Consider the following 52,821-nt stretch of genomic DNA (forward strand, 5'->3'; position numbering starts at 1 on the left):
CCTCCACGGCGAGCGCGCCGCCCTGAAGCACGGACATGGCGAGCACGAGGTAGACGAGCGGCACAAGGAGAATCATGCCCGTCGTAATGAATTCGAGGGACGCTGACCCGTGGTCAGAGCGCAGTCGGCGGGAGATTCGCTCCACAAAACCGGCGGGGGCTGAATGACGGGTGGCGTCTGCCTCAGTCCGAGCCTTCGACGACGGCACGCCCGATCACCTCCAGGCTCCGATCGGGGCCGAGCAACCCGAGCAGCGGAAGCGGGGCGACCACCCGCATCCGCACGGTTGGGAAGCCTCCGTCACTCGCGTAGGTCGCGGTCACGTCGGTCGCGAAGGCGGGACCGAGCGCGGCCACGATCAGGTCCCGGGTGCGCGCGGTGCCGGCATCGAGGCCGGTGTCGGCGAGCGAACCGTAACGGGCGCCCTCGGCGGCGGCATCGAGCACGGTGTTGCGCACGTGCAGCGCGAGTGCGAGTTGAAGCACGGTGAGGGTCAGCACCGTCAGCAGTGCCGCGACGAGCACGAACTCGGCCGGCGAGGAGCCGCGGTCGGCACCGAAATCGAGGCGCAGCATCCCTCGCCGACCGCCGGTCTGCGGCGCGACGCCGTGCGCCGGGCGGGCCGAACCCGTCAGAGTCCGCTCACCCGGTTGATCGCCTGTTGGAAGATGCCGCTCAGCGCCGGCCCGGCGAGACCCCAGATCACGATCACCAGCCCGGCGGTCATCAGTGTGAATGGTGTCCGTTCTCACCCCGCGCGCACCGGCCGTTCCCCTCGCCCCGCTACACTCGGCGCCGCACCGACCCACGCCACCGAGAGGAACCACCATGCGCCGCCTTGCACTCCCGATCATCCTGCTCGCCTCGCTCGCTCTCACTGGATGCTCAACGGCGAGCTCTCCGGCCACGACACCGGCATCTGCCGCTCAGCCAACCGGTACCGACCGCACCGCTGAGTTGCGTAGCACCCTCTCGGCCGACCTCGCGCAGTTCCTCACCTCGGCCGTCGAGGTCGAGCCGGGCCGAATTACCGTCGCGACGACCGTAATCGACCCACGCAGCGGCAAGGGCGGCGCAGCTGCTCAGGCCGCGATCGCGATCTGTCAGAGCGCCGTAGCGCTCACCGGAACCACCTACGTCAGCGTCCAAGAGTCAGATGGTTCAACGTTCGTCCTTTACGGCCACCCAACCTATGGCAACACATGCACCGAAGTCTGACCCGGCCGTTTCCACCTGGTCGACGCGACGCGTCGCGCGTCGACGACATCGACGCGTAGCGTCTTTATGACCCGCGACACGTCGTGCTCGCCGCCAGATGCGACGCGTCAGCGCCGGCCGTTAACGACAAGAGAACCCCGCCCGACCCGAAGGTCGAGCGGGGTGTTCTTCGTACTATCTGGGTCGTTATGGGGCATCCCGTCATCTGCGTTAATAGACGCAAGTCCAGTAGCCTCAAGCTATGAAGTCCTTCGAGTCCCTTGGATCTGGTATCCGAAACATGAAGCGCAGTCCCATCGAGCTGTTCTTCATGTTGCTTAGCGGCGGCGCTCTCCTGAGCGGGATGATCATTTCGTTTCTCGGAGGGCAGGCGTTGGCCCAGAGCACCGCTACTCCCGTGCCCCAGGATGACGGTTCTCTCATTGCAGGAATGAGTTCACAGATGTGGGCTGACCTCGGCGGTCAAATGATGATGTTCGGAGCCCTAGTAGCGCTCGGTCTGGGCTTCTACATATCGTGGCACCAGAATGCTCAGGGTCGGGCCAAGCGCACTGAGTCGTAGCCCCGATGGCTGAGGCAACAGTTAAGTGAGTATTGGATGCATTCCTATAGCATGGGCGCATGTCGGTCACTCTCGATGCCCCTAGCTTGAGGGCCAAGTCACGCGCCCGTTTTGGCAGGTTTGATCCAGTAATCGCGCTGACTATTGCTGCATTCGCATGGGCGGTCATCCCCGGATTTCTCCAATTGCAGCTTGGGATACGCCCTGGGGACACGCTGGGCTCGGCTAGCGTGACCACTCCTCTTTCGACGTTGTCGAAGGACCTTCTCCTGTACGTGGTCTATGGGCTGTCGGCGATCGCGGTCTTGGGAAGCGTCATCAGGCGAACAAGGTCCGGCGCATGGCTGCTCGTTTATCTTTCCCCCTGGCTGGCGCTGGCAATCGCGTCCTTCGCAGCAACACGATCCTTCACGATTACGAGCCTCATCTATCTCGCCATTGGTCTAGCCGTACTCGACCATGCCGACAAGATTCGTATCCTCAGGGTCGTGGGCATACTGACCGCCTGGGTATCAGTACTGAGTATCTTGATGACCCTAACGACGTCGCAGGCCTTCACGAGTCAGGCGCTTGTGCCGGACTCGAAAGCGATCATTGGGAGCACTCTGCTCAACGGGCCGTTTTATCACCCGAATACTCTTGGAACGGTTCTCGCCCTTGGCTTTCCTTTTGCATTCTTGATCAAACGCACCGGCTGGCGACGACTCAGCTTGGTCGTCATCGCCTTCGCTCTAGTCTGGACGGCATCCAGAACATCCATCCTGGCTGTCGCGGTCGGTCTTGCCGCTGCGGGACTCTGGGTAGCAATCCGCCGCCTGGGCGACGGAAGCAGGCTCCTCCTTGGTCTACCTCAACTACTCGTCTACGTGGCCGTCATCCCCGTGGGTGTTATCCTCGTGGCGACCTCAAACGCCAAGTCCTTCTCAGCCCGAGGGATTATCTGGGAAGAGAGCCTGGCACTCTGGAAATCCAGACCTTTTCTGGGGTGGGGATCAGACATCTACATCAGCATTTCGGAGACCAGGTCCGCGATCGCCGGCCTCGCGTTCCATGGCCATAACATGTGGGTAAACACCCTGACGGTGGCCGGAATTGTTGGCGCCGCCGCCCTTGCCCTCGTCTACATATCTATCTTGGTGAAGTCTTGGCGTTTCGGAAATATAAAACCAACGACCACTTCCCTCACGCTCGCTATGTGGCCAATCGTCTTTATCTGTCTTGGGTGGCTGGAAGTCCCGACGACATTCTTCACGTTCGGCTATACCTCTTGGGCGGCATGGGTGCCCCTCGCGGTGGTACTTGCGATTCCGGCTGGCCGGTATGCCCGCTCAAAGAACACCATTCCGGCTTTGAGCGGGCATACCGGGGACGAGGATCACCGGGCATCTGGCGAACTCAGTACGACAGTCAACTAGGCCACGAGTCCATAACGACTCAGGTTCTGGATGCCTGCCTGGTCGAAGCAGTAGGTCCCGCCACCACCGATCGTTATCTGCACCTGCACATAGACCGTTCCGGCCGGGATGACGACGGGCGGCGTCATGAAGACGCCCTGTCGATCGTCGAGGGTGTGGTTCCCATACCCGGCGACTCCGGGCACCCAATAGAGGTCGTCAGCCCGGGCGAGCACGGCGAACCCGCTACTCAGGCATTGGACCGAGAACGACAGGCCAGCCTGAGTCAGGGTCGCCGGCGCCTGATCGAGCGCGGTCGCCTTCGCCGCAACGGAGGCTGCGATGGTGTCACCTACCGCCCAAGATCCGCCCCGGGTGTTCGAGTTGGTCAGGGTCATTGACGTGGCAACGCCAGGCGATGACGGGGCCAGCATGAGCTGTTGCCAGGTGCGTGCCGCAGGAGACTGGGTAGCAATGTCGCTTCGAGACCCCTTGGAGTAGGCCACCGTTCCGCTATTGGTTGGGGCGGAGCCAGTCCATCCAGTAGGGGCTGCACCCACGCCTGCCCCCGAGAACTGCCCGTAGAGCAGTGCATTGGTGGTGTCCGCCTCGTCGGAGAAGAGTTCGGCCGGTGCGCTAACCCCGGCCGCTCGCACGGCGGCAGCGAGGGTCTTCCCCATGACGTAGGCGCCGATCGCGGCTGGGTGGATGCCGTCGTTAGTCTGCACGAGGAATCCGGAGCCGGCGTAGTTGCCGTTGATCGGGTTGACGAGCGACGCGAAGTAGTCGACGACTACGACGTTCCGCCGGGTGTGGCCCTGCATCCGTATCCACGCGTTCAGGCGGCGGTGCTGCATGGCACCGGTCGCCGTCAGGCTGTTCTGTGGGGGGATCGTTCCGAGGAGGACGCGGATACCGGCGCTTTCGATATAACCGAGCAGGTAGTCGATGTTGGCGATCGTGACCGAGATGTCGATGCCGTTGTTCACGTCATTCGTGCCCATGAGGATATGAACCCAGCCGGGCCGGACGTTCACAACGTCGTTGAGGCGGTTCAGCATGGGTGTCGTCTTCTCGCCACTCACCCCGAAATTCCCGAGGAACGTGAAGGCATGACCGAGCAGGAACTGCGCCCACGTCCAGAATCCGATGTCCTTGTAAGTCGTCGGGTTGACTGCGTGGCGGCCACCGTTGAAGGTGATCGAGTCGCCGAAGAGTGCCAGACCGTTCGGTACGGTGCGCGAGCGGTGAACGTGCCGCAGGACTGCCGCATTTGTCATGCCGCTCACGAGGACAGCACCCCGTCCAGAGTGAGGATGAGACCGGGGACGGTCGCGTATCCAGTGATGAAGTCGCCCGGGGCGAGAACGTGTGAGCGCACGATATCGATGTCAGGGACGCCTGCGAACGCATCCGGGCGCGACAGGTTGCCACCGAGCACACGGTTCGCGGCACCTCCCGTGCTGCCTGCGTGCACGACCGACAGGAAGACGTTTCCTGCGTTGTTCGTCGGGTTGGACACGACGAGCCCGCTCAACTGCGCGGTCTTGCCGGTGGGCGGCGTCCAGAGGCCGGGTGCTGCGGTGACCTCGACGAAAGCTGATGACGTTGGGAGAGCGCCAGCGGGGGTGACAGAGCCAGTATCTACCCACGAGGTCGCCGGGGCGGCAACGGTCGCCATGAGCAGTTCACTACCACTGGTGCGCCCGTATACCTTGTAACTCGTCGCACCGGGCACTGGCAGCCAATAGAGGGTGACCATGCCTGTCGTGCCGGTCGTTGTGGCAGTGATAGTGGCGGCGGCAAGAGTCTCCGAAGTGCCGATGAGCGCGGATACCCGGTAGCCGTAGGTCCCTGCCGCAAGCGTCCCTCCTGACGTTGCCGTGATCGGAAATCCCTGAACGGATGGTGACGCCGCGAGCACGCAAGGGAGGGCGACAGCCGCGAGGTTCGTCGGCGTGAGACTCGAAACGAGAATAAGGTCAGTAGCGGTCATTGGTTAGTTCCTCCTGAGGGCGATCGACATTGCGACCGATACAGCTATGGGCGATCCTGCCCCGGTCTTTGGTGCATAGGTGGCGGCGAGTTCAGTCCGGCTTGGTACTGAGGCAGCGGCGGTAACCGCTGCGGCACGCGCCGTCTCGGCGGCTGCCGCACGACTCGCTGCCGTTGTTGCTGCCGAGCTGGCTGCGCCGGCCGCAGTCGTCGCCGCAACCGCCGCCGTGCTGGCCGCACCGGCCGCAGTGCCGGCCGTGCCGGCCGCGGTAGCAGCCGAGGCCGCTGCCGAACCGGCAGCGCTCGCGCTTGCCGCGACATCGGCCAGGGTTGCATCCCATGCTGCCTGCGTGGTCGGCGTGATGGTCAATGTCCCTGGATCAACGTCAACGAGTGCGTCATACCGAATTGGATCGGCGTCTACGGGCACGGCCTTGAAGAACTCGTGCACGCCTGCTACGCCCTGCACAATGATGTGCCACGCCTGGCCGAGTGCTGTCGGCGACAGCGGCGCAGCGGCCAGCCCGTCGACGAGCTCCACCGAAAAACGCTCGAGCGTGCGGGTACCCGTCACGCTCTGTTCGACGACGACGAGAGAGCACTCGACGAACCCGCTTGCGGGCACGTCGACGCCAGTCGGCGACGGGTTCGAGAAACGAAAGATGATGTCTGTCATGGTTCAGCTCCTACTGAGAGAGCCGCCCCGGCCACAACGTGACGGGGGCGGCGAAAGGGTAGTTAGGCGCTGTGCCGAGGTGCGGCAGCGTAGACAGGATTCCGCGCAACGCCGAGCAGCCACCCGAACCACGAGTATTTCCGTTCGAGCCACACGACCCCGAGGTAGTACAGCGACGCAGACAGCGCGCTCGCCGAGGCGATCGCCCCCTCAGCGATGCTCGGGTCGAGGTGCACGTTCACCGACACGAGCAGACCGACGATCCACCCCACGATGATCGGAATGAGCGACCGAATGATCGCGATGAAGAAATTCGACAAGATAGGTCCTTTCAGTTTTGCGAATGCCCGGCCCGAATAGGCCGAGTCAGTAGGCGTGGGCGGCGATTTCGAGGAACAGCGCGCCCATATGCACGAGCGCCGCGATGATCGGCAAGGCGACCGCCACGAGCACGCACACGACGAGATACACACCGCAGACTGCGGCGATCGCCAAGCGACTCACGGGCGTTCGAGGCCCAGCGCGAACCCTGCCCACGAGAACGGGCCAAGGTCGCTGTCGACGCCGCCCGTGTAGCTGCCGAACTTCTCGGCGTAGACCTGCACGAAATGACAGGTCATCGGGCCGGGGATGCCGTCAAGGTCACCCGTGTATCCGACATTGCGCAGCGTCAACTGGATAGCAGCGATCGTCAACGGCCCCCACACGCCGTCGATCAGGCCGTGATACCGGCCACGATTCGCGAGCGCCTGCTGAATCCGGCGCTGCACGTCCTGGCTCGGGAGGTTGAACGCCCACCCGGCGCCGGACGACGGCGCCGCCACTTTCGCGACGACAGCGGCCGGCGCTGCGACTGCGGCCGGGGCCGCTGCGTAGTCGAACGCGTTGTCGCGCCAGGAGTTGACATCGGTTGCGACGCCGCCGATCACGGCGCCGCCCGTCTGGTGCCCGTCGACGCGATCCATCGGAATGCGGCCGAGCAGGTCGAACGCGAAAGCCGAGTACGAATACGCGGCGATGATGAACGAGCAGCCGGTCGCGAGCGTCTGCGACCAATCGTTCGAACGTGCGTCGGCGAGGCCCAGGTACACCTTGACCTGCCGCCCGCTGACACCGAGACGCGCCTGTACCTGGCGAACCCATGCGGCAACGGCGGCGTCGTCGTACCGGCGTGCACCGTCGAGAGATTCGTTGTCGAGCACGGCGAAATCGCTGGCCGTCCATCCTGCGATGTTGTCGACGAAATAGTTCGCTGCGTCGACGGCATCTCGGCCAGCGTTCGGCACCCAGTAGTGCCCGGCGCGCATCCCCGCGGCGCGAACCGACCGGAGTTCGGCGAGGTAGTACGGCGCGATGTAGCGGCCAACGTTATCGCCGCCGAGCTTGACGTAACAGGACTCGTATCCCTGCGAGCGCGCAAGGCCGAAACTCAGCCCCCGCTGACTCGTCGCCGCGTCAATTCCATTACTCATCTTGTGTGCCCTTCATGTGTTCTGTGAGAGTTCGATTCGTTCGTGAGAGCGATGTTTTGAGCGACGCGTTCTGTCGTTTGACGTGCGCCATGTCCTCGGTCAGCACCGCGACCGCAGCCTCGGTGCGCGTCGCGATGTCCTTCACCGATTTGCCCGAATTCGCGTCCAGCTCGTGCTTGATGAATGCGAGGTCGTCGGGCAGTGTCGCGAGCGTTTCCGTCAACGTGACGAACCGCCCGAGGATGCGAACGACCTTGCGGAACGTCGGCCAGCCTTTCCAGACCGCCACGATGACGGTCGTCGTGGCACCGACCCAACCGGCGACGGGGACGAGCTGCGTCACCACCGTGTAGATGTCTGTCACCTCGTCCCCCTATATCTGTCTGAGCCCGTATTTGCCGACCATGCCGCCCTCAACCTCAAGCGAGATAGTCAGCTCAATGGACGTGATACGGGCCGTGAAATCGGGCAACCGCCCGCGATCGTCGTGAATCGTCACGGGATCGCCGATCTGCCACCGTGGGTCGGCCGGCACCGTCACGTCGTCGATCTGCGCGTGTGGCCGCGAGGTCGTCGCAAGGATCGCGTCGGCGAATGCCTCGACCTGAGTCACGTTCTGCCGCCACACGCTGTCACCGAGCGTCAGCACCCGATCGCCCCAAGTTGCCAGCGCTGCCCCGTTGACACGGTTCACGGGCGCGTCGGCGATCAGGCCAGGCGGGAACGAATACCCGTTCACCCAAAATGCCGGTGAACCTGCGTTGCGATCGAACGGCACGCCTCCCGAGCCGGTCCACGCGGCAGGCCAGGCCGTGTAGAGCACCGCCCCTGAGTTGTTCCAGAAATTGATACGCCACACCGTCTGACTGACCGGCGTTATCCACGCCCGAACGTCTGGCCCCGTGTAGAGACTTGAACCGGCCGCGTCGTAGCACACTGCCATTCCGACAGGCGTGTTCCATGCGCCTGACGCGGCCGTGATCATTGAGACCACAGTCGTCGTGGGGAGGAACGGCGCACTTCCCGTGAGCAGGACCGACGAACCCGAGAGCGGGATCGTGAACACCTGATCGGCCAGCGCGCTCGGTATGGCCGTCGTGAGCGGGTCGCTGTTGCCGTAACCCGAGTACACCCCCGCTGTGCGCTTCACGGTCGCTGTAGCCCTCGTGAGGATGCTGTCAACGCTGGCCGACGTGCTCAGTTCGGCGAGCAGGTCAAGCCCCCACGTCGCGACGGGCGTCGTCGAGGCCGCAAGCTCGGCGCGATTCTTGAAAAAGAACCGCCCCGACTCGCTGAACCCGACCATGCCCAACTCAGCGGCTGCGATGTCTTTCAGTACAGTCCATGAGTTCTGACCGTCGACGTTTGGAATCGCCGTCAAGTCGAACGCCCCCAGGCTCACGTCCGCCTCGGGAGTGAACGACATGATCGAGGTGTCTGGCGGCGTCAGGGTCGTCCCGTAGCAGTAATTCAGACCTTGTATTCGGCCCGAGAAGAATTTCACCGCCGCGATGTCGCTCGGATAGGGGGTGTTGCTCCCCCATGAGGTCGTGTTGTCGAAAACTGCCGCACCGTCAAGCCACATGCGGGCTCGCGTCCCATAGCTGACTTCGAATGCGATGTGATGCCAGCCCGTCGACATCGTGCCGGATGATGCGACGCCATACGGGGAATATGCGCCCGTGCGACGGACCCATAGAAGGGCCTCGTTCGAGGTGATATCGATCTTGATCGACCCGCCGAGTGTCGTCTGCATGAAGACAACCTCAGAGCGGTCGGCCCCGTCGTGCTTGTACCAAAATTCCACCTGATGCAAGTAGATGCTGGAAAACACGCACTCGGTTGCGGGGATTCCCGCCATGTACTCACCGGTTGACTTCGGTGCCATGCCAAACCGGCCGGCTTCAAGGTAGCTGGTCGGCGACGCCCCCGAGAGTGGAATGACCCACCCCACGTCAGCGAGCCAACCGCCCACACCTGGCAGCGAAAGAACGCATGACTGCCGGGGTGCCGGGGTCATCCGAATGCCATTCTTGTGCAGAATGTTCGTAATGACTGCCGACGTGTTCGTGTAATGCTGCGTCGGCGAACCAACTGCGCCACGCACAGTCTGCGCGCCGTACGGCGGCAACTGAACGGCCGTTGTCAGCTTTCCCGCCCCGTCACGCCCGTCAACCGTCGACCTCCGCGCCCCTTCTAGGGTGCCGAGCGCCGAGACTGTGCCCGAGTACACGGGCACCGTCAGCCCCCCGTAACCCGCCGAGACCGACACGGGAGCCCCCAGCCATGCCGACTGATCAGCCGATGAAATCGGATTCGGTGCCCCAGCGATCCGCGAATCGCCGATAATTTCCACCGTCGCCGATTGCCCGCCGACGATGTTCGTCGCCGAACTCGGCAGTTCCCCCGACAGGATTCGAGTCACCTTGACCGATGACCCGAACCCCGTCGAATTCGTTGCGTCGAGCGTTGAGCTACCCAAGTTGACGGCTGTTGAAATGGTGAGGGGTGTCAGTGCCGCTAGGGCCGCATCGAACCCGGCAGGACCTGTCTGCATGGCCTACCTCCGTTTCAACAGCACGCGCTCGACCGTGCGCACGAGCACGCCGCTGTCAAGCTGCACGACTACGGGGACATCTACGTAGAACTCACCGTCACCGCCGCCACGGTTGTACTGGCTCAGCGGCACGACAGCCTCGGGACCGGCCTCACCAATCAGGGCGATCGTCGGCGCCGAGACGATGCCGCCCGCGGCAAGCGCCGGGATTTGCAGCTTCGGGAATGCGAGGTGAGACCCACCGAGGAAACTCGGCAGTTCAACGTCGATCGACCCGAGCGTGTTGTTCCATGCCTCGGCCGCGTAGCGCGTCACGTCGCGCATGACGCCGTGCACCATGTTTCCCATGCCGGTCCACGCGTTACCGACCCGTGTCGGAATCGCCGTGAAGAACCCGACAAAATCGTCGACCTTACTGCCGATCCACTTCACGTTGTCCGACGCCATGCCGATGATGCCGCCCCACCACCCGCCGAGCCAGGTGGTGATCGCGCCCCAATTCTTGATGACCAACCCGAGCGGGGTGAAGTTGAGGAATCCGTCAGTCACCACGCCGAAAAACCACGTCACGCCGTCCCAGATGGTGTGCCAGAGGTTCCCGAACCATTCCGAAATCGGCCCCCAGTTCTGCACGATCAGGATCGCGGCGCCGACGAGCAACGCGATCGCGGCCACGATCCCGATCACGATCCACGCGACCGGGTTCGCGTACCAGGCGACGTTGTTCGCCAGGGTCGCCGCGGTGTCGGCCTCGGTCACCGTGGCCGCTGCCGCCGTCGCACCGGTCGCCATGACCTTCGCCCCGGCGAACGCGATCATTGGCCCGATTGCCGCAATGACCTGCATCGCGCCCGGCCCGAAAGCCATGAGCCCGGCCGCTACGTCACCGACCGGCCCTTTCGTGCTGATTAGGCTCTGCTGCCAGGTGTCGAACCCGCGTTTCATGCTCTCGATCTTCGACTGGGGCTCAGCGCCCATGCCGTCCATCATGGCTTGCGTGGCCCCGGCGACCTGCCCGAGTCCCGAGACTGCCGTCGACACGTCCATCTTGCCGAGAGCACCCTTGAGGTCCTCGGCCTGCGTGCCGAACAGCCCGACCGCGATCGCGTTGCGCTTCACGGGGTCCTCGGTCTCGCGCAGCTTTTCGAGCACGAGCTGTAGGCCATCCTTCGCTGACTGCCCGCCGAGAGACATGCGCTTGGTCATGTCGGTAGCGCTCAGCCCGAGCGCCTGGTAGGACTGCGCGCTGAGCGTCGAGCCGTCAATCGCTCGGATGGAGAACTCTTTCAGCGCGTCCGCCGCGAGGTCGGAGCTACGCGCACCGCCCGCGAGAGCCTGCGACATGAGCCCCGTCGCGTCCGATGCCGACAGCCCGAGCGCTTGGAACTGCACCGGGTATTCGGTCATCGTGTCGAGGAAGTCGCCGGCCTTGTTCGCGCCGTTCTGTAGCCCCTTCGTCAGGATGTCGAACGCCTCGTCGGAGTTCTTCGCGATGCCCGTTTTCAGCATCGTGCCGACTGCACCCGTGATGCCGTTCATGTCGAGGTCGAACGTCGACGCGAGGGTGCTCGACTTCTCGGCCATTTTGGTCAGCTCGGTATCCGAGGTCGTGCGCAGGTCGCCGATGTTCTGCCCGACCGATTGCAGAGTCGAGTTGACATCTTCCATCGAGGAACCGAAGTTGTCGCTGTACACCTGCCCACTGAGCTTGCCCAAGCGGGCCGAATCCGTCGCGGTGAGGCCGAGCTGCGCGGTCATCTTCGCTTGCCCTGCAGAAATGTCCATGTTGTCGGACACGAGCGAACCGATCTTTGCCCCGGCGAACGCCGCGGCGACCCCGACCGCGATCTTTCCCGCGTTCTTCTCGAATGCGGCGAACATCTTGTCGGCGCCTGAACTATCACCGAGGATCTGGACAACCAAGTCTTTCGCGGTTGTTGACATGCTTACCTCTCTGATTCCTTGTGCGATCGTTCGTTGTGCTCGATCTGCGCGTCACACGAGAGCGCGATTCCAAGCCAGATGTGAAAGGGCAGGTCGAGCACCGCGTCGTACGTCATCCCCGGCCAGAAATTGGCATGGGCGATGATGCTGAACCGGGCGTCAATCTGAGCCTCTAGCCACGGTTCGCGGGCGTTGAGCGCAGTTACTCGGGGATCAGGACCGGGCTTGGCTCGGCGACCGGCGCGAGCGTTGCTGAATCCGGTTGGGTAGGGTTTGCCTCTGCCTCGGCCTCGGCCTTCGCCGCATCATCGCCGGGCTCGGCAACGAATTCCCCGATGTCGTCGGGCGTGCCGTCGATCAGGTCGTCCCACTTGACCTGAAATCCTGCGTTGTGCTGCGCGAGGAACGAGCAGAGGACCGTCGCGAACAGGTCGGATGCCTTCGCACGCTCCATGAGTTCAGCGAGTTTGTACCCTGACTGAACCTGAACCTCGATGATGTCGCGGTTACGCGCTTTGTTGATCGGCTTCACGACAAGTTCGCGGCCGTTGACGAGTATTTTTGCCAATTCGTTGTCTCCTGCTATCTCGTGATCTGTTCAATCGATCGGGTGATCGCTTCGAGCGCGGCCTGACGGGCTTGCTCTTTGCCCGCCTGAACGGGATCGAAAAAGTACGGTTGACCTTTTTGGTAGGTCCATTCGTCCCGGCCGTAAATCCGGTGTCGAAAGATCGGGGTGTTCCAGGTGCGCGACATAGGCCACTTGCGGCCTTCGGCGCTCTTCGTCGTCGTGATCGCGATGCCCTGGCGCGTCTTACCGGCGATGACCTTCGTTTTTAGGCCCTTCTTGATCGCCTCGCGCATCCCGGTAGAGCGCCGGTTCGTCGTCTCGCCCTGGTTCGCGTAGATGTTGCGCCGAATCAGGGTCGCCGCCTGGTTCTTCTTGCTCCACCCGACCGTGACGCGCTGACCGACCTTCGCAACGCCAGGCGGCAGCGGCCCGTCGAGGATCGCCTTTTGAGCGGTGATAATCCCGTCGCCCACGCCGCGCAGTCCTCGCCGAAGCTCAGTTGCGAGCTTCGGCGAGAACTCCCGCGTCCTGGCCAAGACCTCGCGTAAGCTCGTCGGTTCGATCCGGGCGCTTACGCTGTCGGTCACGGTACGAGGTCGGCGGTGCGGTAGACGACCCAAATCGACTGTGCAGCCGTGCCGTTGTCGAACGCCTCGAAGTCGATGTCGAGGGTGATCGGCTGCCCGTCGTTACTCGATGGGATATCGCCACCGAGCAGGATCGCGGGCAGAACGATCTGGAACGTCGGGTAGATCGGGTCAGGGCCAACGAGGTCGAACCCGAGCGTCCCGCCCGCCGTGTACGTGAAGGTCAGCACGAGACCGAGCGAACTCTGCGCAATGTACGCATCGCGCATGATGTTGTCGGTGTACTCGATCTTCATCTTGCCGGTGATTGACCGAACCCCGAGCAGGTTCTTTCGGCTGCGCTGGCCAGCACCGCCGAGGTTGTACCCGCCCTTGTCGAGGTTGTTCTTCACCGTGAGCGAGAATTCCGTCACGTTCGCAAGCGCCGTCGTTCCCTTTGCCAAGTCCGTAGACGTGGGCACAGACGTGATGTCTTTGAAGATCGTGCCCTGCACGAACGTGAACAGGTCGGCGACCGGGTACGTCGCTGCCGCTGCCGCGGTCGAGGTGACCATCGTCTTCGCGAGCCAATCGATCTTGGCCGTGAGGATGGACCCCTCTTTGACGTCAAATGTGATCGCGTCCGCAACGCATCCCGAGAACGTGTGCGGGTTTCCTGCGCCGCCGCCGAGGGTGGGGAGCACGCCCTGGATGGTGTGCGACTTTACCGGGTCGGTTGTCGCCAGCGTGTGCACTTGCTGGTAGCCGGTCGCACCGGCCGCGACCAACGTGTTCGTGAGAGTGCCGAATACGGCCTGCAACAGCACGCCGAACCCCTTGGTGGGAATCTCGATGGTCTGTTCGCCGCTGGCCTCGATGCGGGCGAGGGTGTTCCGGTTGAGGCGGTTGACAGCCTTGGTCGGCTGCATACCCTTGCCCTGCACCTTGACCGGCTTGTACTTCCACTTCACCGCCGACTCGAAGAACCGGGTCACGGTGACGAGGGTTCCGTACACCGTCTCCACGGCGAGGCCGAGGCTGAAATCTACCTGAGTGCCCATTAGGCCGGTTCTCCGTTCGTGTCGGCGCCGGCCTGCGGCGCGTCTGTCGTGCTCGGTTCCTGCGGTTCCTGTGCGGCCGTGACCTCGGCGACGAATGCACGAGTCTCGTCGTCGACGGGCTCCCACGTTTCGTCCTGCCCGACAAAGAAGATCGCGCGAGCGGGAGGCAGGTCGATGACCTCACCGTGCTTCACAACACGGCCGGCGAGCGGCGTGTCGAGGTCGCCGCCCTGCGGCGACACGTTTCTGAATTTCGGCATCGGATGCCCTCTCTACTGAAATGTTCGGATGCGGTGCTGTGCGACGAACGTCGCCGCGATTTCGGTGAACTCGCCAAACTGCGCGCGGTCCTCAGGGGTCGCCCCCGTCGATGACGAGTGGCCTGGCACGCACCACAGAACGGTGCCGCCGAGGGTGATGTCGTTGACCCGGATATGGGTCTGAATCGTGCCGAGGATGCCGAATGCGCGACGAAATACCGCCTCGCGCTCGTCCTCGTCGCGCTCGGGATTCCACGCGCCGACGCTGACAGAAATGGTGATCGTTTCGCTGAGCTGACGAGCTGGCCCGATCGCCTTCGGATCAACGTCCGACACCGTGTCGCCGATCGACACCCACGCGTGACCGACCGGAGGAAAGACGAATCCGAGTGTGATGTCGAGGTCGGTTTCATCGGCCAGTGCCGTCTTGAAAGCGGCGAGCAGCGCGAGCGTTGTCTCGGCCTGCGCGGTCGCCGAGCTGATCCCGCTCACCCGATGCCCGCCAGGTCGTCGATACCGTCGATCATGGCGAGCACCACGCGAGGGATGCCCACGCCCATGACAGTTGCGGCGTCCTGCACGTCAGCCTGCCCGTGAGGCCCGTTCTTCGATTGCTTCCACCACAACGCAGCGAGCCGACGAGCGGCGAGCACGACGAGCGAGGAATCATTCAGCGGCGCGACCGCCCACACCACGAGAGCGCCAGGCGGGAAGTTGCCCCGAAGAATCGAGCCCGTAGACAACTCGAACCCGGAAAGGTCGACGGCCACCCCGTCGACGGTCAGCCGCGTCACTTCGGATGCTCGCGCGTTGAGACGTACGAGGTCGGTCGGCCCGGTCGCCGTGACCTTGATGACCTGCCCCGTCACCCTGCCGACCTTGCGCTCGATGCGCTCGACCGCTCCCCCGGCGAAGAGGTCAAGCTCGTCCGTGTCCCCCTGATCCGGCTTGTACCCCAGTTCCTTGCGCAGGTCAGCCGCGCGAATAGGCCACCCCATCGGGCACCCCCTTTCGTGTTTCCGCGACCGGCGCCACGTCGACGGGCGCCGTAGCGGAGGGAGCCGCCACTAGCTCGCACCGCCCTGGAAGGTCTTCACGGCCGACGGGTCCGTGAGGAGGCCATCGGCGCGCAGCACGCCGCGGAACGCGACCTGATCGGTACCGAACAGCGCCTGGTCGCTGCGCTCGATGCGGAGCGAGTTCACGAACCGCACCCAGTAGGCGCTGATGTCGCCGAACAGGATCGGCTTGGCACCGATCGCCGGAGCGGCCATGTTCGGGTCACCGAACACGGGGCGACCGAGGATCAGGTCGGGAGCGCCGAACACTACCGAGGGCTCCCACAGGTAGCGGCCGGTGGAGTCCTTGAGCTTGCGGATGCCGCCGAGCGCCTGGTCGGCGATGATCCACGAACCGTTCCCGCGGTACGGGGCACCGATCGAGTAGAACAGATCGATGATGTTGTCGAACGTCGCGGCGCCGCTGACACCGGTCGCGCCCGTCACGCCGACCGTGGAGGCGGTCACGATGCCCGCCGTCTGGTTGATGCCGGTACCGGTCGAGAGCTTCTGACCGAGCAGCAGGCCGATGTTCTGCCCGATCAGCTTCGTGATCAGGCCCTCGATGTCGATCGCCGAGTCGTCGATCAGTTCGCGGGACACGCCCCGGAAGTCGCCGAACTTGAACGCCTTGAGGGTCGTCTGGTCGAACGCCGGGTCGGAACCCGTGAGCTGCGTCGCCTCGGCCTGCGCCGCAGCGGCGCCGTACGAGGACACGCGCGGAATGGTGATGTTCTCACCCGAGGCGGTCGTGATCTGCGTCGCACCGGCGTTGAGCACCGACACAAAGTTCCGCAGCGGCTGGATCAGCATGTCCCAGAACGTTGCCGGGATCAGGTTGCCACCTGCGCCGGCCGTGCCCGTCGCCAGCGCTCGAGTCATCTCCTTGCCGGTGAACGAGAAGTCGACCTCGGATTTTTCGCGCAGCGAGAGAACCGAGCGCAGCTCGGTCTCGACGGCGGTTCGCACCGAGTTGTCGTTCTGGAACAGGGCCGCGAACTCGTTGATCTGTCGTTCCTGGTCGAGGGATAGTTCGAGCGCCTTGATGCGCTGCCCGAACGCGCCGAAGTCGGCCTCGACGGCTTCGAACTTGACGCGTTCCTCGGCGGTGAACTCCCGCAGGTTCGCGATGTCGGCGAGCGCCTTGCCCTGGTTCTCCCAGAGGAACGCGCGCTCTTCGAGAATGCGCTTGATGTTTTCCTTAACGGCCGTCATAGCGGCTCCTTTCGATAGTGGACTGCATTTCTTTTGCCCTGCTCGAAACGACCGCCCGCCGCCCGGTGGGCGCCGTCTCGGTGTCGGCAAGATTGAGGGAGGCCCGAACGGCCTCAAGGTCGAATGACCGGCTGAGTTCTGTTGACGAGCCCCAGTAGGCCGGATCAGCCACGGGTGCAACGTCGATCAGGGTCGCGCCGGTCACGACGCGGACGAGCTGCCCGGCGTCGTTCTCGCGCCAGGTGTCACCGTCCGGCAGCGTGCGGAACGCGAATGACGAGAACGCGTAGTCGCCGCGCTCGGCGAGCACGGCAACGTCACGACCGCGGGACGTGTCGGGCAGGTCGATTTCGTACCGCACGCCGATGTCGTCGACGAACAGCCGCAGCGTGCCCGCCGTGGTCGTGCCGAGCAGACCGTTGTTGTCGTGGTTGTCGCGAGCGATGACCCGGCCATTCATGCCGATGTCGATCGTCTGCGCGTCACCGTCGCCGACACACGCGAACGCGGCCGGGTCGAATTCCTCGATGAACCCGCCGAGGTCGCGGCTCGGGGAATTGAAAACGACCGCGTATCCCTTGAGGATGCCGGGGCCGCTCGTGCCGTCTGATGCGGCTCTGAGTTCGACAGGGCGCTCGAATGAGCGCCGTTCGTAGTTGGGTGGCATTAGCCCTCCGTTTTCGCGATTGATGTTGTGGTCGACTCGGTGGCAGCGGCGCGTTCGCCGTAGGTCGTGAGGTAGTACTTGTGCCAGAACTCGACCTCGGCCTCGGTGAGAGGTGCCGCGTCTTCGCCCTTGCGCGCCTCGGCAAGCGTTCGCGTGCCGTTTTTCAACTTCTCGGTGTTCGCCCGAGCGCGTTCGAGCATGTTCGGCCGGCTCAGCACTTCGAGGTCGAACTTGATGAACTGCGGATTGGGCAGAATCTCGTTCAGCGCCTCTTCCACCCGAGTCACGAGCGGGAGCAGCGTCCGAATGTTGAACACCTGTTGGTCGCTCTCGCGGTTTCCGTAGGTGCGCGAGTTGCCCGACTCGCCGCCGATGTCCTCGGGAGATACCCGGAAGATCGCCGCGATTTGCGTCGCCGTCGCCTTGATGGTTTGCAGGAACTGCGCCTCTTCGGGCGCGATGCTGACCTGTTGCCACGTCCAGTTCGTATCGAGCACGACGGGCTCTTTGTGCTGCGTCGACGCCATGAACAGCGCTTTGGCCTCGGCCGCTGCGCCCGGTTTGAGCTGCGTCTTTTCGTTCCGCAGGATGCCCGAGGGGATCGCAGAATTCTTGAACCACTCGTTGCCGTACTTCATCGCGTAGGCCGACGTTTCGAACGTCGCCCGGAACATCGCGATCGGTGAGAGTCCCTTGACGCTGCCCGCCTGCACGAACTCGCGCAGGTGGATGATGCGCCCGCCGTGCTGCCAGTTCGTTTCTTGCGCGCCGTAGAAGTTGTAAATCGGCGTGCCCGAGGTTTCGTTGACGGTGATGTGGTCAGGGTGAATCCAGAGCACGCCGCTCGGCCGGATCGATGAGCCGGTGAGGTACCCGTAGGCGTTCCCGCGCAGCTTGAGCGATACTGCGAGCTGATATTTCCAGTCGAACACCGAGATACGCGGATCGGGCTTGACGAGGAACTGCGGCGTCGCGATCTGTTGCGATGCCTGCAAGCCGCCCCGATACGTCGCGAATGGGAGCATTGCGAACTGATCGGCGATCAGGGACACGGCCGCATACACGGGGATGACGCGCAACGCCTGGTCGTGCAAGCCGCCGAGCGAGAACGAACCGTGACTCGACGTACCGAACACGTCGCTCCACCCGACCGAGCGCCCCTCACCCTTGCCGAAGAACACGCTCACCGGTTCGCCCGCCAGCTCATTGCCACGAGCACGAGGCCCGCCAGGATGAACCCGGCCGGGATACAGATCAGCGCGACGCCCGTCACGACCAGCGCGGCGCCCACGATGTCGAGGACCGTCGTCACCATCGACAGGGCCAACTTGGGCGGTTTCACTGTCACCGACCCGAGCGCTTTCCTGATTTTCTGCAACATGCGGCCTCCTATTGGGCGTGCTCTTGGAACTCGTCAGATGTCGCGGTTTCGCGCATCGTCGCGTTCGGGTCGTAATTGAGTTCGGGCAGCGTCTTCGAGAGCATCCAGAACGCGAGAGTCGCCGACATGAGCGCCGTGATGTCGGCCATTGACTTGCCGCGAGCCCAGCCCCAGCCGTCGCCGAACACCCGCGTCGCAGCGGCGGCGAGCGCGTCGGTCAGTTCGTGCTGCCCGAGGTGTCGAACGGTCTTGTTATTCACGGCCATGACCAGCGCCGCGGCGCTGACCTTGATGTCTTGCACGGCGATCGGGATCGGTTCGATACCGGCCTCGACCATGAGCGGCACGAGGGCGCCGGTTGTGGTGTGGTCGTAGTAGACGGTGCCGCCGTGATGCGCGACGAGCGTCGCGATCCCCTTGCACGACAACTGATCGTCCCCGCCGCCGCGCGTCGGGTCGCCGTCGATGACCCAGTGCGTGCCAGGCCACGACTCGACGACCTCGACATGCACGAGACCGTCAGGCCGCTGTGCCGCGACGCTGATCGACGCGAACGCCTGTTCGGGCGACACGTCGACGACCCACACGAGGGTTTCGGACATCTCCGACTCGGGGTCCTCGACCGCGTACCAGTCGTCAGCGGGAATCTTCCATTCCTTGCCGCGATCGTCGCCCCACAGGTTGCCGAATGCGCGTAGGAACTCGACGAGCCCGAGAGAGTCGAGCTGCGCCGCGATGCCGTCCTGCGTGATCGTGTAGCCGAGTGCTGGCAGGTTCTCCCACCATGTGAGCGGGTCGAGGGGGTCGGCGTCCTCGGGAAACGAATACTCGATGTACAGCGTTCGAGAGTCGTCGACGCCGGTCGCCCGCATGGCCTCGGCGACCTCGACACGAGCGCGGCCGGCCTCGACCTTCGACCACATGAACGGCGATTTCTTTTTCGACTTGCCGACCGTCGAGAGCCACAGTTTCTGTGAGTCGTGAACGGTGATCATCGTCGGCGACATCGCCGCCTCGACACGGGCGTCCTGGTGAGCAAAGAACTCGTCTCCGACGCCGAGCCCGAGGGTGAGGCCGTGCGCGGCCGTTTCGGTCGGCGCGTCGATCAGCCATTTCGAGCCGTTGACCCATTCGAGACGTTCCTCACCGTGGGAGAGGTTCGGCAGGATTCGGCCCTGGCGGTTCGGGATCAGCAGCCGTCGAAACGGCGATTGATTGATCAGGTAGAACTGTTCGTCGACGAGTTTCTGTTTCGCGGCGCCACGGGTCTGCGCGGTGTAGAGCATGAACTGCCGCTCGCCCCATGTCGTCATGCGGTGCACGCCCCACGGGATGACCAGTGTCGACTTGCCCGACTGGCGAGGGATGACGACGACAATCTCTCGGTACCAGAGCAGGCCGAACGCGTCGACCTCGAACGCCGTTTCGTAGAGTTCAGCTACCCACGGCAACGGCTCCCGGCCGAGCAGCCGAGACACTTGCATGAGTTCGTGGCCCCACGACTCACGGGCCAGGTTGCGCGGCGTTATCCACCGGGGCCGGGTGACCACGTTTGCGGGAGCTCCCGATCGATTCCACGAGGTTTCGAATGGCATCTAGCTCACCGTCCTTCGGGGCACGCTCGCCGAGCAGGTCGACGAGGGCGGTTCGGAAGATTTGGAACTGGGACGGCGTAACGCCGGCCTTGCCGTCCATCGTCCGAGCGATCGCGATCGCAATCTCACGCCGCAGGACGACAACCTTGTCAGCGTCGAACTCGGCGAGAGCATCGCGGGCGGCTGTCTCGATCGGCCCGGGTGTGGGTACGTCAGGGTCATCCGAGGGCTTGAATGTGGGTACGTTTTTCTTTGTGGGTACGCGTACCCTCACCGTGGGTACGCGACCGTCACGGGCGATCTTCGCCGCGCGCTCTCGTTCCTTGTCGGCGGTGTTCTTCGCGGTGCAGCGGTCGCAATGGCAACCCGCCTTGTACCGCCGAGTAGTGCCGTGACGCGGGAGTGCAGCCATTCCCACCACCCCCAAAAGTTGAGCCGCGATCAGCGACGATCTAAGACACTCGAATACCCAGACGGGCACGAGGTCGCGGGCGGTCGGAACGTCGACGGACGGCCCCGCTGTACCCACCCGTACCCACACGAGAAAAAAGGAACGTTTCGGGGAGAGAGAAAAATGGGAAGGGCGGGTGTCCAATCCGCGATGAAATGAAAAAACGTGCACTAACCGAGCGAGGCCTCGCTCAGCGGGATCGGTTGTGCCGATGAGACCCGGTATTCTCAGTAGCTCATAGACCGCTAATTGGATTTTGCGGAAGGTTCCCATCGTGAGCAATGCAGGCGTTGTCGTGAATGAGTCGGAGAGACCAAGAGTGTTGGTACTGACAGATCCGGGCACCGCCATTCATTTCGGGTTTGTAAATGAATTGCCAGGTACTTACCGCTTCATAAATTCGTTTTCTGAAATTGACCCATCAGAATGGGACGGACTCATCACCGATCAGTCGCTCGGCACGGTCATAGAGCTGAATGGTCAGATCCACCCGCATACACGTCGCGCGCCCGACGGCTTGAATATCTTTTTCGTACACCGACCGGGCAAGGCCGAGGCAAACGGTGCTGTGCTTGACTACGCGCTCACACGACGCAGCGCCTCTAAAATCGCGCTGTTGATCCAGCATGCTGCCGGCATTCCGGGAAATAGCGCGATCCGTGTTGACGGTTTGCCCCAGGATTTGCAGAGCCTAGTCCAGACAGTGCTGGTCCCGCGGGTGTCAGCCCGTCCTTATCAATGGGGCCACACGCCAAAAGCCGTCGATATAGAGGATTTCGATTCGGCGACCTATCGTCCATTCCTAATGGGGCCTAAAAACACGGTCTTAGCCGGCAGTTACGTTCGCGCTAAAGGATCGACCGTCTGGATAGTTCCGAACGATCTGCCCGATTTCAAACCGTGGTACGAGATAGCCCTACGCGAGTGGCACGAGGACGACAATGCTCGGTTTCCTGGCCGTCCCAACTGGGCGCACGAAACCGAGTGGATGACAAGCGCCGAAGTTGAAATCACGAAGCTCATCGATAGCGAACGAACTTCGTTCGAGCCACTCCTAACCGCACACGAGATCAGGATTACTGATCTGGAGACGCAGCTTCGTATTTCACGTGAGCGTGGCAATGCATACGAGCGACTTTTGCTTACGGCTCAAGACGATGACCTGCAAGTCGCGGTGTTTAGGGCGCTCGTCGAACTGGGATTTCAAGTGACGGACATGGATGAGATCTGGCCCGTGAAACAACGCCGCGAAGACTTTCGAATCTCAGACGAGGACGAGGTCGGATGGAGTGTGATCGGCGACGCGACCGGCGTCTCGAAAGGCGTGAAAGCCTCGAAGCTCACACTCCTAGCTGGCTACGTTTCCAAGTTTGTATTCGAGAACCGGTCAGAGAGTATCCCGGGCCAGTGGCTACTTGTGAACCATTTCATTGGGCGTGACCCAAACCTGCGCGGCACGCTACTGCGCCCAGATGAATTGGCCCTATTCGCGGCCTCGGACGGTCTCGTGATTGACACGGCGGCCCTATTCGTTCTCCTAACGGCGAGTAAATTGATGGACGATTTGAGTCCGAGAATCAGGTCGTACCTTCGCGATGCCCGGGGCCAACTAAGTTTGGAGGACGCCAAATCCTGGCTTGCTAATGTCTGATCGCGATCAGACATTGAAGCTCGGGGACCCTCGCCGCTAAAGTCCCTACCAATCTCGCGATCTGCGTGTGCGCTTCACCAACAGATCAGTGTTCCCCCGTGTGCTATTGCAGCCGTAGTGAGCTGGCGCGAGGTTGTGTCGGTCCCAGGTACCGCCCTTACTGCGCGGCAACAGGTGATCCATGCTCGGTCCCCTTGGATGCCAACGACGCAAGCCGTTCTCGATCAGCTCGCCGCACAGATGACAGCGCGAGCCAGGCGGGCACACCTCAGCGAGCAACCGCTGCCGCTCGTGACCGCTCGGCTCCGGGTCAGGCCCGTTGTATCTGTTGACCACGGCCGCTCCCCCAAGCTGGCACCCCCTGCGATTAAAGCGGTAGGGGGTGCCCTTTGAAATCCAGCAGGTCGAATTCGATTCGACGATCGCTCCATGTACCGTCAGCAATTGCCATGCTCGCGATGCGCGAATGCAGTGCGCGGTTGAGGTCGGCAATCACCCGCTCTTCGCGTGCCGTGCAGTCCGTAATGTCGGGCACGGGCTGCAACCTCGGGTCGATAGCCCAGTTACTCCGGAGGAGACGAACCGGTATGTTGAACGCTCTCGCGACATCGCGACGAAACCGACGCGTCGAGCGGGCACGAGCGACGCGTTCCCGTAGTTCCTTGAATACCCGCATGGTGCGCCCCGCCCCCTCGTGTCATTGAATGTGGAGCGGCGCAGGGTGTCGACGGTGACCGCGACCTCGCGCGTCAGCCCTGCCTCGATCACCCTGCGCCGCTTGCCCGGTTCCTCGCGCCGGTTCGCGCCCCGTATTGTCACAGTGTCCGGGGTTGCTGCCGTTCGATGCCGTCGTGAACTCGGTCTAAGGGTCGGCGTGTGCCAACGTTCACGAGGTCTTACGTCGAACGGAAACCTTGCGGGCACCCGGTTTACGGGTGCCCGACTTTAGGGCATAGCGCGTATCTCTTGACCGCGATGGAACGTGAGCCCGTCGTCGATCTGCACGAGTTCAACCCTGAAATCGCGCTCGGTGTAGCGGATGACCGCGACGCCGTGCTGCCAGTCCTCGACGATCGGCGCAGGCCGGCCAGTAGCACCGATCGCGCCGTGCACCGAGGGTACGGCGCCGTCTAGGCGGCACAGACAGCCAGGGTTGACGCCGACGCTGCGAATCTTGCCCGCACGGTCCCAAGTCGTACGCGACACCATTTCGAGCCGGTGAGTGTGACCGAACGCACGCGAGATATGCGGCGTTTCGTTCAGGTACTTCTGAGCGGTCGAACCGTTCGAATTGATCTTTGTCCCATGCTCACAACGCAACGTGTCATTGATCCACACATGCGCCGCCGGGTATGCGTCGTGATACGTGATCCCTTGTTCGTCGAGGCGCAACAGGTTCGGCATCGACATGACAGGCCACGTCGACGGCGACTCCCCCTGGCGAATGCCGAACGCCGATCGCGCGTTCGCCTCAACGAAATTCTGAAACCGCTTGTCGTGGTTGCCCTCGATAAAGTCGATGTCGTACGGCGTCGCGGCGCGCAGCTCGCCGCCGAACCGAGTCGTTCGATCAATGGCCGGCTGCGTCGTGTTCGCGAACGCCGCCTCTTGCGCCCACCTGGACTGTTCGGGCAGGTCGATGATGTCGCCCATGACGACCGTTCGGTCGGGCTGTTCGAGCTGCACGACCTGCAACGCGACCGACATCGCCGCCTCGTCATGGAACGGATCGAGCGAGCCGTCCTCGAACAGGCGGTAACCGATCTGCGTGTCAGCCATGAGCACGGCCGTTTTCCACCGGCCACCCGTGCGCGGCGTGATTGTCAACGGCTTAATGACCAGGCGAGGCCCCGGCTGCACGACGGGCCACAACGGGAACGGCTCAGCCGACGCCCTACGCGTCGCCGTGAAGCGGTTCGCGTAGAGCACGGTCAAGTTGTCGTCCTCGGGCACGACGTCGCCCTCGGCGGGCGTACGCGGCCGTGTGCGCTGATCCCAGACCGAGTGACCGAACGTGCACACGAAATCGTCGGGATCGAACCCGTCGGCGCGCAGCTTGTCGAGCCATTCAGACAGCGGAATGATGCGAGCGCCGAGAGCCGACGCGGTGACGTTGCCGCCGCCGTCGACATCGAATGTCTCACGGGCGGGCGTCGACGGCTTGACCGGTTCAACCCGTCGCGCGGGCACGTCCGACGTGTGCGCCAGGTGCCGGCTAATCGATGTCTTACCGACGCCGAGTTCGACCGCCCACGACATCAGCGTGCGCGACCTGTCGACGACAACGCCCGCGGCCTCAGCCTTCACGCATACCGAGCAGACTCTCACCATTGGTCATCCCCTCGTAAGAACTAGGGCCAGCCGGGCCGTGAATGCGCGCTTGCCTAGGTTGTCGACCCACGCCCAAGGACGCCCGACCGGCACAAGCCACGGTCGAGACGTTGAATGGGTTAGCGGGGACGCGGCGGCTCGGAATGGAGCACTTTCGGCGGCTGGCCGTTGTTTCCCCTCAACGCCGATGCTCGCGCGCGAAGGAAGCCGTTAAACGCGAAATGCCCGGCATTCCTGCCGGGCATTTCTTTCGCTCACGAGCAACACTAGCATACGTATTCGCACGTTTCGCATGAAAGTCAAATCGACTTTCGAATACTCACATCTGCTGTCGCATTGAACCCTGTGGACAAAAGTTTGAAACTTGAGAATATTGTCGTACCCCCAATTCGGGGGGTACTGGGCTGCTCTAAATCGCCCAAACCGGTCATGAATCGATGCTTATGCCCCGGAAAGTAGCGCATCTAAGCCACGCAATTTAACAAGAGCGTGTCAACGCACTTCTTGCCCTTTGTGCTGTCGGGCACACCCCGTAGGCTTTGAGACGTACAAGGAACGCCTGATCGAGATGGCCACATAAGACCGTTTCGAGAACCCCCAACAAAAAGACCCGGCTCTTTCGAGTCGGGCCTTCTGCTCATTCAATTCAAACAGTTCAATCAACACAGGAGGCGCGCCAACGCCCCCGCGAAAGGATCATGCATGAACCGCTATAACCATGTAAGCAAGAATTCATACGGCACGCAATCTCTGGCGCCACAGATTTCACGCAAGCTGTGGTTTTTCTACCCCGACCGCCTCGACCGCGTGCGCTCGATCATCTCCGTGCTTCTCGACATCGGGAGGCTTCTCGACAGGGGCATCAGCACAATGCGCGACTTCGGTTTCGTCGTTCCTCACCTCGCGTAGGGTGACCTCAGTAGGCCGGTCGTGCGATCCCCCCGTCGCGTGGTCGGCCTACGACCATCTAGCCTTCGTCACGTACGGCCGGATAGTCGACGCTCGCGCCGCTGTCGAGGACACGACCAAGTACTGCCCGGTAGAAACTCGCCGGGAGCGACCGAGCTGCGGCGTCGGCGTCCGCTGCCCAATACTCGCCGTCATTGCGATAGCTGACCAGCTTGCGCGCTCCCGCGCGCAGAGCATCCGCCAGCTCGCGCGCCTCGGCGTCGAGGTCGTCGACGAACTTCACGACATCGGCCGGCACGGGTGCCACGCCGGACTCCCAGCGCCGCACCTGGCGATCAAGCACGCCGACCCGATCGGCCAGCCAACGGCCACTTACGCCTAGGCGTTCACGCTTGATCTTGAATTCTGCCGCCGTCATTTCAACCCCTCTTCCATGAGTACAGTCTGCCCGCTCGACGCGCGGCCGTAGCGCTGTTGCGCGGCCTGCCTCGTGATGCCGAGAGCGTCACCGACCCACGCCCACGACCTGCCGAGACTCGCCCGCTGCCCGAGCACGGCCGTCTGAATTGCCGAGTCCAGCTCGACGCGTAGCTTGAGCAGAGCGGCTAGTTCGAGTTCGTCGGCATCGGCGACGCGGCGCCCACCCGCCCGGATCATCCGGCCGAGCATCGCGAGGTATTCGGTCGTTTCGACGGCCATTATTCGGCCCCGCCGATCCCGGTTTCGGGTGTCAACTGGCGATTGACACTAATTCGAGGCTTCACGCGGCCCCGAGCGTCCGTGCCCCTCGCGCTCTCGCGAGGGGCACAGGCTCGAACGATCACGCGACGACGCCCAGCTCGGCGAGGCCGTCGCGCAGCGCCTCGGCGTACGTGCGGCCGTCCATCACGTCGGGCTCGACCCATGCGTCGAGGTAGTCGACGACGGTCGGGTAGCGCCGTTCCAGCTCCGTGGCGAGCCAGGACGACACGAGGATAGTCTCGATGCCGTTCGGCAGCTTGTCAGCGGCGAGCATGGAGTCGATCAGTACCGCGTCAGTGCCGCGAGCGAGGATCGCGCGCTTGCGATCCAGCACTGCGGTTGTGGTGGTATTGCTCATGATTTTTTCCTTTCGGATGCGGTGACCTCGCGCCAACCTCTTGGCTCAATCGTAAGACCTAAGTTAGGTCTTACGCAAGTTTTTCCTTCGAACCGGGATACTGAAAATCGAAGCGAACCCCGAACGGGTGCAGCCCCAGCCGACGGCGGTAGACATCTCGGAGCCGCGGCGCCTGCGCGGTGATATCCACCCACCCCTCTGCATTCGCAGGACGCGGCGTCGGCGGTCCCGTGAACGCAATCTCGGGCACGTCAACGTCGGGAATCACCCGACGCTCGCCGTCGCGGGGACCGCCGACGAGTTCCACCTCAGCGGCGCTCATGGCTTGACGACCTCGGCGTGCGAACGGTCGATAGCCTCGACCCACTGTTGAGCGACGGCCGCGACCTGCACGAGTTCCGCGCGCAGCTTCGCCGGGTCATCCTCGGCGAACGCCTCGAACACTTCCTCTATCAAGATGTCGCGCCAGGTCACGTCCCCGCGCGCGGCGGCGCGATCGGTCGCAAGCTTCGCCAGGGTGGCGAGATCTTCGGCCGGATAGGAATAGTGCTCCGTCGTCACGTCGGCCAACGGCTTGCAGCCGGGACCGGTTCCGTTCGGGTGGTTCTGCTCGCCCCACTTTTCGTTCTGCCTGGTGCGCTCGTCGATCACTTCCCAAGCGATACTGATGTTCTTCATGCTGCAATCCCTTTCGGTGTCCAGAGGTCATACGGGAGCTGTTGCGGGCACGGCAACCGCACCGGGTGAATGTCTTCACACACCGGGCAGTCGTCGTCGGGTGACGGGCTCAAGCGGCGCGAGGCCGCAACGCACGAGGCCGGCCACGCCGCTCGCGCGCCTTCTTGTCGGCGGCGAGCAGATCGACCTCGCGCACCCGGTCGAGCACGAACACGATCAGTTCGCGTTCCTCCCACCGGTAGATCGTCGCGAGGTTCTTTCCGACCCGCTCAGCCGCTTCCTTGCGAGTTAGGAACTTCGTTGTCGTCGTCATGCCGCCTTGCCTTCCTTTTTGCTGAAGTTGAGCCAGAGCCCGTCGTCGTCGTAGTCGTGTTTCTCCCAGCCGCACGCCGCACACAGATAGCGGGTATCGCCACCTGCCCGCCGCGGCGGCGTGACCCTGATCGCCCGCATACCGCACGCCGCCACCGGGCACGGCTGAGCTGCGTAATACGCCCGGTCGGCGAGCGGCCAACGGCGAATCGCCCGCTCGATCGTCCACACCCCGGAGTGCTCGGCAGGCGGTAGATCGATGAATGCCGCGCACAACGCCTCGACTTGGCCGGTGTCATTCGCCAGCCCGTCAAGCGACGCGAGGATCGCCCACGTCTCGTCGAGCGCCGCGTCGTGCGCTTCCTCAGCGTCGGCACCAGGCGCGAGCCCGGCGACTCGACTCGTGAACTCGCCGAGCGCGGCATAGTACGACCAACCGCGCAGCGTGCGAATGATGTCGTCGGCCGCGTCGATCAGGTCAGACTGCACCGGGGCCGGCGCCGAGTCACCTCGGCTCCCCGTGACCATCTCGCGATCGTAGACAGCCGCTTTCAACGGGTCAGCCTGCGAACGAATCAACGCGATCACGTCAGGCGCAGCTACGATGTTGCGCTTGACCGCCGCGTAGCAGCGCCCGCAGATCAACGCGCCCTCGCGAGCCTCGGACGGGACACACCCGCGACAGGTCGCACCGACCGTCACGCCGTAGTCGGCGCATGCCGCGAAATGCTCGCCACGATTCATGCACCCACGGATGCACACCCGGCCGCTCACCGACGACCAGCCGGCATAAGGGCGATCAGGACGCCGCCGGAGGCGACAGCAGCCAGGATGAGCCACATGGAGCGCGCCGCGGTGACGCTCGGGCGGGTCGGCAGGGCGGCAATCGCCGGGATGACATCACGGCCGATCAGATACCCCATGAGCACACCGAGGACCGCCAGCAGGACGAACACCACCGTCGACACGATGCGGTCGACACGACGCGACCGGGAGGTGCGCAGCGGGCGGCTCATGCTGCCTGCCCGAAGTCGATAGTGCGTTCCGCGATCCCGCCGAGAGCAGCAACGATCAAGTCATCGAGCATCCGAACGAGCTGCGCGTGCGTTGTCGAATCGTGGTCACCGTCCTGCCTGGGCGGCCATTCCAGATTGATGCGCATTTTGATAAGGCTTTCGCCGAATTCGACATGACCGAGCGACCTGTGGCGACGGGAATGCAGCACCTCGGCCGACCCTGCGGAAAACCCTGTCGCCTTCGCTGTGTCCCTCGATTTGAACGGCAGGACGTGTGCGGCGCTGACCCGCGATTCGGCCCACGACGCATCCCAAACAAGCTTGAGCACCGCACCGGGTCCCGTGTAGTCGTCGATGAGGTGGGTCTGCCCTTGAGCGGTGCAGAACGCCACCCATGCGGCCCGGCGTGCGGCGATAGTTTCATTGGTTTCCATGAGGTGTTCCTGCCTTCGGTTCAAGCGCTGCGAGCACTGCGAGCGCGATTCGGAATTGAGTTGATTCGGAGAGCTGTTCAGGCGGCGGTGCCGCCGCTGGTTTCTTCCGGGATTGGTAGGCGAGCATCCGTCGTTCAACGGGTGTCAGGTGCGCGTGCAGCTCGCGCTCGACCCGCTCGGCGTCGAGGCCGGACAGCCACGCGGTGAACGCCTGGTCGGCGACCGTCTCGACGTAGGCCGTCATGCGGCCTTGATCTTCGAGAACTTCACGGGCGACGGGTGCCGGCCACACTGGCAACTGCCGAGCGCCCGCCGATGACAGTCGAACCGACCGCACTCGCCAGATACGCCGCCGACCTTCTCGCACGTCAACGACCGATCCGACAGCCGGAAGAACGGAACGACCTTGCCGCCCCGCTTGACCTCGATCGTGTCGGGCAGGTCAACGCCGGTCGGCGCGTAGATCATCACCCGCACGTAGTCCGTCGACGCGAATGTGTAGGCGGTATCCATCAGTCAGGCCCCGATCCCGCGAACGTAGGCCGAATCCCGGCGAGCTGTTGGTCGTTCCAGGCGCGATGACGCAGGCGAGCAGTGCCGCAGTTCCGACAGGCTTTGTCGATGCCCTGCGGATGCAAGCGGCAGAACGGTGAGGGCGGCAAGTCCTCTCGAACGGATCGCGAATCGCCACCCCCGGCGCCCTCGGCGTCCCTCCACGCGCCCTCCCCCTCGCTGTATCTCTCGCTCTCCCTCTCTTCTCTCTCTCCCTCCCCAGCCGCGAATGGCTCGCGAGCCGTTCGCGAGGAATCCCGGGCCGGTGCTTCGGGTATTTTCGACGCGCCCGGATGGTCCACACGGGGCCATTCGACGACCTGAAAATACGTGCGAGGCCCGATCTGGTAGAGGTCGAGATACCGGGCGTCGTCCAGCTCGATCAGATGACCGTTGATCGTCGCTTCCGTTACATCCGTGTCGAGGGGCCACAACGCTGCCTTGATCAGGGCCGGATTCGCCGACTCCCGCCCGTGGTCGTCGGCGTACAGCCGCAACCCGATCGCCGTCAGCCTCGTCTGCACCGACAGCGCTAACAGGTCCTCGTTCCGAAACATCTCCGGCAAGAGATCCCGTTTTCTCGTCATGCCCATACCTGGCGATCCCTTTCAACATCGTTTTGATTGCGCGCCCGAGGTCGGCGACCGCGACCCTGAAACACTCGGTGAATCCGCGACCGCCACGCAGCAGGTCGAGGCTTTCGTCGGCCGTCGTGAACGCGTGCTCGAACCACCCGTCAAGCTCAGCGAGCGCGCACAGCTCCCAGTTCGACGGGCAATCGCGCATGAGCACGATCACCTCGCCGCCCGTCGCCATGAGGCCCCGGAGCCGAGACATCTTCCACGCACGCCCGATCTTGAGCACCTGCCGCTCGGGCCAGTAGACGGCGTAAACCATCGATCGTTCCGGCATCGTCACGCGGCCCGTCCCACCTGTCGGCGCGGCGGCGTGCCGCTGTGCCCGCCGTCGTCGTCAAGCCACACGCGGCCGTAGAGCACATGTTCGATCGGGTGTTCGGTCGGGTCCTGCCACGATTCGAGAGCGAAACCGACCATTGCTGCCGAGGTCGGGTTAGCGTGCACCCAGCCGTGGCACCCCGTCGTGCCAGAGCCACACATGAGCACGATGTTCGCGGCACTGTCGGAGCCTCGACGGCTGCGAAACTTGCGATGATGACGCGAGCCGCCCGCCCAGATGATGCGGCCGCATCGCGCGCATCGCTGTTGTTCGCGACGGTCGACGAGAATGTTGAGGCGCAAGAGCGCGGCCCCGAACAGGACGATGCGCCGCGTCGGCTTCGGGTAGGCGGTCACTGGCGGCGCCCCCGCTCGAAGATGACCGACTGCATGTTCTTGTTGACGTTCATCAGCCCGTAGTGCTTGGTCTGCAAAGCCTTCTGCGTGTCCTCGGCGTAGTGATACGCGGCCCGCAGCGCGTCCCAGGCGGCTTGCTCGGGCAGCGCTTCGACATCGGCCATTGCCCGAGCGATCGTCACCCCATAGCTCTTGCCGTGCACCGACAGCGCCGCGTTCCTGCGCTTCGAGTGCGCCCGTTCGGCGGTGTAGCGCTGGTGATTCAGGTTGTTGAGGTAGTCGGCGATTTCGATCATCAGTACTTCGACCTCGTGCATGATGTTCGCGACGGCGCCGGGGTCGTCGGGCCGCTCGCTGACCAGGGCCTCGGCGCGGTCGCGCAGACTGAGCCATGTTTCGGCGAGCTGGCTGACTGTCGGCCCCTCGGTGGTTTCGATCGCGTCGCTCATGCGGCGAGCCTCATTCCTTCGTAGTCATTGCGGGCGATGATCGCGGCCGAGCGCATCGCCCGCTGATTCATGGAGCCGATGCCCCGGCCGCGCCTGGTGTTCTCGGTGTTGTTCACTGGTTCGAGGTGCCATTCGTTGACGCAGAACCGGTATTTGCAGACCGGCCAGACGTGATCGAGGAACAGGCCGTCAGGCACCTCGCCGAACTTGACGATGTACGCGACCCGGTGCGCCCGAACGATGTGCTTGCCGACGCGGAAGTTTCCGTATCCCTCGGAACTCAGCGCGCCCGTCCACACGTCGCACTCGTCGGCGTCGGCCGCGTTGCGGGTGTCGATCTTGGCCGTGAACCGCGCGAGGAACGACTCGTCGTGCCGGTGATCCAAGATCGCTTGCATGACCTCGGCTGACGGCACCGCCGTCCACCGCTGGTCCTCGAAATGGGTCATGCGACTGGTGCGGCCTCGGCGCGCTCGGCGGCGGCACGTTCGGCGATGTGGCGCGCGACGCCTGCCGCTCGCCCCGTCTTGCGTTTGCGCGGCGTTGCCGCCTTGCCGGGCGTGGTCGTCGTTCGGGTCGCCGCCGTCTTCCGCTTCGCCGTCGCGACCGCGGCGACCGCATCGCGCGTCTCTTGCGGGAACCCGGCCAGCGCCGCCCACAGGGCCTCGACCGGGCCGGCACCGCGCAGGCTGGTCGCGTACGCGACGAGCTTGCCCGGGTCGATCGTGGTGCCGGGAGCGCGCGACTGGTGGTCGGCCGAGATTCCGCGCGTCGTGTCGGCCGCGAGAGCCGCGACGATCGCGCGACCCCACGCCGATGTCTCCGCGTTCTGGACCTCGGAGCCGAGGGTGAATTCGGTAGTGCCGGGGAACGGGCACCACCCGGTGCCCTGGCCGGGCCGGGTGTCGTCCGGCGTGCGGAATGCCTCGGCCGTGTAGAGCACGCCGTGCACGCCGTCAACCTCGACGAACGCGATCGCCTTCTGTTGCAGCGAGCCCTCGGGGTGCTTCGTACGGAACTCCCCCAGCCGATCCTTGACGCTGTTGTAGTCCTGATCGAACTCGTTGTTGCTCACGCTTTGGCCTCTTTCCCGGCTGCGATGCGCAGCGACGGCTTGTTCTGAGTCGTGCCCGCGAACCGGGCGTAAATCCGAGGGTGAGCCGCCTGAAATGCGGCCTTGTCGAACGTCGCGCTCGGCTTCGGCGTCGACCAGGAGAGATTGCCGAACGGCGTCGCGGCCGTCACCTTGTCTTTCCCGGCGAGCAGCGCGCGAATTTCGGCGTCGGTCTCGTCGAGGCTCGACTTGGCCGCGTCGAGGATCGCCTTGCGTTCGAGGTAGGTCGCGATCAGCTCGTCGTACTCGGTCGGCTTGTACGGCTCGGCGACCTCGGCGAGGAATTCGAGCGCGAGCGCTTCGAGCACCGCGATCCGCTCTTCGTCGCGCTCGATCCAAAACCACTTCGGCTCCATGTGGGTCGGCACGAAATTCTCGTGTTCCTCCCAAGCGAACAACCACCGCGACTTGCCCGTGACGCGCATTCCCCACTGGCACTGATCGATGTACCGTCGCGGCACGTCGGAGCGCGTCGGCCACGGGTGCATCGTCGTTTTGCACTCGCTCCCGGCGTCTTCGCCGATGCCGTCAGGCGTCGCGAGGAACTTCGGGTTATCGAGCGCAGCGACGACCCACGTCGACGCGGGAATGTCGAACTCGCCGTCGACCCACCCGGCGATGTACACCTCACGAGCACGGCCGTGATCGGTGTACTTGTTCCCTCCGAACCCTCGCGCCTGGCCGAGCTTTTCGGCCTTGAGCCGCGCGCGACCGGCAGCGCCAGCCGAGGCGATCGTCGCGACATCGGTCGCCGTCACACCGCCTGAACGAACGGTCATCCATGCCTGCCGATCCTCCGACTGCACGAGCGGTGTGTATCCGAGTGCGGCGTGCCAGGCGGTCAGGTCGACCCACGGCTCTGTCTCGGCGTCAGGCACCGTCGCGGGAGCGGTCACCACATCCCCGCCCTTCACGCGGCAACCGTCAACGGGAAGTTGACGACCTCGGGAAGGATGGAAAGGTCCGCTGCGTCATACCAGGGGTCGAGCTGATTCGCCACGGCACGCAGCACACGCCCCGCGCCCGTGCCGGTCAAACCGCCCGGGTTGCGCACTTCGACCGTGCCGTCGGTCTTCGCGTCGACGCGCAAGCCGACAGCCATGTCGATGCCGGTGCCGCCGTCCTCGTCGGGGTCGAGAATTTCGAAGGTCCAGCCGTTGTCGAGCCAGCACGGAATCCGGTTCGTCGTCGGCCGCGCCGTGCCCTCGGGACACAGCTCGATCACACGCTGAGACACCCACGCCTCGGCGAGCGTGCCGACGATGCGTGTCGCGCCGAGAGTCGCCCGCATACGGGTGCCCTTCCGAGGCGCGTTCAGAGCGATCAGCGACGGCGCGATGTACTTGGGGATAAATGGTTTCGCCATTGTGTTGCCTTCCTGGTGGTAGAGGTTGGGGGCCGGCTATGCCGGGTCGAGCGGGTCAGTGCCCTTGATGACGATCCACACGGAGACGAGCGCGCCGACGATGGCGAGGCCGAGGATTCCGAGCGGGTCGATGCCGTGCGGCGCTCCACTGAGCGCGGCCAGGATCATGCCGCCACGTCCAAGCGGTCATTGCGACGGCCGAGCAGCAGCTCGCGACGCTCGACGGACTTCGCAGCAGCCGCACGGTTCGCAAGCAGTTGCTTTCGGTCCGTCGCGTCGATGCTCTGCGTCACCGTCGTCACGCCCTGGCTGTCCGTCGTGACGCGTTCGCGGCGCTCATGCTGCCGACTCACGCGACGCGTCACGAGACACGCTCCGGTGTGCGAGCTGTGCGGAACCCGAGCGCGAACACGCGATCGATCATCGGTTTGTCGGCCGTCGTGAACGTGTAGTCGAGGCGGTCGGCGCCGCCTGGCACCTCGTGAATGGGCGGGTGCTCGCCGTGTACGTGCTCGTACTCGTCAACCACGGCCGTTCGGAAGAACGCGAGCGACAGCATGAGGTTGAAATCGCGGTAACCCTGCGCGTACAGGTAGTCACCGAGAGCGATACGGCCCTCGTTGTTGACGTGCTCGGGAGTGAGCAGGCTTGCCTCAATGGGCGTGAGCAGCGGACGCTTGATCGGCGCTGATCGCTTGAAACGGGAAAACAGGCTGAATCTACACATGGCTGTGCCCTTTCATTGGCTCAGAGAGCCCGAGGTTGTCGCGCGCGGTCTACGCGGCGATGGGAAGGTCGCGGGCGTCCAGCTCGGCGTTCTCGCGAGCAATGCGCACGAGTTCCTGAGCTATGAGTGACGCCGCTCGATCGAGCGCTGCCTCACTGGGACGCCCGCTGACCATGGTCAGGCCGCTCTCGGAAGTGAGAGCTGCGCGGCGATGACGGTCGTAACTCGGCCGATCATTTTGGGCGTCATACGACGCTCGCCACGCTCGACCCGAGAGAGGTAAGCTGCCGAGGTTCCGGCCCTCTCTGCTACCTGGTCGAGCGTGAGACCTGCGAGGTTCCGAAGCGCTCGGATTCCCTCGGACGGTGTCGTTGGTGTCGGGGTTGGTGCGGGACTGGTCATGTCGAAAACACTAGCCTCTCTTGTGCATGATGTGCAAGATAGGGGGGTGCTGTTGGTCCCCCCTTGCGACATTATGTCGAAGACAGGTAAACTTTCGACCATGAACGCAAACTCCAATGTCCAAGAAGTCTTTAAAGCTCCTTTCATGGATTGGCAAACGCGGCTGTCATATAGCCAAAAAGTCCGCCCCGCTCGGGTCGCTCAAGGCCTGAGTCAGGACGAGCTAGCGGAAATGGCCGGCGTGTCACGAGGCACCGTAATGAACCTAGAGAGTGGCAAAAGTGCCCCTCAAGCAGACAAACTATGGCGAATACTTTTGGCTCTGGATATTGCACCGGGTAGGGATAACGAATGGCCGGTCTACGTCGAGGAATACCTCCGTCTCATCGCGCCGTTGATCACCGCAATAACGGACGAGAAACGACGCGGTGAGGTCATGGGCAAAGTGATCATGATGCTCGGTGAGGGCGCACAGGGGCAGACCCGTGGCTAAGACGACGAAGCCTGCGCAGTTGAACGCTGTCTTGTACCTACGTCAGTCGACCTACCGTGAGGAATCGATCAGCCTCGAACTCCAAGAGCACGAGGGCCGCGAGTTCGCCAAGCGCCGCGGCTATCGCGTCGTCGCCGTCGAGGCCGACCCCGGAATCTCGGGACGCACCTGGAACCGCCCCGCCGTCCAACGCGTCATGAGCATGATCGACGAGCGCACCGCCGATGTCATCGTGCTTTGGAAATGGTCACGGCTCAGCCGATCCCGCCTCGACTGGGCAGTCGCCGCCGACCGGGTGCAGACTGCCGGTGGCCTGATCGAGTCGGCGACGGAACCGCTCGACACAACGACCTCGACCGGACGTCTGGCGCGAGGGATGCTGACCGAGTTCGCCGCGTTCGAATCCGAGCGCATCGGCGACACTTGGAAAGAGAGCCACGCCCGCCGCATCCGCAACGGACTGCCCGCCACAGGTAAGCCCCGATTTGGTTATACCTACACCCACGACGACGGATTCGAGATAGACGCCGTGAGCGGCCCTGTGCTCGCCGAAATGTACCGGAGGTACATCGCTGGCGAATCCGTCTACTCCCTCGTCCAATGGCTCAACGAGGGCGCGACGAGGCCAAGCGGTGGATACGGCGTGAAGACCGATGGACTATGGAGTGACCGCACCGTGCGCCGCGTCATGGATTCCGGTTTCGCCGCTGGATTCATCAGCTACCACGGCGAACTCCTGCCCGGCGCACACCCGGCGCTCGTCGACCCCGAGCAATGGGAGACGTTCCTCGAAGCCCGCAACCGGCGCCGAGGATACGGCCGAATTGAGCGCTCTCAATACCTACTCTCCGGGCTCGTAAGGTGCCACTGCGGATCGAGCATGACTGCCGGGCAGTTCGGGGCGCAACGCACCCCAAAATTCCGCTGCTCGGCCGCACACCAGAAACGCACCCACGCGGGCGGATACGTCATGGCATCCGTTCTAGAAACCGCCGTGCACGCCGAACTCACTCTGCTCGCCGCCGAACTCAACAAGCGAGCTGCCAAGAAAATCCCAGCACTCCAAAACCAAAAAACCGTGCCGAACGAGCGCGTCAAGATAGAGGCCCAAATCGCGGCCGTGTCGACACGACTCGATAACCTCACGTTGCGCCTGGTTGACTCCGGAATACCTCACGACACGTACACCCGACTTCGCGACGGAATGCTCGCCGACCGTCAACGACTCATTGACACGCTCAGAACGGCGACCGTGGCAGAGCGAGTCATCCCCTTTCAGGTGGTCGCCGACCTGCTCGCGCACTGGTCAGAATTCAAGCTAGAAGCCAAGCGCGAGATACTTCGGTCACTAATTGACCACATCGAGGTTTGGCCCCAGCGCCCTAAATCCCTGATCAAGGTTCACTTTGTCGAAAGGTGAGAACAGGCATCATTCACGAGCGTGATCAGGACCCAGCCGGGCACGTCCCCGGTGTCGTCGTGCCTCGCCGTCCACTGCCTGCGGATGCGCCGCGTCAGGGTATGCATGTTCGTCTCCTCTTCTCGGTGGTCGTCGTGTCGGTGCTTGTCGTGCAGGTGGTGAGGGTGCCAGGGTGCGGTCCAGGTATGCGGTCGAGGCCGGCACGGTCAGAAACCGGCCTGCAGGATGAAGAGGCCGGGGAAGATCGCGAACAGGATCGTCATGGGGAGGATCAGGAATACGAGCGGAAAGAAACAGACATTACGATGTAGCTATGAGAGCTGCGATTTACTGCCGGATTTCCATGGATTCCGCGGGAGAGGGGCTCGGTGTTGAGCGCCAGCGCCAGGACTGCATCGTGAAGGCCGCCAAGCTGGAGTGGGATGTCGCCGGGATTTACGTCGATAACGATGTGAGCGCATCGTCCAAGAAGCCGCGGCCGCAGTTCGAGAGAATGCTAGCGGACGTGCGCTCCGGCGCAATCCAGGCAATCGTCGCGTACTCGATAGACCGGTTGACCCGAAAGCCTATGGAGCTCGAAGGGTTCATCAATATGGCGAATGACCTCAAACTTGAGCTCGCAACTACCACCGGCGAGATTGACTTATCGACCCCCGTCGGCCGGATGATGGCGAGAACCCTCGGGACGATCGCGGGGTACGAGACCGAAGCAATGAGCACAAGGCTGAAGCGCAAATTCCTGCAGAAGGCTCAGGCCGGCGAGCCACACGGATATGCGCCCTACGGATACGCCCGGACCAAGGATTCGGCGGGTATAGGCCAGGACAAAATCCATCCGGAGTATGGGGCCGTCGTCCGAGAAGCAGCCGAACGGATCCTGGCCCTCGAGTCGTTGCGATCCGTCGTCACGGATTTCAACGCCCGCGGGATCCACGGGCCAAAAGCTCCACTCTGGAACTCGACGATCCTCAGACAGATTTTGCTCCGGCCAACCAATGCCGGTCTCCGGCAATACCAAGGCCGAATTATCGGTCAGTCGACCACCGAACCGCTCTATGATCAGGCCACCTACGAACGGCTGGTCGCCCTACTGAAAGACCCGGCGCGACGGTCAAACCATGTCGGCCCGGGGTTCAAGTATCTGTTGTCGGGTCTTGCACTCTGCGGGTTGTGCGGTGGGGTGATGCGCCGGCAGATTGGCAGGACCGTCGTCAGCGAGAAGACCGGTGCAACCAAACGACAGCCGCCGGCGTACAACTGCTCGATCTGTTACAAGGTGAGGAGGCACCAGGAGGCTGTGGACGCCTCTATTGTTGAGCTCGTCGTTGGGCGGCTCGGGATGCCGGATGCGATCGATCTGTTTGCGACCAGTGACAGCGGTGTCGCCGAAAAGGCCCAGTCAGCAATCGACGCCGTCAACGCCAAGGACCTCGTGGTCAGCCAGATGTTCATGGCCGGAGAGATCACGCGGGAGCAACTGCGGAGCATGACGGCAGCCAGCGGCGAGGCTCGAACGAAAGCTCAGCGGATGCTCGATACGGCGCGGCCGTCAACACCTCTTGCCCATCTGACCGGTGGCGACGTTCAACAAAAATGGGATGAGCTGGACATGAGCGCCCAGCGCGATGTGGTGGCCCGACTGCTGACTGTCGTGATCATGACCGCAGGAAGCGGCACCCGGTACAGCGCGGAAGATCTCGTCGTTGTCTGGAATGACTAGGCAGCCTCTAGAGCCCGGTAGGCCGTGGAGCGGCCACACCCCAGCTCGGCAGCGATGGCCGAGACCGCTGTGCCTCGGGCATACATAATCTTGGCCAGCTCGATCTGTGCAGCGGTCAGCGCCCTCGGACGACCACCGATGCGACCGCGGGCTCGGGCAGCGGCGAGACCGGCGCGGGTCCGCTCCACAGTCACTTCCCTCTCCATGGAGGCCAGGCCGGCCAAGAGGGTCAGGAGCAGTCGCCCCGCGGGAGTGGTTGTGTCTACACTCTCTGTGAGCGATCGGAAGCCGACGCCCTTACCCCCCAGTTCCTGGATCAACGCGAGCACATGAAGAGTCGACCGCCTCAGCCTGTCTAGGCGATGTACCAGAAGGACGTCGCCGTCTCTGAGGTAGGCGAGCGCCGCGTCAAGTCCAGGCCTGGTCGTCTTTGTGCCGCTGACTCCGTGATCCTGAAAAATCTTCTCGGCGCCTGCTCCGTTCAAGGCCAGAAGCTGTCCGTCGAGGTTCTGGTCCTCGGTGGAGACTCGTGCGTAGCCGATGATCGACATGTTGCCTTCCCGAATACGTCAACTGGAGCTTCCGGGAATGGAAAGCTACTAGGACGACTTCTGGGATAACCATGCGCGGCGCGTCCGACTTTCGGGCGGCGGTCCCACAACCGGTCGTTTTTGGGACGCTCCGCGCATGCACTCCGTATGACCACCAGAGAGTTTTGGAGTATTCCGGACTTCCGTTTGGGAAATAGGTCGCGACAACCGATATCGGTTGTCCGGCCTATTTTTTTTGCCCGAAAACGATTGCCCTCGCCTCTTCGCGGCCGAGCAATGCCCGGGGTTAGACGCAAAAAAGGCGCACCTGACGCTGCAGGTACGCCGAAGGGACTCGCATTGCGGGTAAGCGGGGTGTGTTGGGAGCTGGCTAGTTCTAGCCGGGCGGTTGTAGACCCTCATCGTTGACGGGAGCGGGCCCGGCGCTCTGCCAGAACGTGCCCGGGAGCTCGCGGTTCTTTGCCGTCACCGCCGTGATCGCGAGTTTGCGCTTGTAGAAGCTCAGCATCTGACGCATGTTCTCGACCACAGAGGCGAGGGCGATCACGATGTACGTGAACGTGTTAACCGTTCCTCGCTGAAACCAACGGTGTCGTCGTCTTCCACGAACAGGTGATGCGCATCTTTGACGAGCTCACCGGCTGCGGGATGGGCCAAGCCGACGTGTTCCGCCGGCACGTCGGCAAATCCGGCGACCTCGCCGAGATCGAAACGTACGTGCGGGAGCAAGCTGCCACCCGCGGGTTCGAGCGCCCGGTCACCGACCGGGCATGGAAGGTTCTGTCCGGGTTTGGCAGTTTCGGCTTCGCCAAAGCCCGTGGGGCGGCGTCCGCCCGGACCTCCTACGAGAGCGCCTGGCTGAAAACGCATCACCCGGCACCCTTCTTCGCCGGGCTCCTCACCCACGACCCGGGCATGTGGCCCAAGGACCTCATCGTCGCCGAAGCCCGCAACCTCGGCGTTCCCGTCCTCGGCCTCGACATCCAGAAGTCAGCGTTGGAATATCGGGTCGAGCAGCAGGGCGACGGGCAGCTCGCCATCCGCCTCGCCCTGCCCGAACTCGCCGGATGCACCGCGACAGAGCGGCAGCGGATCGCAGAGCATCAGCCGTTCTCGTCCCTGCAGGATTTCCGGGACCGGGTGCGGCCGCGCCGGCGCACCTTCGAAGCCCTGGCCCGGGTCGGCGCCCTCGACTCGTTCATCGGCTACGACCGGGCCCGCCGCGGCGACCTGCTCGCCTACATCCAGGGCCTCGGCGGCCGCGCCCTCCCCGTCGGCCCCGACCAGCTCGCCTTCGACATCGAACTGCCACTGCCCGACTTCTACCGGTCGGTCACCGCCCTCGACCTCCGCGGCCGCACCCAAACAGACGTGGAACTCCGAGACCTCGGCCTCGCCGTCAGCCACCACCAAGTGACCCGGTTCTACCCCCTCTTCAAAGAACTCGGGGTCACGCCCGCGTCGGAGCTCGTGAACCTTCCGGGTGGCACCGAGGTCCTCGTCGCCGGGGTCCGCCGGGCCACCCACACGCCCCCGATGCGAAGCGGCAAACGCGTTGTGTTCCTCTCCCTCGACGACGGCACCGGGCCCGTCTCCAACGTGGTGTTCTTCCACGACGCACAGGCGCAGATCGCGGCACCGGTGTTCCGCACCCACTTCGCCCTCATCCGCGGGCGAACCCGTTGCACCGGTGCCCGCGGGGTTTCTCTGACCGGCGAGCAAATGTGGGACCTGCTGGACGTTGCGAGGAAAGTTCGGGCGCGTCAGGCCGCAGAGCGGGAACGGGCGCGGGTTGTAGTCGAGACGGAGGCTGCGGACAACGTCATCTGGCTGTGCAGGCGGAGGGCGTGAGGTTCCGTGCCGTATTCACGGGACGGGCGTTCCTCGAGACCCGCCTGAACGACTGCGTGGCCGAGTTTCGACGTGTACTTCGGGATACTGATGGTGATGTCCATTGCGTTCACATCGAACGTGAGCTCGGTGTTGGCCGATTGGAGTCTGGCCATTTCGTCGATGAGGTCAAGTTGGGCAGACATCGGTCCGGCGTCCTTGTCGTCGGAGACGCTGACGTTTCCGGACGAGAACCGGATGCCTGGAATTCCCGCAGCGACGGCCCGCGCATTCACCCTCTCCACTACCGATCTCAGCTTGGCGGGGTTGGACACCCAGACCTGGAGGATGTAGCCCATGTCGTACCCCTGCACTCCAGGTGTCACTTCGAGGAGCTTCAGTACGGCAAGAGTGTCGAGAGTTACCCCGTAAAACGAGGAAGTGGAAGACAGGGGAAGGCTTGGGTCGTAAGGGTTGTCCTTGGAACCACCCGAGCTCACAGAAAACTTCACGAAACTGAGCGCCGGGTCTGAGGCTAGCTCAAGAAAACGAGAGCGGATGGCTGCGGCGTCATTGGCTTTGGTCACCGCCACGTCCACCGCACTGCACAGGTCGAGACGGGCGCCCGTGACGCGCGAATCGGCGAGAAGATTGCGCGCTTCTGCGACAAGAGCCGCTTGTGGTGTGCACGTTAGCGACCCAGTGGGGTCGTTGTCGCCGACATGGAAATTCAAACTCGTCTTGTCGTCATAGACAGTGAGTTGGAGCTTTTCAGGGTTGGCATAGCGGGCATACACGTCTGCCAGCTGATCTCTGGACGTGGAGATCGAAGTGAAGGATTCGGAGGCGGCCACAGAGGTCACTCGCGGATCGTGGCTGACGGCCAAAGCCCTGTCCACTATCTGCGTGGTCACGTTCCGGTCCTCTTTTATCGCGAAGGAGGCGCTGCGGTAGTCAAGGTCGATATCCACCGTGTCTTGGGGAGCCTTGGCGGAATTGACGCGCCTGAGGTAGTCCGAAGCTTCGACTGCGAACTGGCGTACCTGACTCTCGGTGACGGAATCTCTGAGGGTGGCGGTGACTCTCGGGACGCACCAGCATGTGAACACCTTCGCGCTGCTAACGAGAGGACTGCCCTCAAGCCATGATTTGGCGGAGTTTCCAATAACGGAGCAGGAAGTCAGGAGGCCGATGGCGAGGACGCACAGCAACGCGAACGACGAAAGCTGTCGTCGATACCGCAACTTCACTGCGCCGACCCGTCTCTGGAACAGCGGCCCAACGATGTCTCCCGGTGTCTGATCCACCTATTCATTGCCCTCAGGATGTTGACTGTGCTCACCAAAACCCCCGTTTCGCTAATGACGACTGGTCCCGAAGCGAATCCATACACACCAAAATGCTGAGCACGCTTGAGCAAACCATATTGCTTGCAGAGTCGCGTTTCTCGCCCCAGACCAGGGGGTGTGTGGGCAAGCTCGCCAGCTTTTTGTTAGACGCTCAAGTGCGTTTTTTCGAACTGGCCTCGCTACTCGACAGTCTCCATACCGCCGTGGGAGCGTATCCCCGACGGACTGTGGTTGTTTGGCACTGCGACGAACGCATTCACCGCTACTCTGGCGGCATGCCCTGCCCAGACAGCACTCGCGACGCCAGCCGCGTCGTATTCGCTCTTGTGTCCTCGGCCGACGGTCGAATCTCATGAGGCCCACACCTGCACCGAGGGGCCGCCGAGTCCGGAACTGGATCGGCGTCATCGTCGGGCCCTTCGTCGCCCTGGAGATTCTGCTCCTCGGACTCGATCAGCCAAAACCACTTTTCTACATCCTAGAAGCGGCCATCGTCTTCGGGGCCTGGATCTATATGCTCATCCTTCTGGTTAAGATGCCACGAACCCCACGGAAATAGAGGGCCGCGCCGGTCTCCGGACCGAAGGGAACGGCGTCCGCCCCACCGAGCAAATCCATACCGTGGAAAATGTTCAGTTCTTCGCTGGAACGGTCCCGCGGCGAGAAGCGAAACTCCCCCGCACAGCTTGCCCAAACGGATTTCCCGAACCACCCCACCACACCCAACCCGCGAACGTTTAACATCTTCCGCATCACGACCAGCGCGGACGAAACCGTCACGTTCCTTCGAAGCCGGACTTCCGCTCACTCCGAGGTAGCGATCGGCGAGGGCGCTCCGCAGAGGGCGGCCGTCGGCTGTAACTTCGAGATTGGGGAGTCGGCCGTCGTCCAGTGGGCTGACGGCGGCGGTTGGACTGGCGGCCTGGTTGTTGACGTCGTGCAGATCGTGCAGATCGTGGAGATCGTGGAGATCGTGGAGATCGTGGAGATCGATTCTGACAATGTCCCGCGCATGTAAGAGTCATGCCCACCACACACGACTTGACTCAACTCTCGCTCTTCCGTATCACCACCACCCGCGAGGTGATCCTCCACGCCAGGCACATTGTCACCGGCCGGGCTATGGCCTCGCCGGCCGAGGGCATTCCGTACGCACCATGCGCTGGGGTCCGGCTGGAGTCGGGTACTCCTGCATTGATCGACTTCATCGACGTTGACCGTGCCGTCCACTTCACCGGAGGCATCGTGCTTTCGGTCGAGCAGCTGCCCGGTCCGCCCTTCGAGCCCCTACCGTGATGGACAACGGCCTCGGGCCTCGCCTAATAAACCTTGGGTCCCTCCGCGGGTGGAGCTACACAGCAATCACGGATGCAGAGATCGTCGTCGTCCGAATCTATAAGAACGGCTCTATCAAGATAGGCCGCGGCGTTGCCAGAGGCAGCTCTGGACCGCACCTGACCGCCGACGGTCGAATGTACGCCGTCGACCTCTTTGAGCTTGCCAAAGGCGCCTGTGGCTGGTGGTCCTTCCGTGACCCAGACGACGTGACCGGAGAAGTCGGGACGACCGCCGCTCCCATCCTCTGGATCGACGCCGAGCCGCTTCCAGAAATACGCCCTGAATGGCGGACCTCCTGACCGAGCCAGCCCCGCGCATGAAGCAGGCATGAACCAGCTCACAAGCGCAGACTCGCCCGGCATCTACACGGCTACCGGCGACGGCACCGTCGGCATCATAGAGATCGGCGCCGACGGCCACACGGTTATCGCCTGGTTACTGCACGAGGTCGCCGATGACGACGACAGCTACCCGGAAGACGAGCGGCCCGGCGGCCCCATCAACGACCTCAACCTCACGATCGGCGAGCCCGGCATCCTCCACGGCGCCGGCACCATCGGTGATGCGGAGCTTGGTGTCATTGTCACCATCACAAAACTCAGTCCGCGGGTAGCCTGACCGATATGGAACCCTCGAAGGACAGCGAGCAGGCCAAACTGCCGGTGGGCGATGAAGCGTGGACGGCCGGCGTTGAGTTGCGCGGGGACGAAGTGTGGCTGGGAACGGAAGAGCTTGGGTTGAGTACGGAGGCATGAAGAAGCCCGACCAAGACCCCGCCTGGTCGGGCTTGGTGGTGCTACGCGGCGGTAGTAACGCTGAAGTGAATGCGGCCGGCATCGTCGACATCTGAGCCGATTCCGGCGCTCAGTCCAGCATCTTGGCACCAGTCGGAGACTGCCGTTTCAACAGCGTCTAAGAATGTATCTGCGTCGGCGTTCGAAGCACCTTTCAGCAGCGTAGAAAGGTTGATGGGGTCCTGCCCGAACCCGTCGACGTAGAGGTCGAACGTCGAGCTTGGAGTAGTGAGACCTTCCCGACCCTCGGCGTCACTCTCTTCGAGGTTCGCGAAGGCGCAGATGAGATCGGCTGACCCTGAATCTTCGATCTCGCTGAGGATTGCTGCGTGCACTGTCTCGCTGATTACCTTTGACATATCTTTACTTCCTTTGGCCTTGCAGTTGTGTGTAGCCAGTCTGATTGCGGGTTCGTCACGTGGATGGCGAGTAGCCCTTGTTGGTACCTTCAGTCCACGTAGTTGGTACCCCTCGTTCTGGGTAGTTGGTACGGCCTGACCTTTTCCGATTCTCTAGTCGAAGCGGGGGCACAACGGTGTCGCTGCTTCGATGAGACGGAGGCAGTATGGCCAACTACCGGAAGATCATGGAGCTCGTGCTCCAGGGGCGCAGCTACAACGAGATCGTCGAGATCGTCGGGTGCTCCCGGCGCGACATCTCGGCGGTGAAGAAGACCATCACCGCACGCAGCATCACGGCGGAGTCGGCGGAATCGATGACCGACACCGACATCCAGGCTCTGTTCCCCGACGGGCGTAAACGGGTCTCCGACGAGTACGAGGCCCCGGACTTTCCCGCCGTGCTGCGGTCGATGAAAGCCAACCGGCACTTCACCCTGCAGCAGAGCTGGCGCAAGTATGTCGGTGTCAGCGGGCAGAGCAAGAAGTATGGGTATGCGCAGTACTGCCACCTGTTCGGTGAGCACCTGCGGACCAATGACCTGGTCGCGACGCTGCAGCACGAGCCCGGCCGGGCGATGCTCATCGACTGGGCCGGCGACACCATCGACCTGGCGGACGCGGTCACCGGTGAGACCACCCGCGCCTATCTGTTCCTGGCGGTGCTGCCGTTTTCCGGGGCGCTGTTCTGCCACGCGACGACGAACATGAAGTCCGAGGCCTGGCTTGACGCCCACGTGAGGGCGTTCTCTTTCTTCGGCGGCGTCCCGCAGATCCTCGTCCCGGACAATCCCACCACCGCGACCCACCGGCGCACCCAGGGAGACACGGAACGGATCGTCAACGCCCGCTACCAGCAGCTCGCCGACCACTACGGCACCGCGGTCGTTCCCGCCCGAGTTCGCCGCCCGCGTGACAAGGCGGCCGTGGAATCGGCGGTGAACGTCGTGAACAAACGCGTCATCGGCTACCTCGCCGAGGATGTCTTCACCACCCTCGGCGAGTTGAACGCCGAGATCGCAGTGCGGGTGAAGGAGATCAACCATGACATCCGCCGGGCGAACGACACCACCCGGTGGGAGGTATTTCAGGCCGAGGAAGCCGCCCAGCTGGGCCCACTGCCGGGCGACCGGTTCGAGGAAGTGGAGTGGAAAGAACTCAAGGCCGGCCGCAACTACCACCTCAGCTGCGACGGGCAGCACTACTCCGTCCCGTTCAAGATGGCGGGCCGGCTGCTGCGGGTGAGGCTGACGTCATCACGGGTGACAGTGTTCGACGGTCAGGACATCGTCTCCGAACACGCCCGCAAGCTCGGCCGGAAGGGCCAGTACTCCACCCTCCCCGAGCATGTCCCGACCCAGCACCGCGACATCGAGGGGCTGTGGTCCCGGCGCTGGTTCGTGGACCGCGCCCGCTCCTTCGGCCCGGCGACAGTGACGGTCATCGAGCAGGTCCTCGACCGGCAGAAGATCGAGGCGCAGGGGTATCTGGACTGCCAGAACATCCTCGAGGGCCTCGGCAAAAGGAACCGGGGGCGGCTGGAAGCGACCTGCCAGGAGCTGATCAACCAGCGCGGCCACGCCACGTATTCGACGCTGAAGCGGATGATGGCCGCGATCGACAGCGACCGCAAACGGCCCGGCCCGCTCATCCCCGCGGCCTCGACACGGAAACCGGCCAGCACCGTCGCGTTCCGCGACACCCTTCTGGACGTCTATGTCCGCGACGCCTCCCACTACGCCCGCGGAACGGAAGAACTCTGATGTTCACCAGCATCGACTACGACAAATTCCGGGCCCTGAGGGTCACCCACGTCGCGACCCGGTTCGAGGAACTCATCCGGGACGAGACCAACGACACCCTCACCCCGGAACAGCTGTTTCTGACCGCGATCGACTACGCGCTCGAGCAGCGACGACACAGCCGGATCGAGAAACTCATCCGGCAGGCGAAGTTCCCGATCCCGAACGCGTCGGTCGCTGAGCTCGACTACCGCGAAGGCCGTGGCATCACCCCGGTCCGGATGCGCCGATACGCGGCTCATTCCTGGCGGGCCGATCCGACGAACCTGCTCATCATCTCGCCCAGCGGCGGCGGCAAGAGCTATCTCGCCTGCGCGATCGGGATCGCCGCCTGCCTGAACGAGCACACCGTCACCTACGCACGGATGGACGACCTCGCCCGGCGCCTGATCATCAGCCGAGGCGATGGCATCGCCCACCAGCGACTGCTCAACGAGCTCTCCGACGTCGACCTGCTCATCATCGACGACTTCCTCACCGTCGGCATCGACAGCGACGCCGCCAGCGACCTGTTCGCGGTGCTGGCGAACAGGGAGCACCGCCTACCGACCGTGATCGCCTCCCAGTCCGGGCCGGCCTACTGGGTCGAGGCCCTCCCGGATCGAGTGGCGGCGGACTCGATCGTGAACCGGCTCGCGAACCATTCCCGCACCATCAACCTGGGCCGCGTCGACATGCGCAAGCTACGCGACGACACCGCCCGCGCCAACAAGGAACACTGGGAATAGGACTCACCGGGGCGGTGCTGGCAGCGGCGCTCAACGACCCGCTGCCAGTACCACCTCGCCAGAAAACCAGTACCACCTGAGTGGACTAGAGGTTCCAACTACGACTATTCGCCACGTGGAAATGCATGCTTGCGCAAGAAGTTCCGGTTCGCCCTGAAGTGAGGGTACGAAACGTTCGGGGTATGAAGGAGGAAGGCTCGTGACGTCGGTCCGATGGAGGAGCCGCCGTTCCTTATACTCCGGGCTGCTGGATAGAAGTCTGGCCGTTTTCATCGACGCCGCGTTCCGGCCGGGCCGATGCCATCTCCACCCGGCGCTGGCCGAGCTTGGCCCGTTTCTAACTTTTCGTGTAAGCGGTCCAACCGGTCACGGATCGTTCTCTGAAGTCTGACCGGAGCGACGCCGTTTCGGCAGCCTCCTCGATTGCGAGCTCCCAGACCTCGGAACCGGGTCTGGCTTCATCCGCTGGTCAGCAAGCGCAGTGTTGCAGGGATCGGCGTTCATGCCGCCCCCGTCTGGTCTTGCCCACGCTTGGAAACAGCGGCACACAGCTCACGCTTACGCTCTACCTCAGCGATCGCCCTGTGCACTGATTCCAAGTATCCTTCATTGCCGATTTCACCGGTCGCGTATTCAGCGGAGTACAGGTCCGCTTCCAGGTCATAAGGTGTACCGTCGCAGCAGTACACGCTGTCCTCGTCATCCCAGGAGCTGGCGACATATGTCTCCTCGCAGTCTGGGCAGAGGTGCTCGTTCAGGACCTCTTCTGCTTTGCTCACGATGCCGCCACCATCCGGTTGAGAGTATCTAGGCGTGCGGTCCGTGACTCGGCGAACCCGAGCTTGGCGATTGTGACGATGGTCACGTATATCGCGTCGTCGATTGCCTTCCTTGTGACCTGCAGTTCGATGAGTTCGGCTTTCAGGACGGCGACGCGGGGCGCGGTGGCGGTCAGTACAGGCATTTGTAAGTGTCCATTTCGAGGTGGTGGGGCGGAAGGTTTCGTGTTCTAAATGGACTGCGCGTGCCCGGACCCAAGATTCAGGGCTTCCAGCGCCTGGATTGCGATCTTTTTGGCTTTCGCGATGGACTTCTTGTGCTTGATGAGTTCCTTTGTCCGCGCCTTGACTGCGGCGCTCGGCAGAGGAGCAGCAGCCAGGATGTTCAAGGTTGAGTTCATGATGTTCTTCACTGCGAGCGGGTCGGCGGTTCCTGCGGCGCCGCGTTCGACCAGAAGCACGCCTGCGTCGCCGGCGGAGTTGCCGAGGATGAGGCTGGCGGTCTGCTTGAAAATTGCGGTTGGGATGTTGAGCTGTTCCGGGATGCCAGCCACACGGACTTCGACACCGCCGTGCATGACTGTCCGCGCAACGGCACAGCGCGTCACGGCGTCGTAGGCGCTTCTCGCCGAGGTTGTCTCCGACCCTCGCTCAAGGATCGCCTCGACGAGAGCCCCTGCTGTGTGGAAATCGATGCCAGTCAGACACAGCAGCTCGACCACCCCGTTGAGAGCAGCGGAGCAGAATGCAGTCGCGTCAGCGCCCGCGGCCCGCCGCTCAGCTTCAATGGATACGGAGTCTTCCTGCAGCCCCATGGTCTTTGAACCGTCGTCCGCGAACACGACTGTGAGGGGGTTGCAGGTGCCATCGTCGTTCACTTTTCCCGTGAAGCCGTTGCGCCGGTCGGAATCGTGGCTCTCGCGGAGCCGGTCCAGCTTGTTCGCGTGACCGAGCCGTGTCGCCAGGATTTTATTCGTGTAGGCCCAGGGGGTGAGGACGTCGGCCATCTTCGGGCTGCTCCAGACCTCCCACAGATATGACGCCAGGTCCGTTGAGAACGTGCCCGGGACCATCTCGGCTGCCGTCGCGAGGTCGTACTTGCGAGCGAACCCCTTGAACTCAGTCACGCCGGCTGCGAGGAGCGCGACCGCGCGAGGTGCTCGCCATATTCGGGTCTTCTCGCGGTTACTGGCGTTGAGGAGGTCCGCACGGAGAGCGGCCAGCTCCTGGGCGAGGTGCAAATCCAGCGCCATAAGGTGCGCGGCGTTAATGCCAGCGCGGCGTGCAGGAGCGGTTGCCTTTCGCGCCTGTGCAGTTATGACTACTGGTCGTACGGTTGCTTCTCGTGCCCGGTCCACTGGTGCCCCTTGGGATATGGGGCATCACCTTTGTTCTGCCCTCCCTCTTGGGGCATGTGGCGACCAGAGGGGCACTCAGGAAGGCGTTATGGAACTGTTACCAACGTCACTGGGTGAGGCGAGCGATGGAGCGGCGATCTGCCTGCACGGGGATCAGTGGTTGGGCTGGGCCCAGCGGCCGAAGGAGACCTTTGCCTTGCTGGTGAGAATCACTCCCTGGCCTAGGTCGACCGTCATCGCGGCGAGCAGCATCTCGGCATACTCAGCCGCGCGTCCAGTCGGCGCCAGAATGAATAGCTCGTCATGAAGCGGGATGAACAGACTCTCCGCGCCCATCGATACGACTGTCGCGCGCACTGCCGCTCCGTAGGCATCCCGAGCCGAACTTTGGACCTGCAGATTCGTCGCGATCGCATGCCGGGTCTCATACGTCCGCCCGTCGAGCACAGGGAGCGGCCGACCCCAGAGGGTGGTCAATACCTCACCGCGGCGACTGCGCTCGGTCTGCTCCGCACAGAACTCGACGACATCGGGGAAGAGCCGTCTCATGCCGGCGTGTGTTGCGTTGGCCTGTGCGGCGCCGGCCGTCTTGGCGAGCGTCGATTCTTTCTGCCCATACAGGAAAGCGATGAACCGAACTTTTTCGGTCTTCCGGTCCTGGCCGGTGAATGCCGCCAGATCGGCGTACGGGTCCCCGTCGAGGACGCTTCGGGTGAAGGTCTCCGAACCGATGAGGCGGGCCAGTACCCGCCCCTCTTGATTGCTGTGATCGACCGAGACGACGTCGTGGCCGGGCTCGGCCAGGAAAAGGAACCGCAGCTCTTTCATCACGCTCATGAGCCCCGGCGCCCGTCCGCTCATGCGCCCCGTGGCTGCGAAGTTCGTCCGCCACACCGGGTGGACCCGACCTGCCGGCGTGATCTTCTCCACGAGGCCATCGAGGATCTGTGTGCGTTTCAGAGTCGAGTGAGCCTTGGTGTATCGGGCCCACGCGTCCGCACTGGCCACGGGCATGTTCGTAATGTCGCACTTCCCGGGCAGCGCCCAGCCGTACTCACCGGTCCGGGTATAGCCGACTCCGATCCGGTCGAGGAATTTCGACTTCTTCCAATCCGAGACGCGGACGTCGACACCCAGTTCGCGCTTCATAATGTCTAGTTCGCGGTGGCGGATCTGGCGTTGTTCCTGCACGGCGAATCGATCGATCATGTAGCCGCGCCGGGCAACTTCGCGCCACAGTTCATCTTCGCTTTCGACTTGCCGTGCGATTCGCTTGGCAGCTTCCGGAGCGGCGCTGTGCGCCTGCATGAGGACGGCGAGAGGGGCGCCAGCCGTTGGCATCATCTTGTCCTTCAGCGGTGCCAGAGCCTGGTCCAGGACCCGCCCGTTGCGGATCCTCGGATTGCCGAGAGCCACAAGGAACGCCCGGTGATCACTGTCCATTTGGGCGGCATCCTCGGAGTAGACCGGGCGATCGCCGAGAGCCGCGAACATCGATAGTCCCTCCTCGACACCGGCGGCAGTGAACGTTTCACCAGCCGCCGAGTACAGGCGAACTGCTGGCCGTCCGGTGCTGATCCGGACGGCCAGAGGTCCGGTGTTCGCGGCGAGCCACTCGGCGATCGTCACCGCTACTCCCCCGTTCTGGCGCCGGTGGTGGAGAACAGGGTCCACGCGACGGCGATGCATTTCACGCCGAGGCCGTTGATCCTCACGAGCTTGTGTTTGTGGCCTGCATCGGTGATCGCAATGGGAGCGAAAGCCTGGAACAGTGCCGCTTCAGTGATGGAGCGGTACTTCGGATCCATGCGGAGGATGGCCGCGGCATCCCGGGGCTGGAAGGCGAGGAAGTCCACGTTTCCGCCGCGTCCGGAACGTCGGACGCCCAGCATCTTCTTGTGGTCCTCCAACGTCACGGCGACGAAACCGAGGTCCTCCAGCGACTGCGGGCCACCAGCGTCCTGAACATACGTCTGACCGCCAGCCACCGAAGCTCGGAGAGCGTCGAGCAGTGGTTCCCAGGCGGGCGCTTCATTGGACTGAAGGTTGTTCGTCCCGTGGAAAAGGGCAGTTGCTCGAACCGCCGCGTGAATGTCCCGGAAGAGGTCTTCACGCTCAGCATCCGTGATCGCCTCAATCTCCAGGAGATACTCGAGCCAGATCAGGTTTCCGCACTCGACGAGCGCTGCGACCTCATGGACGCGGCGCGACACCGGAATGTTCGAGAGGAATCCGACCGCCTTTGCGTGCTTCTCTTCCCACGTCTTGCGCCACGCGTCCATGCCGATCTTCGCGATCTGCAGGGCGACCCAGCGGATGAAGAAGGAGAACGCGAGCGCGGGCAGCCCGTTGTTTGCGAGAGCCTCGAACTCCTTACTGTTGCCGCTGGCGAAGATGTTCACGCCGCGGTCCATGATGATCGGGTACAGCCGTTCGCGGGATGAGTCGAGTTCCTCCGCGTCGGGGATCTGTTCGCCGACCAGGAGGATGGCCGGGGAGCTGAGATCAGGAACGCCTTGTTCCCATTCGCCGGTGCGTGAGTTCTTCGCGGAGACCGTGTGGCGGGCGTGGCCGCCGGCGTAGCCACAACGGATGAGGCGCTCCAGGGCTTTCTCCTGGTCTTCGTTGCCGTTGCGGCTGGTGCGCTTTCGACTGTCGTCCACCGCGAGGAAGAGACCGTCCAGGCCGCTGCCGAGGCGTCCGATGTTGGGGACGCTGCCATCGACTGTGGCCATGGAACGCCCGGCGGGAGCAAAGGCACTGGAGAGGTGCGCTGTGAACCCGCTCATCACGGTGCTCTTGCCGCACCCCTTCGGGCCTGCCATGAAGGCGACGGCGCCCACGCCCATGCCTGCTGCGCACCAGATCGCCGGGCCCCACATGCCGGCCCAGAAGTTCGGGTTCGTGAGTTCACGGCTCATCGCCAGAGTGTTCAGAGAAGCAGTGCGCTCGTTGTCCGTCACCGCGCTCAAGTCGAGAAGCCCGATATCGTTGTACGCATCCGAGAGTTGAGAGTGCGCGCGAGCCGTGAGGCCGTTCGCCGTCATGAAACCCGTCGGTGAGAGGAATCCCCACTGCCCGTCGATCTGCTTCCAGCCCGTCCTCTTGAACACAGGGCTCTCAACGACCTCGTCGGCATGGTGGGCACGGATCGCGGCATCGATAGCCTTTCCGACCCACACGTCCGTTGCAACCACAATTGACGTGCCCTGGGGAACCCGGTTGAGGTACCGGCGCGGATACTGGAGGTCTTCGTCGCGAACGC

Annotated in this window: 73 protein-coding genes and 1 pseudogene (1 of these 74 only partly in view); 17 read left to right on the forward strand and 57 right to left on the reverse strand. The window is 63.5% G+C overall.

What is annotated here, in order from left to right; translation table 11 throughout:
- Positions 1-182: 182 nt before the first annotated feature.
- Positions 183-575, reverse strand: a complete 393-nt coding sequence (locus tag QN345_RS00415; RefSeq protein ID WP_322188037.1) for a TadE/TadG family type IV pilus assembly protein — start codon at positions 573-575, stop codon at positions 183-185.
- Between the two features lie 253 nt (positions 576-828).
- On the opposite strand from QN345_RS00415, the gene QN345_RS00420 reads away from it, so the two are divergent.
- The 3 genes from QN345_RS00420 to QN345_RS00430 all read left to right on the forward strand — a co-directional run bounded on the left by QN345_RS00420 (position 829) and on the right by QN345_RS00430 (position 3,195).
- Positions 829-1,218 (forward strand): hypothetical protein, encoded by a 390-nt coding sequence (locus QN345_RS00420; protein WP_323508281.1) that lies wholly within the window; start codon positions 829-831, stop codon positions 1,216-1,218.
- 241 nt (positions 1,219-1,459) lie between these two features.
- On the forward strand, positions 1,460-1,780 hold the full coding sequence (locus QN345_RS00425; RefSeq protein ID WP_323508282.1) for a hypothetical protein: 321 nt from the start codon (positions 1,460-1,462) through the stop codon (positions 1,778-1,780).
- A 59-nt stretch (positions 1,781-1,839) separates the two neighbouring features.
- Entirely contained in the window at positions 1,840-3,195 is a 1,356-nt protein-coding gene (locus QN345_RS00430) for an O-antigen ligase family protein (protein WP_323508283.1), read from the forward strand.
- On the opposite strand, the gene QN345_RS00435 is transcribed toward QN345_RS00430, so the two are convergent.
- From QN345_RS00435 to QN345_RS00535, 21 genes are all read right to left on the reverse strand, one after another.
- Positions 3,192-4,454, reverse strand: a complete 1,263-nt coding sequence (locus tag QN345_RS00435) for an SGNH/GDSL hydrolase family protein (RefSeq protein ID WP_323508284.1) — start codon at positions 4,452-4,454, stop codon at positions 3,192-3,194. The two genes, QN345_RS00430 and QN345_RS00435, sit on opposite strands and share 4 nt — an antisense overlap.
- A 5-nt stretch (positions 4,455-4,459) precedes the next feature.
- On the reverse strand, positions 4,460-5,170 hold the full coding sequence (locus QN345_RS00440; protein ID WP_323508285.1) for a hypothetical protein: 711 nt from the start codon (positions 5,168-5,170) through the stop codon (positions 4,460-4,462).
- A gap of 3 nt (positions 5,171-5,173) precedes the next feature.
- Positions 5,174-5,845 carry a hypothetical protein gene (locus tag QN345_RS00445; protein ID WP_323508286.1) on the reverse strand — a complete coding sequence of 224 codons (672 nt, stop codon included), beginning with the start codon at positions 5,843-5,845 and terminating at the stop codon, positions 5,174-5,176.
- Positions 5,846-5,907: 62 nt separating this feature from the next.
- Entirely contained in the window at positions 5,908-6,165 is a 258-nt protein-coding gene (locus QN345_RS00450) for a hypothetical protein (protein ID WP_323504304.1), read from the reverse strand.
- A gap of 46 nt (positions 6,166-6,211) precedes the next feature.
- Positions 6,212-6,340 (reverse strand): hypothetical protein, encoded by a 129-nt coding sequence (locus tag QN345_RS00455; RefSeq protein ID WP_323508287.1) that lies wholly within the window; start codon positions 6,338-6,340, stop codon positions 6,212-6,214.
- Between the two features lie 5 nt (positions 6,341-6,345).
- Entirely contained in the window at positions 6,346-7,317 is a 972-nt protein-coding gene (locus QN345_RS00460; RefSeq protein WP_323508288.1) for a GH25 family lysozyme, read from the reverse strand.
- On the reverse strand, positions 7,310-7,681 hold the full coding sequence (locus QN345_RS00465; RefSeq protein ID WP_323508289.1) for a hypothetical protein: 372 nt from the start codon (positions 7,679-7,681) through the stop codon (positions 7,310-7,312). Before QN345_RS00465 ends, QN345_RS00460 begins: the two co-directional genes overlap by 8 nt.
- A 9-nt stretch (positions 7,682-7,690) precedes the next feature.
- Positions 7,691-9,874: a LamG-like jellyroll fold domain-containing protein gene (locus tag QN345_RS00470; RefSeq protein ID WP_323508290.1), complete on the reverse strand. Its 2,184-nt coding sequence runs from the start codon at positions 9,872-9,874 to the stop codon at positions 7,691-7,693.
- 3 nt (positions 9,875-9,877) lie between these two features.
- Complete coding sequence (locus tag QN345_RS00475; protein ID WP_323508291.1) at positions 9,878-11,818, reverse strand: phage tail tape measure protein; 1,941 nt, start codon at positions 11,816-11,818, stop codon at positions 9,878-9,880.
- A 202-nt stretch (positions 11,819-12,020) separates the two neighbouring features.
- On the reverse strand, positions 12,021-12,350 hold the full coding sequence (locus tag QN345_RS00480) for a hypothetical protein (RefSeq protein ID WP_323508292.1): 330 nt from the start codon (positions 12,348-12,350) through the stop codon (positions 12,021-12,023).
- A 50-nt stretch (positions 12,351-12,400) separates the two neighbouring features.
- The gene (locus QN345_RS00485; RefSeq protein ID WP_323508293.1) at positions 12,401-12,976 is read right to left on the reverse strand and encodes a hypothetical protein; all 576 of its coding nucleotides are present in this window, start codon (positions 12,974-12,976) and stop codon (positions 12,401-12,403) included.
- Positions 12,973-14,016, reverse strand: a complete 1,044-nt coding sequence (locus QN345_RS00490; protein WP_323508294.1) for a phage tail tube protein — start codon at positions 14,014-14,016, stop codon at positions 12,973-12,975. Before QN345_RS00490 ends, QN345_RS00485 begins: the two co-directional genes overlap by 4 nt.
- A complete protein-coding gene (locus tag QN345_RS00495) occupies positions 14,016-14,276 on the reverse strand; it encodes a hypothetical protein (protein WP_323508295.1) in 261 nt (86 codons plus the stop codon). The genes QN345_RS00490 and QN345_RS00495 overlap by 1 nt, the downstream gene beginning before the upstream one ends.
- A 12-nt stretch (positions 14,277-14,288) precedes the next feature.
- Positions 14,289-14,768 carry a hypothetical protein gene (locus QN345_RS00500; RefSeq protein WP_323508296.1) on the reverse strand — a complete coding sequence of 160 codons (480 nt, stop codon included), beginning with the start codon at positions 14,766-14,768 and terminating at the stop codon, positions 14,289-14,291.
- Positions 14,765-15,274: a hypothetical protein gene (locus QN345_RS00505; RefSeq protein ID WP_323508297.1), complete on the reverse strand. Its 510-nt coding sequence runs from the start codon at positions 15,272-15,274 to the stop codon at positions 14,765-14,767. The genes QN345_RS00500 and QN345_RS00505 overlap by 4 nt, the downstream gene beginning before the upstream one ends.
- 69 nt (positions 15,275-15,343) lie before the next feature.
- Positions 15,344-16,549, reverse strand: coding sequence for a phage major capsid protein (locus QN345_RS00510; RefSeq protein ID WP_323508298.1), 1,206 nt, complete (start codon positions 16,547-16,549; stop codon positions 15,344-15,346).
- Positions 16,536-17,216, reverse strand: coding sequence for an HK97 family phage prohead protease (locus QN345_RS00515; protein WP_323508299.1), 681 nt, complete (start codon positions 17,214-17,216; stop codon positions 16,536-16,538). The genes QN345_RS00510 and QN345_RS00515 overlap by 14 nt, the downstream gene beginning before the upstream one ends.
- Entirely contained in the window at positions 17,216-18,403 is a 1,188-nt protein-coding gene (locus QN345_RS00520) for a phage portal protein (protein ID WP_323504320.1), read from the reverse strand. Before QN345_RS00520 ends, QN345_RS00515 begins: the two co-directional genes overlap by 1 nt.
- Positions 18,400-18,597, reverse strand: coding sequence for a hypothetical protein (locus QN345_RS00525; protein ID WP_323504321.1), 198 nt, complete (start codon positions 18,595-18,597; stop codon positions 18,400-18,402). The genes QN345_RS00520 and QN345_RS00525 overlap by 4 nt, the downstream gene beginning before the upstream one ends.
- Before the next feature lie 8 nt (positions 18,598-18,605).
- Positions 18,606-20,048, reverse strand: coding sequence for a hypothetical protein (locus tag QN345_RS00530; protein ID WP_323508300.1), 1,443 nt, complete (start codon positions 20,046-20,048; stop codon positions 18,606-18,608).
- 52 nt (positions 20,049-20,100) lie between these two features.
- Positions 20,101-20,916 (reverse strand): hypothetical protein, encoded by an 816-nt coding sequence (locus QN345_RS00535; RefSeq protein ID WP_323508301.1) that lies wholly within the window; start codon positions 20,914-20,916, stop codon positions 20,101-20,103.
- Between the two features lies 1 nt (position 20,917).
- Here QN345_RS00535 and QN345_RS00540 point away from each other — a divergent pair, with 1 nt between their 5' ends.
- Positions 20,918-22,294: a hypothetical protein gene (locus QN345_RS00540; RefSeq protein ID WP_323508302.1), complete on the forward strand. Its 1,377-nt coding sequence runs from the start codon at positions 20,918-20,920 to the stop codon at positions 22,292-22,294.
- A gap of 45 nt (positions 22,295-22,339) precedes the next feature.
- On the opposite strand, the gene QN345_RS20485 is transcribed toward QN345_RS00540, so the two are convergent.
- From QN345_RS20485 to QN345_RS00550, 3 genes are all read right to left on the reverse strand, one after another.
- The gene (locus QN345_RS20485; RefSeq protein WP_416347644.1) at positions 22,340-22,630 is read right to left on the reverse strand and encodes an HNH endonuclease; all 291 of its coding nucleotides are present in this window, start codon (positions 22,628-22,630) and stop codon (positions 22,340-22,342) included.
- Positions 22,631-22,661: 31 nt separating this feature from the next.
- Positions 22,662-22,829 carry a hypothetical protein gene (locus tag QN345_RS00545; protein ID WP_323508303.1) on the reverse strand — a complete coding sequence of 56 codons (168 nt, stop codon included), beginning with the start codon at positions 22,827-22,829 and terminating at the stop codon, positions 22,662-22,664.
- A 410-nt stretch (positions 22,830-23,239) separates the two neighbouring features.
- Positions 23,240-24,601, reverse strand: coding sequence for a hypothetical protein (locus tag QN345_RS00550; protein ID WP_323508304.1), 1,362 nt, complete (start codon positions 24,599-24,601; stop codon positions 23,240-23,242).
- A gap of 726 nt (positions 24,602-25,327) precedes the next feature.
- Between QN345_RS00550 and QN345_RS00555 the strand changes: the two genes are divergently transcribed.
- Positions 25,328-25,534, forward strand: a complete 207-nt coding sequence (locus tag QN345_RS00555) for a hypothetical protein (RefSeq protein WP_323508305.1) — start codon at positions 25,328-25,330, stop codon at positions 25,532-25,534.
- Positions 25,535-25,592: 58 nt separating this feature from the next.
- Here QN345_RS00555 and QN345_RS00560 read toward each other — a convergent pair whose 3' ends face one another.
- The 22 genes from QN345_RS00560 to QN345_RS20490 all read right to left on the reverse strand — a co-directional run bounded on the left by QN345_RS00560 (position 25,593) and on the right by QN345_RS20490 (position 35,143).
- Complete coding sequence (locus QN345_RS00560) at positions 25,593-25,952, reverse strand: hypothetical protein (RefSeq protein ID WP_323508306.1); 360 nt, start codon at positions 25,950-25,952, stop codon at positions 25,593-25,595.
- Positions 25,949-26,233, reverse strand: a complete 285-nt coding sequence (locus QN345_RS00565) for a hypothetical protein (protein WP_323508307.1) — start codon at positions 26,231-26,233, stop codon at positions 25,949-25,951. The genes QN345_RS00560 and QN345_RS00565 overlap by 4 nt, the downstream gene beginning before the upstream one ends.
- Positions 26,234-26,354: 121 nt before the next feature.
- Complete coding sequence (locus QN345_RS00570) at positions 26,355-26,633, reverse strand: hypothetical protein (protein WP_323508308.1); 279 nt, start codon at positions 26,631-26,633, stop codon at positions 26,355-26,357.
- A 70-nt stretch (positions 26,634-26,703) separates the two neighbouring features.
- Positions 26,704-26,955: a hypothetical protein gene (locus tag QN345_RS00575; RefSeq protein ID WP_323508309.1), complete on the reverse strand. Its 252-nt coding sequence runs from the start codon at positions 26,953-26,955 to the stop codon at positions 26,704-26,706.
- On the reverse strand, positions 26,952-27,311 hold the full coding sequence (locus QN345_RS00580; protein WP_323508310.1) for a hypothetical protein: 360 nt from the start codon (positions 27,309-27,311) through the stop codon (positions 26,952-26,954). The genes QN345_RS00575 and QN345_RS00580 overlap by 4 nt, the downstream gene beginning before the upstream one ends.
- Positions 27,312-27,420: 109 nt before the next feature.
- A complete protein-coding gene (locus QN345_RS00585; RefSeq protein ID WP_323508311.1) occupies positions 27,421-27,624 on the reverse strand; it encodes a hypothetical protein in 204 nt (67 codons plus the stop codon).
- Positions 27,621-28,367, reverse strand: coding sequence for a hypothetical protein (locus QN345_RS00590; RefSeq protein ID WP_323508312.1), 747 nt, complete (start codon positions 28,365-28,367; stop codon positions 27,621-27,623). The genes QN345_RS00585 and QN345_RS00590 overlap by 4 nt, the downstream gene beginning before the upstream one ends.
- A gap of 26 nt (positions 28,368-28,393) precedes the next feature.
- Positions 28,394-28,639 (reverse strand): hypothetical protein, encoded by a 246-nt coding sequence (locus QN345_RS00595; protein ID WP_323508313.1) that lies wholly within the window; start codon positions 28,637-28,639, stop codon positions 28,394-28,396.
- Positions 28,636-29,073 carry a hypothetical protein gene (locus QN345_RS00600; RefSeq protein WP_323508314.1) on the reverse strand — a complete coding sequence of 146 codons (438 nt, stop codon included), beginning with the start codon at positions 29,071-29,073 and terminating at the stop codon, positions 28,636-28,638. Before QN345_RS00600 ends, QN345_RS00595 begins: the two co-directional genes overlap by 4 nt.
- Positions 29,060-29,317: a hypothetical protein gene (locus tag QN345_RS00605; protein WP_323508315.1), complete on the reverse strand. Its 258-nt coding sequence runs from the start codon at positions 29,315-29,317 to the stop codon at positions 29,060-29,062. Before QN345_RS00605 ends, QN345_RS00600 begins: the two co-directional genes overlap by 14 nt.
- Positions 29,314-29,586, reverse strand: a complete 273-nt coding sequence (locus tag QN345_RS00610; protein ID WP_323508316.1) for a hypothetical protein — start codon at positions 29,584-29,586, stop codon at positions 29,314-29,316. Before QN345_RS00610 ends, QN345_RS00605 begins: the two co-directional genes overlap by 4 nt.
- Positions 29,586-30,212, reverse strand: a complete 627-nt coding sequence (locus QN345_RS00615; RefSeq protein WP_323508317.1) for a hypothetical protein — start codon at positions 30,210-30,212, stop codon at positions 29,586-29,588. The genes QN345_RS00610 and QN345_RS00615 overlap by 1 nt, the downstream gene beginning before the upstream one ends.
- A gap of 327 nt (positions 30,213-30,539) precedes the next feature.
- Complete coding sequence (locus QN345_RS00620) at positions 30,540-30,938, reverse strand: hypothetical protein (RefSeq protein WP_323508318.1); 399 nt, start codon at positions 30,936-30,938, stop codon at positions 30,540-30,542.
- Positions 30,935-31,387 (reverse strand): hypothetical protein, encoded by a 453-nt coding sequence (locus tag QN345_RS00625; RefSeq protein WP_323508319.1) that lies wholly within the window; start codon positions 31,385-31,387, stop codon positions 30,935-30,937. The genes QN345_RS00620 and QN345_RS00625 overlap by 4 nt, the downstream gene beginning before the upstream one ends.
- Positions 31,384-31,836, reverse strand: coding sequence for a hypothetical protein (locus tag QN345_RS00630; protein ID WP_323508320.1), 453 nt, complete (start codon positions 31,834-31,836; stop codon positions 31,384-31,386). Before QN345_RS00630 ends, QN345_RS00625 begins: the two co-directional genes overlap by 4 nt.
- Positions 31,833-32,462 (reverse strand): hypothetical protein, encoded by a 630-nt coding sequence (locus QN345_RS00635; RefSeq protein ID WP_323508321.1) that lies wholly within the window; start codon positions 32,460-32,462, stop codon positions 31,833-31,835. Before QN345_RS00635 ends, QN345_RS00630 begins: the two co-directional genes overlap by 4 nt.
- Positions 32,459-33,415 (reverse strand): YqaJ viral recombinase family protein, encoded by a 957-nt coding sequence (locus tag QN345_RS00640; protein WP_323508322.1) that lies wholly within the window; start codon positions 33,413-33,415, stop codon positions 32,459-32,461. The genes QN345_RS00635 and QN345_RS00640 overlap by 4 nt, the downstream gene beginning before the upstream one ends.
- Positions 33,412-33,867, reverse strand: coding sequence for a hypothetical protein (locus tag QN345_RS00645; protein WP_323508323.1), 456 nt, complete (start codon positions 33,865-33,867; stop codon positions 33,412-33,414). Before QN345_RS00645 ends, QN345_RS00640 begins: the two co-directional genes overlap by 4 nt.
- A gap of 36 nt (positions 33,868-33,903) precedes the next feature.
- Complete coding sequence (locus QN345_RS00650; RefSeq protein WP_323508324.1) at positions 33,904-34,035, reverse strand: hypothetical protein; 132 nt, start codon at positions 34,033-34,035, stop codon at positions 33,904-33,906.
- Positions 34,032-34,232 carry a hypothetical protein gene (locus QN345_RS00655; protein WP_323508325.1) on the reverse strand — a complete coding sequence of 67 codons (201 nt, stop codon included), beginning with the start codon at positions 34,230-34,232 and terminating at the stop codon, positions 34,032-34,034. Before QN345_RS00655 ends, QN345_RS00650 begins: the two co-directional genes overlap by 4 nt.
- Positions 34,229-34,594, reverse strand: coding sequence for a hypothetical protein (locus tag QN345_RS00660; protein WP_323508326.1), 366 nt, complete (start codon positions 34,592-34,594; stop codon positions 34,229-34,231). The genes QN345_RS00655 and QN345_RS00660 overlap by 4 nt, the downstream gene beginning before the upstream one ends.
- Before the next feature lie 177 nt (positions 34,595-34,771).
- On the reverse strand, positions 34,772-35,143 hold the full coding sequence (locus tag QN345_RS20490; RefSeq protein ID WP_416347645.1) for a helix-turn-helix domain-containing protein: 372 nt from the start codon (positions 35,141-35,143) through the stop codon (positions 34,772-34,774).
- On the opposite strand from QN345_RS20490, the gene QN345_RS00665 reads away from it, so the two are divergent.
- Positions 35,097-35,489 carry a helix-turn-helix transcriptional regulator gene (locus QN345_RS00665; protein WP_323508327.1) on the forward strand — a complete coding sequence of 131 codons (393 nt, stop codon included), beginning with the start codon at positions 35,097-35,099 and terminating at the stop codon, positions 35,487-35,489. The two genes, QN345_RS20490 and QN345_RS00665, sit on opposite strands and share 47 nt — an antisense overlap.
- Positions 35,490-35,508: 19 nt before the next feature.
- A complete protein-coding gene (locus tag QN345_RS00670) occupies positions 35,509-36,909 on the forward strand; it encodes a recombinase family protein (RefSeq protein WP_323508328.1) in 1,401 nt (466 codons plus the stop codon).
- On the opposite strand, the gene QN345_RS00675 is transcribed toward QN345_RS00670, so the two are convergent.
- Positions 36,891-37,016, reverse strand: a complete 126-nt coding sequence (locus QN345_RS00675; RefSeq protein WP_323508329.1) for a hypothetical protein — start codon at positions 37,014-37,016, stop codon at positions 36,891-36,893. The two genes, QN345_RS00670 and QN345_RS00675, sit on opposite strands and share 19 nt — an antisense overlap.
- 206 nt (positions 37,017-37,222) lie before the next feature.
- Between QN345_RS00675 and QN345_RS00680 the strand changes: the two genes are divergently transcribed.
- Positions 37,223-38,629, forward strand: a complete 1,407-nt coding sequence (locus QN345_RS00680; protein ID WP_323508330.1) for a recombinase family protein — start codon at positions 37,223-37,225, stop codon at positions 38,627-38,629.
- Here QN345_RS00680 and QN345_RS00685 read toward each other — a convergent pair.
- Both QN345_RS00685 and QN345_RS00690 read right to left on the reverse strand, forming a co-directional pair.
- The gene (locus QN345_RS00685; RefSeq protein ID WP_323508331.1) at positions 38,626-39,180 is read right to left on the reverse strand and encodes a recombinase family protein; all 555 of its coding nucleotides are present in this window, start codon (positions 39,178-39,180) and stop codon (positions 38,626-38,628) included. The genes QN345_RS00680 and QN345_RS00685 overlap by 4 nt on opposite strands.
- Positions 39,181-39,556: 376 nt before the next feature.
- The gene (locus tag QN345_RS00690; protein ID WP_323508332.1) at positions 39,557-39,727 is read right to left on the reverse strand and encodes a hypothetical protein; all 171 of its coding nucleotides are present in this window, start codon (positions 39,725-39,727) and stop codon (positions 39,557-39,559) included.
- Between the two features lie 35 nt (positions 39,728-39,762).
- On the opposite strand from QN345_RS00690, the pseudogene QN345_RS00695 reads away from it, so the two are divergent.
- Positions 39,763-39,879, forward strand: a pseudogene (locus QN345_RS00695) (hypothetical protein); the annotation flags it as partial.
- 18 nt (positions 39,880-39,897) lie between these two features.
- A complete protein-coding gene (locus tag QN345_RS00700) occupies positions 39,898-41,031 on the forward strand; it encodes a hypothetical protein (protein WP_416347646.1) in 1,134 nt (377 codons plus the stop codon).
- Here QN345_RS00700 and QN345_RS00705 read toward each other — a convergent pair.
- The gene (locus QN345_RS00705; RefSeq protein WP_323508333.1) at positions 40,944-42,317 is read right to left on the reverse strand and encodes a hypothetical protein; all 1,374 of its coding nucleotides are present in this window, start codon (positions 42,315-42,317) and stop codon (positions 40,944-40,946) included. The genes QN345_RS00700 and QN345_RS00705 overlap by 88 nt on opposite strands.
- 670 nt (positions 42,318-42,987) lie before the next feature.
- Between QN345_RS00705 and QN345_RS00710 the strand changes: the two genes are divergently transcribed.
- The 5 genes from QN345_RS00710 to QN345_RS00730 are packed head-to-tail and all read left to right on the forward strand — an operon-like array spanning position 42,988 to position 44,452.
- Positions 42,988-43,377 (forward strand): hypothetical protein, encoded by a 390-nt coding sequence (locus QN345_RS00710; protein ID WP_323508334.1) that lies wholly within the window; start codon positions 42,988-42,990, stop codon positions 43,375-43,377.
- A gap of 5 nt (positions 43,378-43,382) precedes the next feature.
- On the forward strand, positions 43,383-43,655 hold the full coding sequence (locus QN345_RS00715) for a hypothetical protein (RefSeq protein WP_323508335.1): 273 nt from the start codon (positions 43,383-43,385) through the stop codon (positions 43,653-43,655).
- The gene (locus QN345_RS00720) at positions 43,655-43,996 is read left to right on the forward strand and encodes a hypothetical protein (RefSeq protein WP_323508336.1); all 342 of its coding nucleotides are present in this window, start codon (positions 43,655-43,657) and stop codon (positions 43,994-43,996) included. The genes QN345_RS00715 and QN345_RS00720 overlap by 1 nt, the downstream gene beginning before the upstream one ends.
- A gap of 28 nt (positions 43,997-44,024) precedes the next feature.
- Entirely contained in the window at positions 44,025-44,315 is a 291-nt protein-coding gene (locus tag QN345_RS00725) for a hypothetical protein (RefSeq protein ID WP_323508337.1), read from the forward strand.
- Between the two features lie 5 nt (positions 44,316-44,320).
- A complete protein-coding gene (locus QN345_RS00730; RefSeq protein WP_323508338.1) occupies positions 44,321-44,452 on the forward strand; it encodes a hypothetical protein in 132 nt (43 codons plus the stop codon).
- Positions 44,453-44,493: 41 nt separating this feature from the next.
- On the opposite strand, the gene QN345_RS00735 is transcribed toward QN345_RS00730, so the two are convergent.
- A complete protein-coding gene (locus QN345_RS00735) occupies positions 44,494-44,850 on the reverse strand; it encodes a hypothetical protein (protein WP_323508339.1) in 357 nt (118 codons plus the stop codon).
- A gap of 206 nt (positions 44,851-45,056) precedes the next feature.
- Between QN345_RS00735 and istA the strand changes: the two genes are divergently transcribed.
- A complete protein-coding gene (gene istA, locus QN345_RS00740) occupies positions 45,057-46,652 on the forward strand; it encodes an IS21 family transposase (RefSeq protein WP_323508340.1) in 1,596 nt (531 codons plus the stop codon).
- Positions 46,652-47,419 (forward strand): ATP-binding protein, encoded by a 768-nt coding sequence (locus tag QN345_RS00745; RefSeq protein WP_323508341.1) that lies wholly within the window; start codon positions 46,652-46,654, stop codon positions 47,417-47,419. The genes istA and QN345_RS00745 overlap by 1 nt, the downstream gene beginning before the upstream one ends.
- 500 nt (positions 47,420-47,919) lie before the next feature.
- On the opposite strand, the gene QN345_RS00750 is transcribed toward QN345_RS00745, so the two are convergent.
- The 5 genes from QN345_RS00750 to QN345_RS00770 all read right to left on the reverse strand — a co-directional run.
- Positions 47,920-48,198: a hypothetical protein gene (locus QN345_RS00750; RefSeq protein WP_323508342.1), complete on the reverse strand. Its 279-nt coding sequence runs from the start codon at positions 48,196-48,198 to the stop codon at positions 47,920-47,922.
- Positions 48,195-48,383: a hypothetical protein gene (locus QN345_RS00755; RefSeq protein WP_323508343.1), complete on the reverse strand. Its 189-nt coding sequence runs from the start codon at positions 48,381-48,383 to the stop codon at positions 48,195-48,197. The genes QN345_RS00750 and QN345_RS00755 overlap by 4 nt, the downstream gene beginning before the upstream one ends.
- A 45-nt stretch (positions 48,384-48,428) precedes the next feature.
- Positions 48,429-49,451 (reverse strand): hypothetical protein, encoded by a 1,023-nt coding sequence (locus tag QN345_RS00760; RefSeq protein ID WP_323508344.1) that lies wholly within the window; start codon positions 49,449-49,451, stop codon positions 48,429-48,431.
- 258 nt (positions 49,452-49,709) lie between these two features.
- The gene (locus QN345_RS00765; RefSeq protein WP_323508345.1) at positions 49,710-51,185 is read right to left on the reverse strand and encodes a DNA polymerase; all 1,476 of its coding nucleotides are present in this window, start codon (positions 51,183-51,185) and stop codon (positions 49,710-49,712) included.
- 2 nt (positions 51,186-51,187) lie between these two features.
- Positions 51,188-52,821: the 3' portion of a hypothetical protein gene (locus QN345_RS00770; protein WP_323508346.1), read on the reverse strand. It continues 721 nt past the right edge of the window; 1,634 of the gene's 2,355 nt are visible here — the last part of the coding sequence; its start codon lies beyond the right edge, outside the window — the gene reads right to left on this strand; the stop codon is at positions 51,188-51,190.

This window comes from Cryobacterium sp. 10I1 (assembly GCF_035019805.1).
Taxonomy (GTDB): Bacteria; Actinomycetota; Actinomycetes; order Actinomycetales; family Microbacteriaceae; genus Cryobacterium; species Cryobacterium glucosi.

What these genes read in the sequence shown, in the direction of transcription:
- QN345_RS00415 (WP_322188037.1), bottom strand. Translation starts at nt 575, where the DNA reads ATGCTGCGCCTCGATTTCGGTGCCGACCGCGGCTCCTCGCCGGCCGAG.
- QN345_RS00420 (WP_323508281.1), top strand. Translation starts at nt 829, where the DNA reads ATGCGCCGCCTTGCACTCCCGATCATCCTGCTCGCCTCGCTCGCTCTC.
- QN345_RS00425 (WP_323508282.1), top strand. Translation starts at nt 1,460, where the DNA reads ATGAAGTCCTTCGAGTCCCTTGGATCTGGTATCCGAAACATGAAGCGC.
- QN345_RS00430 (WP_323508283.1), top strand. Translation starts at nt 1,840, where the DNA reads ATGTCGGTCACTCTCGATGCCCCTAGCTTGAGGGCCAAGTCACGCGCC.
- QN345_RS00435 (WP_323508284.1), bottom strand. Translation starts at nt 4,454, where the DNA reads ATGACAAATGCGGCAGTCCTGCGGCACGTTCACCGCTCGCGCACCGTA.
- QN345_RS00440 (WP_323508285.1), bottom strand. Translation starts at nt 5,170, where the DNA reads ATGACCGCTACTGACCTTATTCTCGTTTCGAGTCTCACGCCGACGAAC.
- QN345_RS00445 (WP_323508286.1), bottom strand. Translation starts at nt 5,845, where the DNA reads ATGACAGACATCATCTTTCGTTTCTCGAACCCGTCGCCGACTGGCGTC.
- QN345_RS00460 (WP_323508288.1), bottom strand. Translation starts at nt 7,317, where the DNA reads ATGAGTAATGGAATTGACGCGGCGACGAGTCAGCGGGGGCTGAGTTTC.
- QN345_RS00470 (WP_323508290.1), bottom strand. Translation starts at nt 9,874, where the DNA reads ATGCAGACAGGTCCTGCCGGGTTCGATGCGGCCCTAGCGGCACTGACA.
- QN345_RS00475 (WP_323508291.1), bottom strand. Translation starts at nt 11,818, where the DNA reads ATGTCAACAACCGCGAAAGACTTGGTTGTCCAGATCCTCGGTGATAGT.
- QN345_RS00490 (WP_323508294.1), bottom strand. Translation starts at nt 14,016, where the DNA reads ATGGGCACTCAGGTAGATTTCAGCCTCGGCCTCGCCGTGGAGACGGTG.
- QN345_RS00495 (WP_323508295.1), bottom strand. Translation starts at nt 14,276, where the DNA reads ATGCCGAAATTCAGAAACGTGTCGCCGCAGGGCGGCGACCTCGACACG.
- QN345_RS00505 (WP_323508297.1), bottom strand. Translation starts at nt 15,274, where the DNA reads ATGGGGTGGCCTATTCGCGCGGCTGACCTGCGCAAGGAACTGGGGTAC.
- QN345_RS00510 (WP_323508298.1), bottom strand. Translation starts at nt 16,549, where the DNA reads ATGACGGCCGTTAAGGAAAACATCAAGCGCATTCTCGAAGAGCGCGCG.
- QN345_RS00515 (WP_323508299.1), bottom strand. Translation starts at nt 17,216, where the DNA reads ATGCCACCCAACTACGAACGGCGCTCATTCGAGCGCCCTGTCGAACTC.
- QN345_RS00525 (WP_323504321.1), bottom strand. Translation starts at nt 18,597, where the DNA reads ATGTTGCAGAAAATCAGGAAAGCGCTCGGGTCGGTGACAGTGAAACCG.
- QN345_RS00535 (WP_323508301.1), bottom strand. Translation starts at nt 20,916, where the DNA reads ATGGGAACCTTCCGCAAAATCCAATTAGCGGTCTATGAGCTACTGAGA.
- QN345_RS00555 (WP_323508305.1), top strand. Translation starts at nt 25,328, where the DNA reads ATGAACCGCTATAACCATGTAAGCAAGAATTCATACGGCACGCAATCT.
- QN345_RS00560 (WP_323508306.1), bottom strand. Translation starts at nt 25,952, where the DNA reads ATGACGGCGGCAGAATTCAAGATCAAGCGTGAACGCCTAGGCGTAAGT.
- QN345_RS00565 (WP_323508307.1), bottom strand. Translation starts at nt 26,233, where the DNA reads ATGGCCGTCGAAACGACCGAATACCTCGCGATGCTCGGCCGGATGATC.
- QN345_RS00570 (WP_323508308.1), bottom strand. Translation starts at nt 26,633, where the DNA reads ATGAGCAATACCACCACAACCGCAGTGCTGGATCGCAAGCGCGCGATC.
- QN345_RS00575 (WP_323508309.1), bottom strand. Translation starts at nt 26,955, where the DNA reads ATGAGCGCCGCTGAGGTGGAACTCGTCGGCGGTCCCCGCGACGGCGAG.
- QN345_RS00580 (WP_323508310.1), bottom strand. Translation starts at nt 27,311, where the DNA reads ATGAAGAACATCAGTATCGCTTGGGAAGTGATCGACGAGCGCACCAGG.
- QN345_RS00585 (WP_323508311.1), bottom strand. Translation starts at nt 27,624, where the DNA reads ATGACGACGACAACGAAGTTCCTAACTCGCAAGGAAGCGGCTGAGCGG.
- QN345_RS00590 (WP_323508312.1), bottom strand. Translation starts at nt 28,367, where the DNA reads ATGAATCGTGGCGAGCATTTCGCGGCATGCGCCGACTACGGCGTGACG.
- QN345_RS00595 (WP_323508313.1), bottom strand. Translation starts at nt 28,639, where the DNA reads ATGAGCCGCCCGCTGCGCACCTCCCGGTCGCGTCGTGTCGACCGCATC.
- QN345_RS00600 (WP_323508314.1), bottom strand. Translation starts at nt 29,073, where the DNA reads ATGGAAACCAATGAAACTATCGCCGCACGCCGGGCCGCATGGGTGGCG.
- QN345_RS00605 (WP_323508315.1), bottom strand. Translation starts at nt 29,317, where the DNA reads ATGACGGCCTACGTCGAGACGGTCGCCGACCAGGCGTTCACCGCGTGG.
- QN345_RS00610 (WP_323508316.1), bottom strand. Translation starts at nt 29,586, where the DNA reads ATGGATACCGCCTACACATTCGCGTCGACGGACTACGTGCGGGTGATG.
- QN345_RS00615 (WP_323508317.1), bottom strand. Translation starts at nt 30,212, where the DNA reads ATGACGAGAAAACGGGATCTCTTGCCGGAGATGTTTCGGAACGAGGAC.
- QN345_RS00625 (WP_323508319.1), bottom strand. Translation starts at nt 31,387, where the DNA reads ATGAGCGACGCGATCGAAACCACCGAGGGGCCGACAGTCAGCCAGCTC.
- QN345_RS00630 (WP_323508320.1), bottom strand. Translation starts at nt 31,836, where the DNA reads ATGACCCATTTCGAGGACCAGCGGTGGACGGCGGTGCCGTCAGCCGAG.
- QN345_RS00645 (WP_323508323.1), bottom strand. Translation starts at nt 33,867, where the DNA reads ATGGCGAAACCATTTATCCCCAAGTACATCGCGCCGTCGCTGATCGCT.
- QN345_RS00650 (WP_323508324.1), bottom strand. Translation starts at nt 34,035, where the DNA reads ATGATCCTGGCCGCGCTCAGTGGAGCGCCGCACGGCATCGACCCGCTC.
- QN345_RS00660 (WP_323508326.1), bottom strand. Translation starts at nt 34,594, where the DNA reads ATGTGTAGATTCAGCCTGTTTTCCCGTTTCAAGCGATCAGCGCCGATC.
- QN345_RS00665 (WP_323508327.1), top strand. Translation starts at nt 35,097, where the DNA reads ATGAACGCAAACTCCAATGTCCAAGAAGTCTTTAAAGCTCCTTTCATG.
- QN345_RS20490 (WP_416347645.1), bottom strand. Translation starts at nt 35,143, where the DNA reads ATGAAAGGAGCTTTAAAGACTTCTTGGACATTGGAGTTTGCGTTCATG.
- QN345_RS00675 (WP_323508329.1), bottom strand. Translation starts at nt 37,016, where the DNA reads ATGCATACCCTGACGCGGCGCATCCGCAGGCAGTGGACGGCGAGGCAC.
- QN345_RS00680 (WP_323508330.1), top strand. Translation starts at nt 37,223, where the DNA reads ATGAGAGCTGCGATTTACTGCCGGATTTCCATGGATTCCGCGGGAGAG.
- QN345_RS00685 (WP_323508331.1), bottom strand. Translation starts at nt 39,180, where the DNA reads ATGTCGATCATCGGCTACGCACGAGTCTCCACCGAGGACCAGAACCTC.
- QN345_RS00710 (WP_323508334.1), top strand. Translation starts at nt 42,988, where the DNA reads ATGTTCAGTTCTTCGCTGGAACGGTCCCGCGGCGAGAAGCGAAACTCC.
- QN345_RS00715 (WP_323508335.1), top strand. Translation starts at nt 43,383, where the DNA reads ATGCCCACCACACACGACTTGACTCAACTCTCGCTCTTCCGTATCACC.
- QN345_RS00720 (WP_323508336.1), top strand. Translation starts at nt 43,655, where the DNA reads ATGGACAACGGCCTCGGGCCTCGCCTAATAAACCTTGGGTCCCTCCGC.
- QN345_RS00725 (WP_323508337.1), top strand. Translation starts at nt 44,025, where the DNA reads ATGAACCAGCTCACAAGCGCAGACTCGCCCGGCATCTACACGGCTACC.
- QN345_RS00730 (WP_323508338.1), top strand. Translation starts at nt 44,321, where the DNA reads ATGGAACCCTCGAAGGACAGCGAGCAGGCCAAACTGCCGGTGGGCGAT.
- QN345_RS00735 (WP_323508339.1), bottom strand. Translation starts at nt 44,850, where the DNA reads ATGTCAAAGGTAATCAGCGAGACAGTGCACGCAGCAATCCTCAGCGAG.
- istA (WP_323508340.1), top strand. Translation starts at nt 45,057, where the DNA reads ATGGCCAACTACCGGAAGATCATGGAGCTCGTGCTCCAGGGGCGCAGC.
- QN345_RS00745 (WP_323508341.1), top strand. Translation starts at nt 46,652, where the DNA reads ATGTTCACCAGCATCGACTACGACAAATTCCGGGCCCTGAGGGTCACC.
- QN345_RS00755 (WP_323508343.1), bottom strand. Translation starts at nt 48,383, where the DNA reads ATGCCTGTACTGACCGCCACCGCGCCCCGCGTCGCCGTCCTGAAAGCC.
- QN345_RS00760 (WP_323508344.1), bottom strand. Translation starts at nt 49,451, where the DNA reads ATGGCGCTGGATTTGCACCTCGCCCAGGAGCTGGCCGCTCTCCGTGCG.